At 65.6% G+C, this 57671-nt stretch carries 52 protein-coding genes (1 of these 52 running past the window's edge); 33 read left to right on the top strand and 19 right to left on the bottom strand.

Features of this window, described 5'->3' with window-relative positions; translation table 11 throughout:
- On the bottom strand, positions 1–297 hold the 5' portion of the coding sequence (locus tag Q8M13_RS04590) for a TetR/AcrR family transcriptional regulator (protein WP_305298499.1). 381 nt of this gene lie to the left of the window's left edge; the window shows 297 of its 678 coding nt (coding positions 1–297); the start codon lies at positions 295–297; the stop codon falls past the left edge of the window.
- Positions 298–417: 120 nt separating this feature from the next.
- Between Q8M13_RS04590 and Q8M13_RS04585 the strand changes: the two genes are divergently transcribed.
- The 10 genes from Q8M13_RS04585 to Q8M13_RS04540 all read left to right on the top strand — a co-directional run bounded on the left by Q8M13_RS04585 (position 418) and on the right by Q8M13_RS04540 (position 9366).
- Entirely contained in the window at positions 418–933 is a 516-nt protein-coding gene (locus tag Q8M13_RS04585; protein WP_305298497.1) for a lipocalin family protein, read from the top strand.
- Between the two features lie 18 nt (positions 934–951).
- Positions 952–1254, top strand: coding sequence for a hypothetical protein (locus tag Q8M13_RS04580; RefSeq protein WP_305298496.1), 303 nt, complete (start codon positions 952–954; stop codon positions 1252–1254).
- 448 nt (positions 1255–1702) lie between these two features.
- Complete coding sequence (uraH, locus tag Q8M13_RS04575) at positions 1703–2104, top strand: hydroxyisourate hydrolase (protein WP_305298495.1); 402 nt, start codon at positions 1703–1705, stop codon at positions 2102–2104.
- 819 nt (positions 2105–2923) lie between these two features.
- Positions 2924–3499, top strand: a complete 576-nt coding sequence (locus tag Q8M13_RS04570) for a hypothetical protein (protein ID WP_305298493.1) — start codon at positions 2924–2926, stop codon at positions 3497–3499.
- Positions 3500–3504: 5 nt separating this feature from the next.
- Positions 3505–4314: a hypothetical protein gene (locus Q8M13_RS04565; RefSeq protein WP_305298492.1), complete on the top strand. Its 810-nt coding sequence runs from the start codon at positions 3505–3507 to the stop codon at positions 4312–4314.
- Positions 4311–5021: a hypothetical protein gene (locus Q8M13_RS04560; RefSeq protein ID WP_305298491.1), complete on the top strand. Its 711-nt coding sequence runs from the start codon at positions 4311–4313 to the stop codon at positions 5019–5021. Before Q8M13_RS04565 ends, Q8M13_RS04560 begins: the two co-directional genes overlap by 4 nt.
- On the top strand, positions 5021–5632 hold the full coding sequence (locus Q8M13_RS04555; protein WP_305298489.1) for a hypothetical protein: 612 nt from the start codon (positions 5021–5023) through the stop codon (positions 5630–5632). The genes Q8M13_RS04560 and Q8M13_RS04555 overlap by 1 nt, the downstream gene beginning before the upstream one ends.
- A gap of 4 nt (positions 5633–5636) precedes the next feature.
- Positions 5637–7739, top strand: coding sequence for a DUF362 domain-containing protein (locus tag Q8M13_RS04550; protein ID WP_305298487.1), 2103 nt, complete (start codon positions 5637–5639; stop codon positions 7737–7739).
- Positions 7736–8821 (top strand): NAD-dependent epimerase/dehydratase family protein, encoded by a 1086-nt coding sequence (locus tag Q8M13_RS04545; RefSeq protein WP_305298486.1) that lies wholly within the window; start codon positions 7736–7738, stop codon positions 8819–8821. The genes Q8M13_RS04550 and Q8M13_RS04545 overlap by 4 nt, the downstream gene beginning before the upstream one ends.
- The gene (locus tag Q8M13_RS04540; protein ID WP_305298485.1) at positions 8818–9366 is read left to right on the top strand and encodes a hypothetical protein; all 549 of its coding nucleotides are present in this window, start codon (positions 8818–8820) and stop codon (positions 9364–9366) included. The genes Q8M13_RS04545 and Q8M13_RS04540 overlap by 4 nt, the downstream gene beginning before the upstream one ends.
- Here the strand turns inward: Q8M13_RS04540 and Q8M13_RS04535 are convergent.
- The 3 genes from Q8M13_RS04535 to Q8M13_RS04525 form a co-directional block, all read right to left on the bottom strand.
- Complete coding sequence (locus tag Q8M13_RS04535) at positions 9345–10565, bottom strand: hypothetical protein (RefSeq protein ID WP_305298484.1); 1221 nt, start codon at positions 10563–10565, stop codon at positions 9345–9347. The two genes, Q8M13_RS04540 and Q8M13_RS04535, sit on opposite strands and share 22 nt — an antisense overlap.
- Before the next feature lie 117 nt (positions 10566–10682).
- On the bottom strand, positions 10683–11150 hold the full coding sequence (locus Q8M13_RS04530; RefSeq protein ID WP_305298483.1) for a hypothetical protein: 468 nt from the start codon (positions 11148–11150) through the stop codon (positions 10683–10685).
- Between the two features lie 56 nt (positions 11151–11206).
- Positions 11207–12424 (bottom strand): acyl-CoA dehydrogenase family protein, encoded by a 1218-nt coding sequence (locus tag Q8M13_RS04525; protein ID WP_305658001.1) that lies wholly within the window; start codon positions 12422–12424, stop codon positions 11207–11209.
- Positions 12425–12543: 119 nt separating this feature from the next.
- Here Q8M13_RS04525 and Q8M13_RS04520 point away from each other — a divergent pair, with 119 nt between their 5' ends.
- Positions 12544–13431: a TetR/AcrR family transcriptional regulator gene (locus Q8M13_RS04520; protein ID WP_305298481.1), complete on the top strand. Its 888-nt coding sequence runs from the start codon at positions 12544–12546 to the stop codon at positions 13429–13431.
- On the opposite strand, the gene Q8M13_RS04515 is transcribed toward Q8M13_RS04520, so the two are convergent.
- Positions 13381–14001, bottom strand: a complete 621-nt coding sequence (locus Q8M13_RS04515; RefSeq protein WP_305298479.1) for a TetR/AcrR family transcriptional regulator — start codon at positions 13999–14001, stop codon at positions 13381–13383. The genes Q8M13_RS04520 and Q8M13_RS04515 overlap by 51 nt on opposite strands.
- Before the next feature lie 204 nt (positions 14002–14205).
- On the opposite strand from Q8M13_RS04515, the gene Q8M13_RS04510 reads away from it, so the two are divergent.
- The 6 genes from Q8M13_RS04510 (at position 14206) to Q8M13_RS04485 (ending at position 19436) form a co-directional block, all read left to right on the top strand.
- Entirely contained in the window at positions 14206–15330 is a 1125-nt protein-coding gene (locus Q8M13_RS04510) for an amidohydrolase family protein (RefSeq protein WP_305298478.1), read from the top strand.
- Positions 15327–16169, top strand: a complete 843-nt coding sequence (locus tag Q8M13_RS04505; protein WP_305298477.1) for a hypothetical protein — start codon at positions 15327–15329, stop codon at positions 16167–16169. Before Q8M13_RS04510 ends, Q8M13_RS04505 begins: the two co-directional genes overlap by 4 nt.
- A gap of 52 nt (positions 16170–16221) precedes the next feature.
- Positions 16222–17802, top strand: coding sequence for an AMP-binding protein (locus tag Q8M13_RS04500; RefSeq protein WP_305298476.1), 1581 nt, complete (start codon positions 16222–16224; stop codon positions 17800–17802).
- Between the two features lie 179 nt (positions 17803–17981).
- Positions 17982–18353, top strand: a complete 372-nt coding sequence (locus Q8M13_RS04495) for a hypothetical protein (protein WP_305298475.1) — start codon at positions 17982–17984, stop codon at positions 18351–18353.
- Between the two features lie 10 nt (positions 18354–18363).
- On the top strand, positions 18364–18537 hold the full coding sequence (locus Q8M13_RS04490) for a hypothetical protein (protein WP_305298474.1): 174 nt from the start codon (positions 18364–18366) through the stop codon (positions 18535–18537).
- A 59-nt stretch (positions 18538–18596) separates the two neighbouring features.
- Complete coding sequence (locus Q8M13_RS04485) at positions 18597–19436, top strand: hypothetical protein (protein WP_305298473.1); 840 nt, start codon at positions 18597–18599, stop codon at positions 19434–19436.
- A gap of 34 nt (positions 19437–19470) precedes the next feature.
- Here Q8M13_RS04485 and Q8M13_RS04480 read toward each other — a convergent pair whose 3' ends face one another.
- On the bottom strand, positions 19471–20328 hold the full coding sequence (locus Q8M13_RS04480; protein WP_305298472.1) for a bile acid:sodium symporter family protein: 858 nt from the start codon (positions 20326–20328) through the stop codon (positions 19471–19473).
- 259 nt (positions 20329–20587) lie between these two features.
- On the opposite strand from Q8M13_RS04480, the gene Q8M13_RS04475 reads away from it, so the two are divergent.
- Positions 20588–22009, top strand: coding sequence for an OprO/OprP family phosphate-selective porin (locus tag Q8M13_RS04475; RefSeq protein ID WP_305298471.1), 1422 nt, complete (start codon positions 20588–20590; stop codon positions 22007–22009).
- A 25-nt stretch (positions 22010–22034) separates the two neighbouring features.
- Here Q8M13_RS04475 and Q8M13_RS04470 read toward each other — a convergent pair whose 3' ends face one another.
- The 3 genes from Q8M13_RS04470 to Q8M13_RS04460 form a co-directional block, all read right to left on the bottom strand.
- Positions 22035–22946 (bottom strand): hypothetical protein, encoded by a 912-nt coding sequence (locus Q8M13_RS04470; protein ID WP_305298469.1) that lies wholly within the window; start codon positions 22944–22946, stop codon positions 22035–22037.
- Positions 22947–22958: 12 nt separating this feature from the next.
- Positions 22959–23747, bottom strand: coding sequence for a DUF2092 domain-containing protein (locus tag Q8M13_RS04465; RefSeq protein ID WP_305298468.1), 789 nt, complete (start codon positions 23745–23747; stop codon positions 22959–22961).
- Between the two features lie 169 nt (positions 23748–23916).
- Positions 23917–25494, bottom strand: coding sequence for a hypothetical protein (locus tag Q8M13_RS04460; protein WP_305298467.1), 1578 nt, complete (start codon positions 25492–25494; stop codon positions 23917–23919).
- 309 nt (positions 25495–25803) lie between these two features.
- Here Q8M13_RS04460 and Q8M13_RS04455 point away from each other — a divergent pair, with 309 nt between their 5' ends.
- The 5 genes from Q8M13_RS04455 (at position 25804) to Q8M13_RS04435 (ending at position 31008) form a co-directional block, all read left to right on the top strand.
- The gene (locus tag Q8M13_RS04455; protein ID WP_305298466.1) at positions 25804–27273 is read left to right on the top strand and encodes a DcaP family trimeric outer membrane transporter; all 1470 of its coding nucleotides are present in this window, start codon (positions 25804–25806) and stop codon (positions 27271–27273) included.
- Positions 27274–27296: 23 nt separating this feature from the next.
- Complete coding sequence (gene glsA / locus Q8M13_RS04450) at positions 27297–28331, top strand: glutaminase A (RefSeq protein WP_305298465.1); 1035 nt, start codon at positions 27297–27299, stop codon at positions 28329–28331.
- Between the two features lie 32 nt (positions 28332–28363).
- Positions 28364–29437 (top strand): amidohydrolase family protein, encoded by a 1074-nt coding sequence (locus Q8M13_RS04445; RefSeq protein WP_305298464.1) that lies wholly within the window; start codon positions 28364–28366, stop codon positions 29435–29437.
- A 106-nt stretch (positions 29438–29543) separates the two neighbouring features.
- Complete coding sequence (locus tag Q8M13_RS04440) at positions 29544–29957, top strand: hypothetical protein (protein WP_305298463.1); 414 nt, start codon at positions 29544–29546, stop codon at positions 29955–29957.
- 100 nt (positions 29958–30057) lie between these two features.
- Positions 30058–31008, top strand: a complete 951-nt coding sequence (locus Q8M13_RS04435; RefSeq protein ID WP_305298462.1) for a hypothetical protein — start codon at positions 30058–30060, stop codon at positions 31006–31008.
- Positions 31009–31622: 614 nt separating this feature from the next.
- Here the strand turns inward: Q8M13_RS04435 and Q8M13_RS04430 are convergent.
- The 10 genes from Q8M13_RS04430 to Q8M13_RS04385 form a co-directional block, all read right to left on the bottom strand.
- Positions 31623–32171, bottom strand: coding sequence for a nitrate reductase associated protein (locus Q8M13_RS04430; protein ID WP_305298461.1), 549 nt, complete (start codon positions 32169–32171; stop codon positions 31623–31625).
- Positions 32168–32947, bottom strand: a complete 780-nt coding sequence (gene cobA / locus Q8M13_RS04425; protein ID WP_305298460.1) for a uroporphyrinogen-III C-methyltransferase — start codon at positions 32945–32947, stop codon at positions 32168–32170. The genes Q8M13_RS04430 and cobA overlap by 4 nt, the downstream gene beginning before the upstream one ends.
- Complete coding sequence (locus Q8M13_RS04420; protein ID WP_305298459.1) at positions 32937–35603, bottom strand: nitrate reductase; 2667 nt, start codon at positions 35601–35603, stop codon at positions 32937–32939. Before Q8M13_RS04420 ends, cobA begins: the two co-directional genes overlap by 11 nt.
- A 3-nt stretch (positions 35604–35606) precedes the next feature.
- Positions 35607–35945, bottom strand: coding sequence for a nitrite reductase small subunit NirD (gene nirD / locus Q8M13_RS04415; protein ID WP_305298457.1), 339 nt, complete (start codon positions 35943–35945; stop codon positions 35607–35609).
- On the bottom strand, positions 35942–38398 hold the full coding sequence (gene nirB / locus Q8M13_RS04410; protein ID WP_305298456.1) for a nitrite reductase large subunit NirB: 2457 nt from the start codon (positions 38396–38398) through the stop codon (positions 35942–35944). Before nirB ends, nirD begins: the two co-directional genes overlap by 4 nt.
- A 14-nt stretch (positions 38399–38412) precedes the next feature.
- Positions 38413–39636, bottom strand: a complete 1224-nt coding sequence (locus tag Q8M13_RS04405) for a NarK/NasA family nitrate transporter (RefSeq protein ID WP_305298455.1) — start codon at positions 39634–39636, stop codon at positions 38413–38415.
- 223 nt (positions 39637–39859) lie between these two features.
- On the bottom strand, positions 39860–40831 hold the full coding sequence (locus tag Q8M13_RS04400; RefSeq protein WP_305298454.1) for a CmpA/NrtA family ABC transporter substrate-binding protein: 972 nt from the start codon (positions 40829–40831) through the stop codon (positions 39860–39862).
- On the bottom strand, positions 40828–41406 hold the full coding sequence (locus tag Q8M13_RS04395) for an ANTAR domain-containing response regulator (RefSeq protein WP_305298453.1): 579 nt from the start codon (positions 41404–41406) through the stop codon (positions 40828–40830). Before Q8M13_RS04395 ends, Q8M13_RS04400 begins: the two co-directional genes overlap by 4 nt.
- 87 nt (positions 41407–41493) lie before the next feature.
- Positions 41494–42063, bottom strand: coding sequence for a molybdenum cofactor guanylyltransferase (locus Q8M13_RS04390; RefSeq protein ID WP_305298451.1), 570 nt, complete (start codon positions 42061–42063; stop codon positions 41494–41496).
- Between the two features lie 64 nt (positions 42064–42127).
- Positions 42128–43039, bottom strand: coding sequence for a LysR family transcriptional regulator (locus Q8M13_RS04385; protein WP_305298450.1), 912 nt, complete (start codon positions 43037–43039; stop codon positions 42128–42130).
- Positions 43040–43136: 97 nt separating this feature from the next.
- On the opposite strand from Q8M13_RS04385, the gene ilvD reads away from it, so the two are divergent.
- The 10 genes from ilvD to Q8M13_RS04335 all read left to right on the top strand — a co-directional run.
- On the top strand, positions 43137–44984 hold the full coding sequence (gene ilvD, locus Q8M13_RS04380) for a dihydroxy-acid dehydratase (protein WP_305298448.1): 1848 nt from the start codon (positions 43137–43139) through the stop codon (positions 44982–44984).
- 92 nt (positions 44985–45076) lie between these two features.
- Positions 45077–45847, top strand: coding sequence for a 7-alpha-hydroxysteroid dehydrogenase (gene hdhA / locus Q8M13_RS04375; RefSeq protein WP_305298446.1), 771 nt, complete (start codon positions 45077–45079; stop codon positions 45845–45847).
- 280 nt (positions 45848–46127) lie between these two features.
- A complete protein-coding gene (locus Q8M13_RS04370; protein WP_305298445.1) occupies positions 46128–48410 on the top strand; it encodes a TonB-dependent receptor in 2283 nt (760 codons plus the stop codon).
- A gap of 153 nt (positions 48411–48563) precedes the next feature.
- Positions 48564–49886, top strand: a complete 1323-nt coding sequence (locus tag Q8M13_RS04365; RefSeq protein WP_305298443.1) for an amidohydrolase family protein — start codon at positions 48564–48566, stop codon at positions 49884–49886.
- A 55-nt stretch (positions 49887–49941) separates the two neighbouring features.
- Positions 49942–50721 carry a carbon-nitrogen hydrolase family protein gene (locus Q8M13_RS04360; RefSeq protein WP_305298442.1) on the top strand — a complete coding sequence of 260 codons (780 nt, stop codon included), beginning with the start codon at positions 49942–49944 and terminating at the stop codon, positions 50719–50721.
- 241 nt (positions 50722–50962) lie between these two features.
- Positions 50963–52069 carry a PEPxxWA-CTERM sorting domain-containing protein gene (locus Q8M13_RS04355; RefSeq protein ID WP_305298440.1) on the top strand — a complete coding sequence of 369 codons (1107 nt, stop codon included), beginning with the start codon at positions 50963–50965 and terminating at the stop codon, positions 52067–52069.
- A gap of 16 nt (positions 52070–52085) precedes the next feature.
- Positions 52086–53972 (top strand): toll/interleukin-1 receptor domain-containing protein, encoded by a 1887-nt coding sequence (locus Q8M13_RS04350; protein ID WP_305298439.1) that lies wholly within the window; start codon positions 52086–52088, stop codon positions 53970–53972.
- A gap of 82 nt (positions 53973–54054) precedes the next feature.
- Positions 54055–55851: a hypothetical protein gene (locus Q8M13_RS04345; protein ID WP_305298438.1), complete on the top strand. Its 1797-nt coding sequence runs from the start codon at positions 54055–54057 to the stop codon at positions 55849–55851.
- Between the two features lie 18 nt (positions 55852–55869).
- Positions 55870–57036 carry a class I SAM-dependent methyltransferase gene (locus Q8M13_RS04340; RefSeq protein ID WP_305298437.1) on the top strand — a complete coding sequence of 389 codons (1167 nt, stop codon included), beginning with the start codon at positions 55870–55872 and terminating at the stop codon, positions 57034–57036.
- Between the two features lie 107 nt (positions 57037–57143).
- A partial coding sequence (locus Q8M13_RS04335; RefSeq protein WP_305298435.1) for an Ig-like domain-containing protein occupies positions 57144–57671 on the top strand: 528 nt, incomplete at its 3' end.

Below are 57671 nucleotides of genomic sequence, written 5' to 3'. Positions count from 1 at the left end.
AACTAGGTCCGCGGCGTAGGCATGGATTGAAGCGGCGAGCGGCAGACCGCTCTGGCGCTGCGCATCGAGGCCGGGACGTCCACGCCTCAGGCATTCCTCAAGCACCGCGGCGATCAGCGCTTGCCGATCTCCGAAATAGTGACGCAGGGTAGGCCCAGAGACGCCCGCCGCCGAAGCAAGGTCGCGCAGACTGGCGCGCGCGCCCTCCCGACGCATGAGATGAAGCGTTATCTTCTCAAGCAATTGACGGCGCTTGCCGTCGTAATCGATATCCCTGGCGCCCTTGGTTCTGGCCACGTGGCGGCGGTGCTCCCTTGAGGAGCGCGAACGTACCGCTCCCTCGGCCAAGGAGCAAACGCGCCAGATCCATGCATCCACGCCGCAAGCTTCCGCGTATCGCAATGGGAGGTGAGCTTGATGACGTTCAGAACCATATGCGCCGCGCTTGCGGCTGCCGGCCTGGCGCCGGCCACCGCGTACGCGGAGCCGGCCGCTACACCCATTGATGCGCAATCGCACTATTCTGGCGTCTGGCTGGAAGTTGGTCGTACACCGATGGCGATCACCAAGGGCTGCGTCGCTGGCACGACGACCTACAGCCTGAAAGACTCCACCCAGGTCGCGGTAGTCGATGACTGCCGGGAGGGCGGCGTCACCGGCAAGCGCAAGGCGATTAGCGGTCGCGGGCTAATCGAAGACCCCGGCGTCAATCGACGGCTCAAGGTGACCTACGCGGCGTTCATAACTTGGCGCTACGAGGTGCTTGAGCGTGATCCGCAAGGCGGCTGGTTCATATCGGCCGATCCGGGCCTCAAGAAGATTTTCCTCTATACCCGAAAGCCGCCATCGGAAGCCCTCTTGGCCCACCTTGTCTCCCGCGCCCGGGCGCTTGGATACAACGGGGAGATCGAGACACCAGCGCCGCTGCCATGATCGAGCTTCGGCGAAATCTTGCATGGTCCCATCGAGGCGCAATTTGATCCCATGCTACGGTTCAGCTTGGCGGTGATGGGCGCCGTATCAATCGGCTGGGCTGTGACGCTGTTCTTCGTCGTTAGGGCGGCCATTGATCTGGGAGGTCAGGGGCGTCCGCTCTGGAACGCGATCACCGCCGGCATGGTCAGCTGGTTCGTGATCGACAGCGCGCTTTCAGTGGCCACTGGCTTCGGGCTTAACGTGGTGCCGAATATCGCGTTGGCGCTCATGTATATTGTTGGTTTGATCGCAAGCGGCGCATTGAAGCGACCAGTTTAGGCTACCTTTGCCACTGACCAACTTTCTGAGACGAACTACGCGCCTGGGACGCTGTTCAGTGGTGGTTGCGCAATGGTGATCGCGGAGAGTTCTGCGCCATCGGCATCGTCTTGCCGCGTTGTCGTTGGAAAGCTCCCTCCAAACCGCGCGTTTGGTGCTTCCATGGATGAAGCGACCAATCGATGAATGGAGAACATTGCGTTTCTTCGCGCCATCGCAAAGTCCTTGGACCAGGAAGCGTCACGCATTCAGTGCTCACCGCCAGGAATGCTCACCGTATGATCTTATGAGCACAATCTGGGAAACAAACCTCTATATGAGCAGCGCTAGCTCGGGGGTCCAACCGCCTCAATATCATGATCTTCCAGCGCCAGCGGAGACCCGCATCGCACGGCCATGCTTGCGACATGGTGTCGGGCCATTGACGTCTCTTAAGTGGAGAAACTCAATGCGTTACGTCACCCTCGTCGGCCTTGCCACCGCCCTGGCGCTCACCGCCACCACCGCCTTCGCCGAGGGGATTTCAACCCACGTTCTCGATCTCGCCCGCGGCGTCGGCGGCAAGGACGTCCCGGTCAAGCTGGAGATTAAGCAGGCGGACGGAAGCTGGCTTCAGGTGGCGAAGGCGAAGACGGACGAGAACGGCCGGGTGCGCTCCTTCGGCGCCGATACCCAGATCAAAGCCGCCACCTACAAGCTGACCTTCGACATGTCTCACTACGGCCAAGCGGGCGCGACGGCCTTCTTCCCGGAAATCGACGTCGTCTTCCGCGTGACAAATCCGACCGCTCACCATCACGTGCCGGTGGTGGTCAGCCCCTTCGGATACAGCACCTATCGCGGCAACTGAAAAAGCCGGCGGCGCTCGCCCAGGCGGGCGCCGCCGCGCCCTCTCCGCAACGGCCTCACTCCTGCTCGACGGTTCAGTCGGCCCGCAGGTGCTGGTTGATAGCGGCCACTGCGCACCCCTCGTCGCCGGCCGCTCCCGGCCCCCGCTACGCCCCCACGACCTGGGCTTTTCGAGCAGTAGCCAGTTCTCCCGCGCCTTCCGCGCTGGGTTCGACTGCACGCCGACACGCGGACCCGCTTACAGGCCGCAGCGTCGCAGTCCAAAGCTCTTCAGCGGCACTTGAAGAACCAAGCCGCCCGCGCGGTTTGAACGGAGCCAGCCACCTCTTGCAGGCCCTCCGACGCAGGTCATCGGTGCGCGTCCGCTTCAACGACGAAACCAATGACCTTCAATGGCCGCCGGCTGCTGGGGCGTGAGCAACGCTTTCTCGCTTGGGGTCAGTCTTAAGTTGTCGAGACCTCTTTTAGGGCCAGCGTTAAGTTGGAAGCTCTAAGTTGTCGATTGTCGGCTCTTCAGCCGGGCGAGCTCCGCCGGGGGCCTTGGTCCGGCCGACGGGCGCGGGCGACCGCAAGGGCTAGGACCTGGCCTATTGTCGGACGGGGCGCGGCTCGTATCCCAACAAATTTTCGGCGAATTCAATAAGAAGGCACAAAGACCACCACCTGGAGGATCGCATAGAGAATTGAGAGTAAGCTATGCTGGCATCCTTAACATGACGCTCAAATGGAGACTGCTGACTTACAAGCTTAACTATTAAGATCAATTGCACGCTCCATCGCCCCCATGTAGCGTTGTTCTCCGGGCTGGAGGAGAACAGCAGTGGCCGATGTCGAAGTCACCTACGACCCGATCACGGTCAACAGCGGCCCGGTCAACGTGGCGGTCACGGGCCTCAATGACATCAAGCTGGACGCTAAGCTCGCCGTCACCGAGCCAATCGAGTCGAAGCTAGCCCTCTCCGTCCCCGAGCCGATCAAGGCCGAACTCAAGTCGGATCTGCAGGCCGACCTCACCTCGGACGGCAAATTCGCCTTCACGATTCCAGAACCCATCCGAACCGATTCAAAGGCTGCGATCGACCTGCAACCGGTCGTTCTGGACCAATGCCTACGCTTGTCGCTCGGACCGCTGCCCGCGACGCGTATCTCCCTGCCGAACCGCCAGCGCGTCGGCCTGACCCTTTTCGGGGTCGAGGTGCTGAGCCTTACCCTGGATGGGGAAGCTCAAGTGCTGGTCGGAGCCCCGCTCAAGCAGGCTCATGTCGTCACTCTTGGCCAGCATCAGTACAGCGACGAACCTCACCACGATCACGCCCACCACCATGGCGACGACGACTATCGTCACGACAGCGGTCCGGTCAGCGGCGCCGGCCTCCACGTCCGGATAGTGGAATAGCTCGCATGGCCAAGCTCGATTTCATCGACTGGCCTGCCGACCGCACCCTGTCGCTATCGGGTTCGGCCGCCTCATTGAAAATTCCTGTCGCACTGCGCAACGCCACCGACGGCGCGATCCAGGTCTCAGACGTCTCCCTGGCCGAGGTCCGCCTCGGCGCAGCTGGCAAACCCCTGCGACTGGCCCCCATACCCGTGCAGATGACCGTCGCGGCCAACGGCACGGCCCAGGCCAAAATCCGCCTGCGACTCGACCCCGCCACGCCGCCGGGACGCTATCAGGGGGAGATCAAACTCGGGGGCGTCAGCCGGCCCGTAGAAATCGAGGTCGTGGAGCGTGCGGAGCTGGCGATCCAGCCGGCTCCTCTTGTGGTCGACGCCGCGCTGGGGCCTGAGCAGCGCTTCGCAGTGGCGTTCGAGAACCGGGGGAACACTCCCCTCACCATCGATCTCACCGGCGACTATCCGCTAGGCGAGGAAGCGCCGCTTGCCTCAGATCGCATTGAGCGGCCGGCGGACGGCGTCGAGCGCCTGGGCCAGATATTCAAGGACGTGATCGGGCTGGGCGCGGCCCCGGTGCTGACGCAAATCGGAACCGTGGGCCTGTTCATGCCGAGCGGGCCGGTGCGGCTGGAGCCCGGGGCGATACGCACCGAGCAGATCGCCGTGGCCCTTCCGAAAGAGCTGTCACCCGTGGCGCGCCACCACGTCTTCGCCCCAGTCTACACCACCGACCTGCATATCGTCATCGTCACGGCGGCCAAGCGCCCGCCAACCGCCAAAGTCACGCGTCGTAAACAAGGAACCGCGGAATGAACCAGGCGACCCTTCAACGACGGCCGGCGGCCGCCTCTCCGATCGATCTCAGCCAGTTCGACTTCAACGAGATCGCGCGGCAGGCCCTGCAGCCGTGGGCCGACGCTTTCGAGACTTGGCGCGCTGGCGTCACCGACCTGATCGACCGGCCCCAGGCGCGGGACCGCACATCCCGCCATGACCACCGGCATCGCCACGAGCACGGTCACCATCACGACCTTCACGGCTCGCACTGCGGGTCAGATCACTGCTCTTGCAAATGCTGCGTTACTGACGCCGACCTGATTGTGGAGACGCGCCTTGGCGAGCGACGGCTGGTGACCTTGATCATCGAGAACCACTGGCGACGTGAGCGCGACATAGAGCTGGAGCTCTCGAGCTGGACGAAGAACCTCCAGGGCGTGCAGGTGGAGGCTGAAATCCTTGGCCAGCTGGCCTTTACGCTCGCGGCCTGCGGCGAGGCCCAGGTCGTGCTGGGCGTCACGATCCGCCAAGCGAAGAGCGAAGTGGTTTCTGATGCGACGGCCAACACCGCTGAGCGCGCGCCGGAAGGCCGGGGGGATATCCCAGACGTCGACGGGTGCGCGGTGTCCTACGCCGACCTGCGGATCAAGGGTTGCGATCTGCGTTCAATCCGGATCGCCGTGGCGGTCCTGCCGCGCGAGTGCGACGCCTACATCGTCGATTGCCACTGCGGGTGCTGCTGATGGCGTCTGGCGGCGACCGGCCTTCGCTGGGGAATGTCACGTCCGACTTGGCGCGTCGCTGGGCCAACCAGCGGCTGGCGGCCGTGCAAAGCTATGGTCGCATCCTGGCCGACTATGGATCGGGTCGCTCGACCAGCGCCGCCGCCGTCGGGGCGTTTGCGCGCCTGGCTGCGGAGGAGGCTGTTCGCTATCCCTCCGACGCCATCGGCCTTGCGAGCGAGTACGCCGCCGCCCTGGCGGGGCGCGCCGGCGCCACGCTGGACGTGGCGGCCGCGCGGCAAGAGCCCCCGATCAGGGACATGGAGCTCTCCGGCCCATTGGGCGGCGAAGCCTCGGGCGAATTCTATCTGAAAAACCCTCACGACCGCCCGGCGGCCCTAAGCTTCCTGGCCGCCCACTTCTTCGGAACCGGCGGCGAAGCCGGACCGGCGGCGGTGTTCGAGCCGGCGGAGTTCACGCTGGCTCCCGGCCAGGAGCAGTTGGTCAAGGTCTCCGCCGCGCTCGATCCCGACCGGGTGAAGGCCGGCCGCAGCTACGCCGCCAACGTTGCGGTCTCCGGCTTCGAGGCGATGGTCCTTCGGGTTCGTCTCCAGGTTCTCGAACCGGCCTAGGCCTATGCCGCAAGCCCTGGCAGTCATTGCTCACGAACCTGGAGCCTCAGGCCCCGACCTGTTAGACCGCGCCCTGGCGCAGGGCGGCTTGCGTGAAGCTATCGGCCAGCGCATCTCCACGGCGCTAGAGCGCAACGGCGTGTGCTCGGCCGTGATCGTCCCGGCCCTTGACGCCTTCGCCGCCGGCTCGCCGACGGCGACTGATCCAGCGCTGGTGGAGCATCTGCTAGAGCTATTGTTTGAGCTCGGCGTCACCGAGGCGTCGGTAGGCTCGACGCGCGGAACCGCGTCGCTGTGGCTTGAGAACCGCGACGTCTTCATGGTCGCCGATCTGCTGGGCTATCGCTACGAGACGCCGAGCGGGCGACCATATGAGGTGATCGATCTTTCCGAGGACCTGAGCTCAAACGTTTTTGGAGAGGATGGTCCACTGGCGCGAACAGGCCTCTCGCGCGCCTGGTTGGAGGCGGACCTGCGGCTGGTGTTCTCGGCGAACCGCACCGATGACGACGACGGCTACGCTCTTTGCCTGTCGACCTTGCTGAGCGTCCTCCCCCAAGCCGACAAGGACTACCATTACCGCCATCGGCGCGAGCCTGGAGAGGTCATAAGCGCGCTCTTGAGCGCTGCGCCGGTACATTTCGCCTTTATCGATGCGATGGTCAGCAGCCATGGCGAGGGGGCTGCCCGCGCCCCTTCGCCCCTCGTCACCGACACCATCATCGCCGCGTCCGACCCGGCCCTCGCCGACTATCTTGGGGCCATGAAGATGGGGCTGGATCCCTTTGTATCCCGCCTCGCCGCGCCCAGTCTGCGGCACGCGCGACCAACGCCTCAGACCCGCATTCTCGGCGCCTTGGAGCCCTATCCCGGCTGGGTCAATGTCAGCCCGGCGCTCATCGCCTCCACCGCCGCGCGACGCGCGTCGCTGGCGGGCGATCGCTCGATCAGACCCGTCCTGCAACAGGTCGACCGTGACATCTTCCCGTTCAAGGATCCGGCCAACGATTGGCTGAACAAGGCGCTGTCAGGGCTCGCGGCGGCCGGGGGAGACAGCGCCCTGCTCACCTTGGCCAACATCTGGCTGGGGGAGCTGGGCAAGGCGGCCGAAACCTATGGCGTGATGATCGACAAGGACGCTCTGCGCCGCCGCGAAGCGTCGATCAATATCGACCCGACCAAGCTGCGGGCCGCCGACTATGACGGTTTGCCCGCCGAACTCCTGGGCCAGGCTGCTCTACTGCGAGGCGTGCCTGCCGACGCGGATGGCGTGCGCTGGCGTTTCGACGACGGCGCCGTCCTGTTCGACGGCGCCAGACGGATCGCCCAGCCGTTTGAGGACTTCGCCGCGTCGGTGGAGATCCACCGGACCATCCAATACATGAACGACTATATCGGCGGTCAGGCCCTGGCGACCCGCCGCGACAAGCAGGGCCGCGTGACGCGCCAGGTCGAGCGCAACCTCTATCTGCCTCAGCCGAACTACACCGCCATCGGCGGCGGCGTCGCCATCGACGTAACCAAGATAGAGACAATCGAGTACGCACCCCGTCGCCAGCGGATGTTCTGGAAAACGGTCAAGAGCGAGAACGATTCGGCCATCGCCGACGATGGCGTCGTCACGTTTGAAGCACTGGGCGAGGACACCCTGGTGACCATCTGGGGGCGGCAGCACTTCCGCCTGCCCCCGATCTGGGCGGCCATCGACCAGGGACTGGATCCGGCCATGAAGCGGACTCTGGTCTCTCAAGCCTATGGTCAGTTCTTCAACCGCACCTTCGCCAATCTGGAAGCTGTTTCCGAAGGGCGCGATGTCAGGATCGGCAAGCCCTGGTCTGATGCGCCCGAAGGCGAGCCCCTACCAGTCGAGCGGCTCAGCGGCTTTGTGCGCAAGCTACAGAGCGATGGACGGCTGGATGTTCCCGCCGCGCTCAAGGGAGCCGTGCGCGCCAGCGCCGAGATCAAGCCCCTGCGGATTGACGCCGATGGCTTCCGCTATTTCGACGCCGGGGCCTTCAGCGCCCCCGCACCAGCCAGATCGCCGTTGGAAAGCGCAATGCGCGACCTGCGCCATGCGGCGCGGGTCGATGCGGGAACCGCGGAATGAAGGCTCTCGTCACCGGCGCCAACGGACTGATCGGGGCCAACCTTTTGCGCGAGCTGCTGCGCGAGGGCCTGACCCCCACCGGCTTTGTGCGCCCCACGGCCGATCTATCATCTATCGGCGCTCTTCCGATGGAACTGAGGACGGGCGACGTGCTGGCCCCCGAAAGCCTCGCCCCGGCCATGGCCGGCCAGGACGTGGTCTTCCATACCGCCGTGGCCTTCAGCTATTGGGGCCACGAGCCCGCCGAGATGGCTCGCACGGCCATCGAAGGCAGTCTCAACATCCTGACCGCCGCCGCCCAGGCTAAGGTCAAGCGGGTGGTGATGACCTCCTCCTCGGTCACCCTCGGCGCATCCTACCGACCCGAGATCCGTGACGAGACGTTCAGCGCCCAGGACGATCCCGACGAGTCCGCCTACGTCCTGGCCAAGATCGCCCAGGAGCGAGAGGCGCTGGCCGCCGCGCGGCGGCTCGGCGTGGAGATCGTCTTCGCCTGCCCGACGATGAGCGTCGGCCCGTTCGGCGCCAGCCTCGGCCCCAGCAACGGCATCCTCACCAGCTATCTCGCCGATCCCCTGCGAATGACCTGGGCTGGCGGATGCAACATCGTGTCGGTGCGGGACGTGGCGGCCGGCCATATCCTGCTGGCGCGACATGGCGCAGCCGGCGAGCGCTATGTCCTGGGGTCGGAGAACCTGGACTGGCGCGACATCCACGCCATGGTCGCCGACCTGGCTGGCGTCGGCGCGCCCCAAACCACCGCCAGCGCGGTGGCGTGCTACGGCTTGGCCGCCGCAGAGGAGTTTCGCGCCAGGGTGACCGGAAAGGCTCCTTTAGCCACCCGCGCCCAGGCGCGAATGGTCGGGCGATACTACTGGTACGACCACGGACGCGCCGGCGCGCTCGGCTACCGGCCACGGCCAGCCCGTGAGGCGCTGGCGGAGGCTCTGGCCTGGCTCTCGCCCTCCCCCCACATCTCGCGCGAGACGCGCACGGGCATGCGGCTAGCCGCGGAAGTTCAGGCCGCTCGGCGCGCCACCGCGCTCGATGAGACCCGTCTCGGCCTAGGGTCGGCTGCATGAAGGACTTCCGCTGCCTCGTCGGTTTGAAGTATCCCCCGAAAAGGGTCGCGGCGGGCGTGCGCGACATGATGGACCAGGTCGCCCCCGCCCTGGACCAGGTCGAGAAAATCGCCGCGGTGACGCGGGTGGAACGACCGGACGGGGGCTGCGCCCTTGTCAACGAATGGCGGGTCAGCCCTACCTTGCCTCCGACGCTCAACGGACTGGTGACACCCGACATGCTCGGCTGGCTGGATCACGCTGAGTGGTCTTCGGACCTGGCGCTCTGCACCTGGCGGATCGAGCCCTACTTCATGGCGCAGGCCATCAATTGCCACGGGACGACCCGCTTCGAGCCGGCCATGGGTGGTCGCGGGACGCGAGCGGTTTTCGAGGGCAAGCTGGATATCGATCCCGCCGCCATGTCCACTATTCCCATGACTTGGCGCGGCCCAGCCTCGCTGGCCGTGGAGATGTTGATCGGAACTATCATCCCGCAGAATTTCCGAAAGACCGTCAACGCCGTGGCCGAGCTGCTGGAAACTCAGCCGACCAGCACCCCGTGATGGAACCCCAACCGGGGATCGGCCATCGCCGACAGGGTCGGCACGAACTCCTGGATGTCGGGCATGGGCGCGCGCAAGCGCAACGTGTTGGATGGATAATCGTAGATACTGATGTGGTTGAGGCCGCGATTGGCGGTGAACAACAGGCGCTGGTCCGATGAGAGCTGGCAGGCGTAGACCGAGTCCAGCAGCGAGAAGCGGCTGACTTTCAAGGCGTTCAGGATGTGCTGGGAATTGCCGAAGACATTGCCCCGCGCCAGCACGTCATAGGCCTGGCTCGCGACCTCCCGCGGCCGTTGAGCCAGGGCGGCGGGGTCGGGACGCTCGTCGATCATCCGGTAGCGCGCCATGTTTTCCAGCTCTAGGAACAGGATCGACTGGCTGCCGCCGTTGCAGAAAATCAGCTCGCTGTCAGACATGGCGATGTCGGAGTTGATGTGGGCCGGGGTGTCGCGCCCCGTCGCCCAGTGGCGGAGGATCTGACCGCTCGCCGCGTCGATCTCGAAGACATACTCCTTCAGATAGGCCATGGCCCACTCGTGATAGTCGACCCGGTCCATTGGGGCGACGCGAAACGATATCGCGTAGAACAACTCCTCGGTCCGGTGCGGCAGCACGTGCCAGCAGGTCGCCGGCAGCTTGACCACCGTGACCTTGCCGGTTTCCATGTCGCGTATCCCCACATGGCGCGCCTCGCCTCGACGGCCGCGGCTGGGATCATCCATCGCCCCGTAGCAGAGATAGCGCCCCGACGCGGTCAGCTTCATGGCGTGCGGGAGGCGGACCCCGTGCGGCTCCAGCCGTTCCGGGTTCTCCAGGTCATCAAGAGAAAAGCGCCAGAAATGGCGGCCGATCGCGGTGATGAACGTGCTGTCGTCCAGCCAGGCCAGATGCGTGCTTCCCTGCAGCGACGTGTCTGGCGTTTCGAACCGCAGGGTCGAGACCCGCGCGGTCTCTTCCAGCGTATCGGCGTCGAAGAAATGGAGGTGCTGGCCGGCGTTGCCCAGAAATCCGGTCGTTCCCGTGGGATTGACCGAGCAGGCATGTCCCGCGGCTATGCCGTCATAGTATTTGATCTTCCAAGCGAAGGTCTCGGTCTCGGGGCAATAGAGGAACAGGCACATGCCAGCCATGCCCTCGAGGCCATTGGCGCCGTTGCCATCGAGCGCGATGTAGAACGCGTACGGGTAGCCCCGCATCCATGACTCCAATCTCGGGAGCCCCCGCTGGCCAAGCTAGCCGTAATTTCCGCGTCTGACAGCAGGACTTTCGGGCTTCAGACGCGATGTCGGCTCAGTCGGCAAACGAGGCGATCTTCAATGCCGACGCACCGAGCCAGCGACGACCGCGGCACCTGCGGCGACGACCAGCGCGTCCTCGATCAGGCCGCTCCGGGTCTGTCCTAAACGCGCCATGGCGCGTTTACGGCCCGCCAGTGTCAGATAAGCCAAGGGAACCGCCGTCGCGACGGCGACCGCGGCTCCGGCCTTCTCACGCCCGCGCGGCGCCAAGGCCGCGCCCGCGACGCCAGCGCTCATCACGCGGGCGAGCAAGCCCAGGAAGACGGTGCGGTCGGGGGCCGATTTCATCTTGTCGCCGAACAGCTCCCCGGCGCCCATAGCCAAGGCGCCGAACTTGAAAACGGGATGGTCCAGCAAGACCAGTCGCCCTGGTGTACGCCGCCCAGCGAGGCGAGCAGTCGCAAGCGTCGCCATTGGCGTCATGGAGCGGGCGCTCGCCACCGCGCCGATGAGAACAGACGAAAGCAGCCCGAGATTTTTCATATCGGCTCAACACCTGAGATGAGCCGAGGTTCAGTCGCGGGCCTCATCCCTCCGCCTCACGCCTCGGCGGGCGCCGCGTGTTCCGGCAGCCCCAGGATCCGCTTGGCGATGATGTTGTTCTGAATTTCGTACGACCCAGCGAAGATCGTGTTCGCCTTGCCCGACAGCCACTCGCGCACGCACGCCAGTTCGTCGTCCTGAAACGCCTCCCCCTCCCAGCCAAGCCCTTGTTGGCCCATGGATTCGACGAGCAACTCCGCGCGCTCCTGCACCAGAAGCGACGAGACGTTTTTCAGAATTGAGGTGGCGGCGTTCGGCCCGCCCGTCCCGGACTCAAGGGCCGCGCGTTGCATGGTCAGGCCGAACGCCTGACGCTCCATCGCGTGCCTCACCAGCCTCATGCGCAGATCACCGTCGGCCAGGCGTCCGGTCTCGTCGCGCCCCAAGTACTCAACGACGACCTCCTCGATCGGCCGCTTCTCGGTTGCGCGCGGCGGGGCGTCTTCGCTGCGCTGACGCTCGTACTGCAGGAGCCGCTTGCCGATGGTCCAGCCACCATTCAGCGGTCCCACGAGATTGCTCTTTGGCGCCGCGACGTCGGTGAAGAACGTCTCGCAGAACGGCGAACGGCCGGAAATCAGCCGTATCGGTCGCACCTCGATCCCGGGCGAGCGCATATCAATCAGCAGGAAGGAAATCCCGTCGTGCTTGCGCGAGGGATCTGTGCGGACGAGGCAGAAACACCAGTCGGCGTATTGAGCGCCGCTCGTCCAGGTCTTTTGGCCGGAGACCAGAAAGTGGTCGCCGCGATCCTCGGCCCGGGTCTGAAGCGAGGCCAGGTCCGAACCAGCGCCCGGTTCGGAGTACCCCTGGCACCAACGCGCCTCGCCGCGGGCGATCGGCGGGATGTGGGCCAGCTTCTGGGCTTCGGTTCCATATTCCAACAGTGTCGGCCCAAGCATCCGCACGCCCATGCTGTAGCCGATCGGATTCCACGCTCCGACCCGCCGCATCTCTTCACGCAGCACGCGCGCCTGCGCGGTCGAAAGACCGCCCCCGCCATATTCAGCAGGCCAGGTGGGCGTCGCCCAACCTTTCGCGCAGAGCGCCGTTCGCCATTGCCTGAACGCCACACTGTCCGGCTCCGCCGCGCCGGCTTGTGGCGCTCTTCCGGCGAGAACGGAGGGAAACTCGCTGGCGAGCCAATCGCGAACTTCGCGACGGAAATCCTCCAAGGAGCCCTGAGCTACGAGCGTCGCCTGCATGTTCGCCATCCGTAAACCGCCTACCGAAAGCGTCTTATCGCAATTAGTGTGAATGTCACCGTGAAACCTAGGACTTCAGTCTCAGGCGTACTGGCGCGGGCCGCAGGGACAACTATGCTGCCCCTTCCATGACCACGACGCAGACAATCGAACTGACCCGTAGCGCCCTGTTCGAGCAGGTGTGGCGAGAACCGCTGTCGGCGGTGGCGCGGCAGTTCGGTCTCAGCGCCAGCGGCCTGGCCAAGATCTGCGACAGAACCGCGATCCCCTATCCGACGCGCGGACACTGGGGAAAGGTAAAGTCGGGACGCGCGCCGGACCCGCCGCAACTGCCGCCCGCGCCGCTTGGCGTGCTCGAGACCCTGACCATCGCCCCGGGCCAAGCGATCCCAAGACGGCCAAGCGCTCGCCTGCCGCTGGAGGAACGGCGTGAGCATCTGCTCGACGCCGCTGCGCAGATCATTGTTCGCGAAGGCCTGTCCGCAGTCACCATCAAGCGCATAGCCCGCGATGTGGGCCTGACGGCGCCACGCGCCTATGACTTCTTCCCCTCGGTCGATGACCTGCTGATTGAGCTGGCTCGCCGCGAACTACAGGCGGTGCGCGCGGCCCAGCAGCAACGCATCGACACAGCGGTTCGCCCGGCCGACCGCCTACGCCTCTCCACCGTGGCCTACCTGCGCGAGGTCGCCCAGCGCGGCGTGCTGCTGCAGGTGCTTCAGGCCGCGCCGGCCGTTCGCAAGGGCCTCCGACGCGAGCAGCGCGCCATACGGACCGCGAACACCGAAGTCGTCGCGGGACGCTTCAGTCATAGCCATGGAGTGCCGGAAGACGTGGCACGAGCGGCGACGACGGTGCTGACCAGCGCTGTCTTGCGCACCGGCCGGCTACTGGCGCGTGGAAGGCTTAGCCTCGATACGGCCGAGCATCTGGCGGCAGAGATCGTGGAGGCTGGCAACCGACGTCTAGCCGTGCGCTTCCAAGCCACCACGGCGGGCGACGTCGATAACGCCTAGCACCAGCTCGCGGCAGAGAACCGAGCCGCGCTCAAAATCCAGATCGCCCTGATAAGCCAACCGCCCGCACTCTTCGGGCATGGTGAAGCCGATGCTCACACAAGCGACGGCCTTACGGACAGGCAGGCTGAACTCATTTCGAACAGCGCGCACCAGCAGCCTGGCGGCGCGATCACGAACGGCCAGCGCGGCGTCGGAGACCTGCCCGGCCATGAACCGGTCGCGCAAGACGAGGTGGATGAGCGGACCAGTCTCAGCGACGTAACGATAGTAGATTTCCGCCGCGGCGGTCGCGAGTGCCACGACGCCATGCTCGCCCCGCAGGGCCCGATCAAGGCGGAGCTCAAGAACACTGAGCTTGGCCTCCAGGAGCCCATTGTAGAGGTCGTGCGAGCCTGGGAAGTATTTGTAGACCAACGCCTTGCTGACCTTGGCGCCGTCAGCCACGGCCTGAACGCTAAGCGGAAGGTAGCCCTGCTCCAGAAGCAACTCGCCGGCGACCGCCAGCAGGCTCTCGCGGCGCGCGTCGGGCGTCAGGCGTTGGCCGCGGCGTAGGCGCGGGCGGCTCATGCGAACCCTTTGTGCTGACTAGGTTGCCGCCGGTTGATCATCGGCCTTCCGACTCAAGCGCCTCTGCCTCATCCGCGTTTAGACCGGCTTGGGGGCCGAGGCGAGTTTGCGCCGGGCCGGCCTAACCTCGCGCTCACCGCATTTGTCCAAGACAGGCCATCGCCGATATTATAGTGTGAATGTCAATAATAGGGAGGAGCCGAGATGCCTTACGCCGCCGGGCGCGTCTTCCACGACGCCGACAGCCACGTGATGGAGCCGGCCGACTGGCTGGTTCCCTTCGCTGATGCCGCGATGAAGGATCGGTTGCTGCGCCGCGATCCTCCCTCCACCCGACCACCAGTCGAAGCGCCCACGGAAAAAATCATCGAAGGCCTGATTGGCGGGCCGAAGGGGCGTCTCGCCTATGGCGCACATGACTCTGGCGAACGTATCCGGGCCTTGGAGGAGCTGGGCTTTTCAAGCCAGCTCGTCTTTCCGACCTCCGCCCTGCGCCCCTTCCGCACGAGCAGCGACCAGGACGTGCTCTATGCCGGCGCCCGAGCGGCCAACAAGGCGATGGCGGCCTTCTGTCGCGACCCGCGCCTGCTTGGCGTGGCCTATGTCCCGCTGGACAATCCTGATCGCGCTCTCGAGGAGGCCCAGCAAGCCATCGCCCTTGGCTGCCGTGCGATTTGGGTCCCCTCCACGCCGGCCGGCGACAAGTCGCCGGGCCACCCGGACCTCGATCGGTTTTGGGCGCTTCTGGCGGCGACCCGGACGCCCTTTGTCCTCCACATTGGCGCGGGATCGCGCACCATGCCCGCCGAGTACGTCAATAACGGGAAGCCCAAGTCGCCGGACCTGCATGGGGGCGGGGAAAACCTCCGCTTCAAAGACTATGTGGCTCTCCCGCACTCTGCCGAGATGTTCCTCGGCGCGCTGGTCTACGACGGCGTGTTCGACCGACAACCGGACCTTCGCGGCGGGGTCATCGAGTACGGCGCCTATTGGGTGCCCGGCTTCCTGCGTCAGATGGACATGGGGGCTCGCTCGTTCGGTCGCACAGACCCCTATCTGAAGGCCCTGTCGGCCAAGCCATCGGAGATCATCCGCCGGCACGTCAAGTTCACGCCCTTCCCCGGCGAGGATGCGGGCTACCTGATCCGCGACAGCGGCGCAGACCTCTACATGTTCTCCAGCGACTATCCGCATCCGGAGGGCACGAACGACCCGATCGCCCGTTTCGAACGAACCTTCGAGGGTCTGGGCGAGGCTGACCGCGACAGCTTCTATCGCGCCAATTTCGAAGACATGATGGGCATGGTTCCGGAAGGAGCGACGCAGTGAGCGAAGCAGTCATACAACACCCCCTGACCGGCGAATTCCGCGCGCCTCACAACGGCTTTCAGCAGGCGCCCGGCTCGATCCACAATGACGAGGTGGCCTCCAAACTCGGCTTCAAGGGCGGCACGGTGCCCGGCTCGGTCCACATGGATCAGTTCGTGCCGTTGCTGATGCAGATCTATGGTCGCGCCTGGTTCGAAACCGGCGACATCTCTCTTCACTTCAGCCAGGCCACGGTCGATCGCGAAGAAGTCCAGGCGAGTGTTCAGCCAGACGCCTCCCGCGCCCGCCTGCTGATGTTCAACCGCGCCGGCCAGCAGGTATGTGTCGGCACCGCCTCGCCGAATGCGCGCGACGCCGGTTCGGAGATCGCCCGGCGCATGGCCGAGCAGGCGGACGCGGACCTAGGTCGTCTTCGAATCTATGCCGACATGCGCGTAGGCGACACGACGTCGGACATTCCGATGCGGGTGAGCCGCGCCGACTACGACGCTGGGCTTGGCCGCATTACCGAGCGCCTATCCCTCTATGACGCCGAGGGCGTGCTATCGCCGGCCTACGCCATCCGGTTGGCGCACATGAGCCGCCCCTTCGTGATGGCCAAGGCCAAGACGCCCTATGTGGGCCTCTTCGGCGCGCTGGAGGTTCGGCACTTGGCCGGCCCCCTGCTCGCCGACAAGGACTATGTGGGCCGCACCACAATGCGGAAGATCACCGAGAGCCCGAAGACCGAAAACGTCTGGTACGACGTCGACATCGCTGACGCCGCCACGGGCGAAGACGTGGCCAGCGTCACCTTCATGATCCGCGCGATGAAGGCCTCGTCTCCACTCTGGAGCTGAGACGACCGGCCGACGCAGGTTCAAGACAACGACATAAACGGGAGACGTGGGGATGAACGCGCCGGCGGGGATCGAGGGAGCCGACATCAAGGCCCGAGTGGATGCAGCCGTCGATTCCGGCATGTGCATGGCTGTCTGGGCCGAACTTCAGCCGGACAAGATGGCCGTCCTCGAAGTTTCCGGCCGAAGCCGGACCTTCGGCGAGCTGAACGCCAACGCCAACCGCCTGGTCAAGATGATGCGGGCCCATGGGCTGGAAGCGGGCGACGCTGTCGCGATCGTCTGCTCCAACCGGGTCGAATTCCCCGAGGTGCTGTTCGCCACCCTGCGTGGCGGCTTTCGCCTGACGCCCGTGAACTGGCACCTGAAGCCCGACGAGATCGCCTATGTGGTCGACAACTGCGAGGCCAAGGCGCTCTTCGCCGATGCGCGCATCGGCGGCGTCGAGGCCGTGGGCGCATCCTGCCCGCAGCTCAAGCTGAAGGTCGCCATCGGCGGTGAGTTGCCGAACTTCACCGCCTACGACGACATCGCCGCGTTTCCAGGCGAAGACATCGATGACCCCGTGCGGGGCTCCACCATGCTCTACTCCTCGGGCACCACCGGTAGGCCGAAGGGGGTCTACAAACCAGGCGCCCAGGCGATCGGCGGCTACGACCCGATGTATGACCGCGCCGTGGACAAACACATCTGCACGGGTCCGGCCTATCATGCCTCGCCGCTGGCCGGAGACATCCGCCGGGCCCTCAACAACGGCGTCCCGACCGTGTTGATCGACAAGTGGGACGCCGAACAGGTCCTGCAGATCATTCAGGATCAGAAGGTCACCCGCGGCCATTTCGTCCCGATCATGTTCCAGCGAATGCTGAACCTGCCGGCAGAGGTCCGGGCCAAGTACGACCTGAGTTCGCTGAAGCGCATCACCCACGGCGCGGCCCCCTGCCCGCCCGACGTAAAGCGGGCGATGATCGAGTGGCTGGGGCCAGTTCTGTTTGAGTACTACGCCGGCTCCGAAGGGGGCGTTGGCTTCACCATAACCTCGGAGGATTGGCTGAAGCACCCCGGGGCCGTCGGCCGCCGGCCGCATAAGGACGCCGCCAAGATTCTCGATGAAAACGGCCAGGAGTGCGCGCCGGGCGTCGCCGGCGCCATCTATCTCAGCCTCAAGGTCCAGGGCGGCTTCACCTACTACAAGGACGACGCCAAGACCGACGCCGGTCGCCGCGACGGCTACTTCACCATGGGTGATGTGGGCTATCTCGACGAGGACGACTGGCTATTCCTCACCGGCCGCAGCGCTGAGACGATCATCGCCGGCGGGGTCAACATCTACCCGCAGGAGATCGACAACGAACTCATCAAGCACCCCGCCGTGGAGGACAGCTGTACGGTCGGCGTTCCGCATGATGAGTGGGGCGAGGAGATCCGCGCCGTGATCCAGCTGAAGCCCGGCTTCGCACACTCCGATGAGCTCAGGCGTGAAATCTTGGACTACGCCGCCCGGGTGGTCGCCAAGTACAAGGTTCCGCGCGGTGTGGACTTCGTCGAGACACTACCGCGCAACGAGGCCGGCAAGATCCAGCGCAACAAGGTCAGGGCTCCCTATTGGGAAGGCCGCGCACGGGCGATCTAGCGGCTGCGCAAGCAGAGCGTTGCTCAGGACCTGAGGTGCTCACGAAGTAAGGGCGTTGGAATTCGGCCGATTCCGCGCGTTCATTGTGATGCTTTTCGGGGTTTCGCCCGATCCACCTTCAGGCAACGCCGTCGTACAGCGGCGGGGTAAGAGCCGCCGCCTGAAGGAAGGAACTGCGTATGCGTCGCCGTTTTCCCCTCTTCGTTGCAGCCGCGCTATTGGCCGCCTGGCCTGCCGCCGCTCAACCTATCCTCACCCACCTCGCAGACGGCAACGACTGGAAACGCTCCTCTGTCGAACAGCAACGCGCCTATCTCGTCGGCGTCTCCAATGTGATCTCCGTTGGCGCGGCTTGGGACGCCAAGAACGCGCCAGGCGCCGAGCAAACCTTCTCGCGGACGGCGCAACGCGCCCTCAAGCACTCCAACACGGAGGAAGCTATCCGCCTGGTTGATAGCTGGTACCGCGCTAACCCCACCCAATTGAGCAAACCTGTCCTCTCCGTGGTCTGGCGAGAGATCGCCAAACCCCAATTCCCTCCGGCCAAGTAGGACCACCGACATGAAGAAGCTCGGTTTCACCTTCGCCGCAATCGCGCTGAGCACCTTGCTCGTCGCCTGCGCCACCGCCACCGGCGTCGCCGTCGGCGCGGGAATCGGAAGCCTGTCAGGCAACGCTGGAAAGGGCGCAGCCATCGGCGGCGCGGTGGGGGCCGTCGTCGACATCGTCGACTAGGAGAGCCCCGCGCGGGCGGGACGCCAGGGTTCAGACAAGCAAGGTCGAAAGGGCAAACAATGGGGGAACGAGGCGGCCTGCTCGATCCATTGTTTCACAACATGCCCTTATGGCTGCTCGGGCTGACCTGGTTCGGAGTCTGCCTGCTCGCGCGAGAGGCGGGCGTGCAGCTTTATCGCTGGCGAAAAGCGCGCAACCCGGCGATCGGAGAAAACAGCATCGCCGCTCAGGCGCATATCGTCGCCGCGATCTTCGGCTTGCTGGCGTTCGTCATCGGCCTGACCTTCTCCATCGCCCTTGAGCGTTTCGACACTCGCCGCGGATTAGTGATCGAGGAGGCGAACGCTATCAGCACCGCCTACCTGCGATCGAGCCTCCTCGACGACCCGGATCGCTCGCTTATGCAGAAGACACTCCGCGACTATGCACAAACACGCATCGCCCCAGAAGGGATCTGGGATGAGCAAACGGAAGCTCAGATGAAGCTTTCTCTGGCCCTGCGAACGCAGCTCTGGGACCAGACTCGCACCGCGGTTTTCCCCGTCCGGGAAACGGAGATGGCCTCCTACTTCCTTGAGACGATCAATGATGTGCTCAATATTGGCACGCGCAGGCAGGTGGCCGCCCGCGCGCACATTCCGACCCGCATCATGGACGTCCTGTTCATCTACATCGCGGTCGCGGCCGCGGTATTGGGCTACATGCTGGGCGATCAGCCCGGCGGGAATCGAGAGGCGACGGCGGTGCTGCTCTTTCTGTTCAGCATGATGATCATCACGATCGTCGACCTGGACCGTCCGCAGGCCGGAGCTCTGCAGGTGCCGCAGGTAGCGATGGAGGAGCTCGTGGCCACGCTACAGCGAGACGCACCGCCAGTGCCGGTGGCGCCGTCGCCCTAGCGGCCGCAAACTCATCGTCATCAGGCCGGCGTCGCTAGACTGGCGCCCGCCGGACTCGCCGCCGCCAGAAGACGTATGGCGCGGTCAGGGCGGCGTTGGTCAGCAGGAAGATCAGTACGGCGGCTGCGAGCTGCTTTTCCTCGGGGTAGTTGATATGCGCGATCGCCAGGGCGATGCCTGGATGGCGCGAGGCGGTGGCGATCGCCAGCACAGTGCGGTCGTCAGGCTCCGGACCGCCCAGCAGATGCCCCACGATCAAACCGCAGACGACGAAGATCGACATGGCGAGCAATGTGCCGTCGCCTATCAGCTCGAACATGGCCCTCCATTGGGTGACCAAGATCATCGCCATCGCCGTCAGCAGCAGCAGCCCGCCGATTTTCGAGATGAGGGGACGCAGTCTCGACGCCATGCCCGGCGCCAGGCGCGCAACCAATGCCCCGGCCAGCAACGGAGCAAGTATGGACGTGGCGACGAGGCCGGCGACAAGGCCAGGGGGAGCGCCAACTCGCATACCGAACGTCAGCTGGATCAGTTCCAACTCAAGCGGAATGGTGATGATGGCGACGAGCCCAATGGCCGCCAGCAGACGAACGGCGTAAGCGGCGTCCCCACCCGCCTTGGTCTGTTTGCCCGGCAAAATCGGTGGCACCGGGGCCAAGGCCAGCGCGATCAGCATCACGCCCACCGGAGGTGGCAGATCGAACGCCAGCACCAGCAGCACCGCCAAGAGCGGCATCACGACGACCATCGCCAAGAGTGATCGGGCAAGTCGCCCCGGAGTGCGTAGGACGCCGCTGAAATCGCCCGGCTGGACGCTCATGCCGATGGAGAAGACGATCGCGAATATGCTGATCTTGATCGCCAGGGCGAAGATTTCCGCCAGAGACATGAAAGTGTCCTCTCCGCGTCAGGCCCGCCCTTCTGGCGCGCCTGCGCACATCGGCACGCGCCTTGTCATCGCGCCATCAGGTGGAGACCTCATGTCGCGGCTTTTTCAGTCCATTCAGTTGGTTATGCGTTGCGAGACGCTCGGAGAATCCGTCTCCATAGTCTAGGTCTCAGCTCTCCGGAATGTACCCCATTGCCGAGAATCTCAGCAGCGAACCCAATGACCCGCGCGCCCATGAGCGCGTGAAGGGCGCGCCCCATTGGACATTCTCGTCGCGACAAGCGCCGCATTGCTGGCGGCGACCCCGGCCCCGTCGGCGGACTCTGCGCCGCTGGAGATCGCCGCACCTCCCGTGGAGACCGACGCCTTTCGGGCTCTCGATATCCTGTCGGTGCTGGATCTCGACTTCAAGCTCGGCGCGTGGACCTTTCACGGCTATCTCCAGTACGACGGAGCGGCCTATGATCAGGCTCCCGAGGGTCCGCCCGAAGCGGACTTCCGGCGCGGCGGCGTTCACCGAGGCGACCCGCTGCGAGCGCAGAACCTGAGCGACGGGTCCTATCTGCGACGGGCGCGGCTAGGCTGGGAAGGTACGCAGGGCGAGCATATCGCCTATCGCGCCATGTTCGAGCTTGGGGGCGAGGACGACCCGATCGAGTCCCGCATTGCCGAGGTCTGGGCCAGCTATAACCGAGCGCCCTACACGATCCAGACCGGAGCCTACGCCGCGCCGACCAATATGGAGGGCGCGACCAGTTCCGACAGCACGCTGTTTCTCGAGCGAGCGACCGCCGCAGACTTGGCCCGCTCGGTTGGCGGCGGCGATGGCCGCATCGGCGTGACCGTCAAGCGCACGAATGCGACCTCCATGGCCGCGCTCAGTCTGACCGGCCCGCTGTTGAAGGACGCCGAAGACTACCTGCCGCGCGCCGCCATCGTCGGCCGCTACACCCGCGCGATGGCCTGGCGGAAGGACTACCTGCTGCACTTTGGGGTCAACGGAACCTATGTCCTGGTGCCCGGTCACAAGACCCCAGAAGGACAGCCCAAGTCTTTCCCGATCCGCTTCCTGAACACTCCCGAGATCGACGTCGATGATACGCCGCTGATCGACACCGGCGACATCGACGCTAGGCACACAACCGTCCTCGGCGCCGAGTTCGCGGCCCAGCACAAGAACCTGTATCTGCAGGCCGAAGGCTTCTGGTTTGGCGTACAGCGGCACGGGGCGGTGTCTGGGGACCCGAACTTCACCGGCTTCTATGTTCAGGGCAGCTGGATCCTCACGGGCGAGCGGCGCCGCTTCGACCGTTCGCGTCGGGCCTTTGCGTTCCCCAAGCCCGATGCGCCCCTGGGCAAGGGAGGACTAGGCGCCTGGGAGCTCGGCTTCCGGTATAGCGTCATGGACCTGAACTATCGCGCCGGCGTTCCAGGCGAGGTGGCCGACCCCGGCGGCGTTCGCGGCGGCCGGCAGGAAATCCTGGGCGCGGCCTTGCTGTGGTACCCCCGCCCACGGGTAAGGCTGATGCTGAACTATCTGCATGTGCGCGTCGATCGCTTGAACCCCGCCGGTCTGGCCGATCCGGATCCGTTCGGCCCGCCCCCTTCGACCCCGCCCATCGGTGTCCAGATAGGCCAGACCCTCGACATCATGGCCGTGCGGGTTCGCTACTCATTCTAGAGGCCCGCGCCGTGGTCGTTGAGGCCTACAGCGGCGGCGATCCTACGCTGGGGGCGGGACCGGCTGCCGCACCCGACGGCGGCGGAGCCGCGGGCGGCGGTGAGGCCGCGGGCGGCGGTGGGGCGGCCGGATCGGGCACCGTCACATAGACCACGGTGTCGCCCTCGTAGCGCGGCTCATAGTACATGCCGCCGCACGAGTAATAGGAGTTGTAGTAGGCCGAGCAACCGTACGGCAGGGCGTAGTACATCGATCCGTAGATGGCGGCCGATGTCACGGCCGCCGCCGCGCCGAAGGCGATGCCGGCGCCGATCGGATGGTCGTCCCAACCGCCCCAGCCCCAGTCGTTGTCGCCATCGATATTGATGTCGTTGCCGACATTGATGTCGCCGCTATTGATGTTGTTGCGGCCGCCCTCACCGCGCGCAGGCAGCTGCCCGGCGTCGGCGCGGCGTGTTCCGTCCCCGCGATTGCCCTGGTCTAACCCGCCCCCAGCCCCAAGCCGACCCCCGCCGCCCGCATCAGGCCTGGCGCCGGCGCCTTGGCCCGCTGCGGGGCGACTTGCCGCCCCTTGGCCAAGATTGGCGCCCTGCCCCGCAGCGGGCCGAGTGGCGGCGGTCCCCTGTCCAAGATCGCCACGTTGCGCCGCCGAGAAATCTCCCGCCGGGCGGCTCGCAGCGCTGGGGCTAGAACCCTGACGCGAGCCCTGGCCGCTGAAGCTCGTGCCGCGGTTGCTCGAGCGGGTTCCCATACTGCTACGGCTGGCGCCGCCCATGGATCCGCGGCTCATCGAGGATCCGCGGCTCATACTCGACATGCCGCCGCCGCGAACCCCGCCACCGCCGCGCCCACGGGCGTAACTGTCAAACGCCGCCGTGGTGACGAGAAAGACGATCGTGGTGGCGAGTATGCCGTGATAATGGCGCGCCCGGGTCATATCGCGTCCTCCTTAGCGAGCCGCCATGAACTTGATCGGCTTGGCGTCGCTTCCTGGGGAAAAGGCAAAGTCCTGTTGCGTCAGCGGCGGGTTCTCCACCCAGCTCAGCCGCGCGATATAGGTCGGCGCGCTCTCGTCGGTGCGGTCGATGATGACCAGCTTCTTGGGCAAAGGCTTATCGCCCTTCGCGATCCAGATCTGCCAGTCCATGCCCTCTTCACGGAACGCGTAGTGATCAGTCGCCACCCCGTCGATGGTGGCGGGTCCGACAACGAAGCCCGAAATCAGTTTGGCCTCGCGGTTTTCGCCATTGTTCCAGTGGAACAAATCCTCGAGCGGCAGCGATATGCCGAACTTGTCGTAGATCTTGTCGAGGGTCGCGATGTTGGTGGGGGGCGCATCGACGGTCGCATAGTACTTCAGCTCCGGCGCATAGACCGTGAAGTGCTTGCCGTCATAGACGAAGGTCCTGTTCTTGATGTCGCTCTTCATGTTGATGACGAAGCCGTTCGGTCGCCGCACCTTGTAGGTGGTGACGCCGTCGAGCTGCAGGCGTTGACCATCGACGGTCACGACCTCCAGTGAGGTGTTGGCGGTGAGCCCGAAGGTCTTCAGGGTGTCGAGATAGGCGCCCATGCGCCTGAGCGCCTTCAGGGCGTCCTCTTCCACCTCGGTCGCGTGGGGCGGCAACGCGGCCTGGGCCGCCGGCGAAGGTTTCTGCTGCGCGAAAGCTGCGTCGGCCTGGAAGACCAGAAGCCCGACGGAACTCACAACGGCGGCAAGCGCCTGCGTGTTCTTCACGTTCTGAACTCCGTGCGTTACGGCGGTTTCGTCAAATACTTAAAAGTATTGGGAGGAAAGATAGGCGTTTCCCGATGGTTGACTATTGGTGGAAACCCTTAGGTTTACGCCGATACCGGCCCAAGAACCTCGGCAACGAGCACACCGGGTTGCGCGACCGCCGCTACCGCTAGAAGACCAGTGAGAAATCGGTGAGGAAGGTGAAGCCATCACCCCCCACCGGCACCGGATAGGCGCTGTACCCGACGGGAGAGCGATTGACGTACAAGCCCATCGCGTTGATGCGGAACTCCTTGCGAACAAACGGGAACCAGTTGACGCCGACGGCGACGTCATAGGGGTCGCCGTACTCGCCGAAGATCTTGGACCCCGACACATAGAGCTGCAGTTGCTTGGGGATCAGCATGGCCGAAGCCTGCAGTTGGAAGCCGCTGTCGAAAAGGCTGCCGACAGGAACCTCTCCAATAACGCTGAAATCGTTTAGCCAGCGAGCGTAGTATTCGAACTCAAGCGAGTAGCCGCGATATTTGACCCCTGCGTTGAGGTCGAGCATCTGGTAGCGCGCTTCCGTGATCCGCCCTGGCGTGTTGAACGCATCGTTCCTGAACAGCAGGGTGCCGTCAGATAGCCGGAGCTGAGTATTCTCGATGCTCTCGGTGCCGGGCTGGGACTGCGGGGTCTCGGTGCTGCTGGTGTAGTGGATGCCAAACAGCGTCGCGACCTCCTGATGCTCCTCGAAATCACCAAAGCCGGCCAGCGGGCCGAACTCGCCTGTCGTCGGCATCCAGGCGAGCGCGCCTGAGACCGTATTGAGCTTGGCGTCGAGTTGGCCGGCGTTGACGCCCAGCGCGCTGAGGTTGTTGGCGAGCATCACGCGGTACTCAAGGCCCTGGGCGATCTTGCCCTCGGCCCAGATGCCTTGCGTGTACGACCCGCGGAAGAACTCGTCGGCGATGGGTCGGTTGTCGTTGCGCAGCCAGTACGGGAAGGTCCGATTGGTTGAACGCGTCGAGGGCACCGATTGCACCCCGGCGTAGACCTTAAGGGCGCTGTGGAACTGATAAGAGAGATTGCCCGCCCCGACCACCTGGGCGCTCTGGCCCTGGTTTGAGTTCGAGGTCCAGAAGTAGGCGTTGTAGCCAAACCGCGGGTCGAACAGCCAGCCCTTCATGGTGATCTGCACCTTGGAGAGCTGAATATCCTGTCGAGGTTGGACGGGGATGGTCCGTCCAAAGTGGTCGGTGTAGCTGTCCTCCAGATTGGTCTGGTTCAAGTAGCGGGCGTAGCTGACCAGGGCGAAGGACGCTTCGCCCAGATCGCTCCTGACCAGCACAAACCCCTTGCCGGGCTCATACCTCCCCCAGGTCAGATCGCTCTCGGCCTGCTGGGTTGAGGCTGGTTGAACATCTCCAGCGGGCGCGGCCGCGATCGAAGTCGGAGCCGGGGAAGGAGCCGCGACAGAAGCCGCTGGTGGCGCGGCGACGCCATGCAACTCGACCTCCAGGGCTCTGATGCGGGCGTCCATGTCGCCCATCTGCTGCGCCATGTCCTGGCGGGACGCCTTGATCTCGTTGAGTTGCTGCTCGACGCGCTGGCGCTGCGCGGCGTCGATTGCAGACCCGGTCTGGGCCTGCGCCATCCCTGACCAGAGCGCGCCGACCGCGGCGGCGCAAAGCCAAAGTCCTAGCCGGCCCGACGCACTCGCGCCGGGACGCTCTCCGGCCACATGCTCTGAATGACCACTCATCCCCGGAACCACTCCCGCCGCCCTTGGTGAAGGTTGCGAGATAGTGGCTTGCCAAAAATACCGGTGTCGATTGGGTTTGATCGAGATTGAGTAGTCTCTTAGATCAATGTCGGTAATTCACCTGAGACGAAGGCGCGAATTCGACCCGACAACCCGACGTGTCACAGGGAATGCCGGATGGACTTGGAATCACCGTCAGTGAAAATTCGGCTTCACCTCAGTAAATCCCCCTATAGGTAGCTTGACCAATCAGGCTCAGCCTCCGCGATGTTTGGTGTCCTCGAGGACACCTCATCAGGAGAGATGTGCATGCGTCTTCGTACCTGGCCGCCACACCCGATTTCGCGCCGCACGACAGCCGCCCTAGCCAGCGCAGTGTCTGTCGCGGCGCTCTTGTCCGGTGGACAGGCTCTGGCGCAAGCGGCCCCGCCTCTTTCCGCTGCAGAAGCCGCGCAACTACAATCAGAACTGAAAGCCATGCGCGCCGACGCCGAGCGAGCGCGCGCCGAGGCCGTTGAGCGCGAACGAAAAGTCGCCGACCTGCAGAACCGGCTCAACGCCGCGACTGGCGCCCCCCCTGTGGCCGCCCCGCCTTCTTCCCTGGCGGGAGCGTCATCCTCGGGCGGCGAAAGCAGCGGATCGTTCGAGATCTACGGGTTCGCCCAGGTCGACTACATCCAGGACTTCAAGCGGGTCGATCCGGCCTGGGACGCCACGCTGCGTCCCTCCAAGATCCCGACCGTTGACGGCATCTTCGGCGACGACGGCCAGGGTATCATCAGTGTCCGACAATCTCGGTTTGGCGTCCGCGCCACGCAGCCGGTCGGCGGCCGTGACCTCTTCGTTCGCTTCGAGTTCGACCTGTTTGGCGTCGGCGGCGACGCCGGCCAGACGACGTTCCGCCTGCGCCACGCCTATGGCGAGTGGGGTCCGATCCTCGCAGGCCAGACCAACAGCCTGTTCATGGATGGCGACACCTTCCCCAACACGATCGACTATTGGGGTCCGAACGGGATGGTGTTCCTGCGCAATCCGCAGATCCGCTACACCTACAAGACCGGCGCGAACCAGTTCGCAATCGCCATCGAGCAGCCCAGCAACGACATCGATCCGGGCAATATCCGGCTGCTCGACTCCGACATCGCCGGAAGCCTGCAAGGCGACGAAGAATTGCCCGATCTGACCGCGCAGTGGCGCTACACCGGCGACTGGGGACACGTCCAGGCCGCCGGCATTCTTCGCCGCGTCGGATTTGAGACCGCTGGAACGCCCAACAACGAACCGTCGGACAGCAAGGTCGGCTGGGGCATCAACCTGACCTCGAATATCAAGGTGTTTGAAAAGGACGTAATCCACCTGGGCGCCGTCTACGGCGAGGGCATCGCCAGCTACATGAACGATGGCGGCACCGATCTGGCGCCCCAAGCCGACGAAGTGGTCACACCGCCGGTCCCCGGCGTTCCGCCCTTCGGCCTACGCGGCGACGTGGTGCCGCTTCTAGGCCTGATGGCCTATTACGATCACTACTGGAACGACCAGTTCAGCTCCTCGATCGGCTACAGCCGCGTCCAGGTCGACAACACCAACTTCCAAGAACCGACCGCCTTCAAGACCGCCCAGTACGCCTCGGTCAACCTCCTCTACACGCCGTCCGACAAGATCCTGATGGGCGGCGAGTTCTTGTGGGGTAACCGCGAAGACAAGGACGGCGCTGAGGGCGAAGATTACCGCGTGCAGTTCTCGTTCAAATACAACTTCTCAAGCAACGACTTCCGCTAAGCGGCGATCGAAAGGTGACACCTATGCCTGAAATTCGGAGTTCCCGCCGAGACTTGGCCAAGGGTTTGGCCTTCCTCGGCCTGGCGGCTTCCGCGCCAGCGGCGATGGCGCAAGGCGCCGCGGCATCGGGCGCGGTCGACGCCGCCGTCCGCGCGGCGCACGCCAAATACAGAGGCCTCAACGAAGGCAAGAACGCCGACTACATTCCGGCGCTCGCCAAGGTCCCCTCAACCTACTTCGGCATCGCCCTCACCACGCCTCAGGGGCAAACCGCATCCGTCGGCGATATCGAGCCGAAATTCTCGATCCAGTCGATCTCCAAGGTCTTCACCATGGCTTTGGTGATGCAGCAGTCCGGCGACAAACTGATCGAGGACTCGGTCGGCGTCGACGCCACCGGCCAAGTGTTCAACTCCATCAACGCCGTCGAACAGTACCGTGGCAAGGAGATGAACCCCTTCGTCAATCCAGGCGCCATCGCGACGGTTGGCAACGTCACCGGCGCGAGCGCGGACGAGGTCTGGAGCAAGATCCTGGGCATCCACAGCGACTTCGCAGGACGCCAGCTCGACATCGACCAGGAGGTCTACAAGTCGGAGTCCGACACCAATCAGCGCAACCGCGCGATCAGCATGCTGATGTCGGCCTATGAACGCTTCAAAGGCGACCCGGCCCAGGCCGTCGACCTCTACACCCGAGCATGCTCGATCGCCGTGAGCGCCAAGGATCTTGGCGTCATGGCCGCGACCCTGGCCAACGGCGGCAAGAATCCGATCACCCGCAAGCAGGTGATCGAAAACCGTCACGTCGCGGGGATCCTGGCGGTGATGGCGACGGCGGGCATGTACGACGACAGCGGCAAGTGGCTGTTCCATACCGGCCTGCCGGCCAAGAGCGGGGTGGGCGGTGGTCTCATCGCGGTCTCGCCGGGCAAGTTCGGGATCGGCACCTTCTCACCGCCCCTGGACGCCGCCGGCAACAGCGTACGCGGTCAACGCGCGATTACCGACATCTCCAACGCGTTGGACGGAAATCCATATTCCGTCCGCCCGGTCTAGGCGGATCCATGATGCGGCGAGGGAAAACGATCGTGGCCCACCTAGCCCCAACCCTCGCCGCCGCTCTCAGCCTGATGGCCGGGTCGGCCGCACAGGCCCAATCATGCGCCTCGAAGGGCGACTTCAACGACTCCCACCTGCACATGACGAACTATGTGCAGGAGGGCGCCACGCCGGCCAAGTTGCTGGAGATCATGGGCGACCGGGTGCCGCGTGCGACACTGTTCGGCATCCCGCTGCAGCAGGAGTGGTCCCACACCCTGACCGGCGATTTCGCTCCGACCTACTATCTGGAGAGCGACGCCCCGCTCTACTACTACTCGTTCACCGACGCGGTGATCGCCGAGGCCTTCCTGGCGCTGCCGCCCGCCAAGCGGGCGCGTTTCGATCCGATGATCACCGGCTTCAATCCCGCCGACATGTATGCCGCCGATCATGTGCGGCGGGTGCTCACCACCTATCCGGGCGTATTTGAAGGCATCGGCGAGTTCACGATCCACAAGGAATTCGTATCCTCGAAGACTGCCGGCGGACCGGCCAGCCTGATGGATCCAGCGCTCGACCGGCTACTGGAATTCGCAGGCGAGGTCGGCCTGGTCGTGATCCTGCACAACGACATCGTCATGCCCTTCACCAAGAAGGACAAGGAGCGCGGCTATTTCGAACAGGCCAAGGCGGTCTTTGCGCGTCACCCCAATACGACGATCATCTGGGCGCATACCGGGCTGGGACGTATCGTCCAGCCGCCCAGTCAGCACCTTCAGTTCCTGGAGGAAATCCTCTCCGATCCGAAGCTCAAGCACGTGTACTTCGACATCTCATGGGACGAGGTCGCCAAGTACATCGTGCGCAACGACCAGACGGTCGCCGCGACCGCCGATCTTCTCAATCGGCACCCCACGCGCTTTCTGCTCGGGACGGACTGGGTAGGCCCCACCGATCCGGCGAAGTACTACTCGTTATACGACAGCTACAAGCCGCTCTGGGCGAAGCTGACCCCGGAGGCCAGCGCCAATGTCAGACTCTGCAACCATGAGCGCTTGTTCGATCAGGCCCGCACCAGGGTCCGGGCCTGGGAAAAGACCAATGTCGCCGCTGCTAAGTAGCCTGACGCCGCCTCTGATCCATGAGTCCCAAACCTAGGTAATCAACCTGATAGCTCGACTAGGTCTCGGCTGCGACCTTGGTCGCAGGCTCGAAAGGTGCTGCGCCATGAAGCTCCCGATCTTACTGTTCATTGGCGGCTGCGCCGCGCTACAGGCCTCCGCCGCGTGGGCCCAATCGCCCCGCTTCCTCAGCTGCGATATCCCATCGCCAATGGGAATTGAGGGATCGGCGCCCGCCGCTCCAAGCGGACCGCGAATCTTCCGCATCGCACCGGGAAGCTTCAGCGAGTGGGACAAGAGCGAACACCAATTCGGGCCGAGCCTCTGCGAGGCCTTCGCCTGCAGCGCAGACGCCCAGCGGCTGGAAGCAACTATCACTTCGGCCAGCATCATCTACAAGATCGGCGTCGATCACACGACCGGCGTAGGCTATTGGCGCGCGAAAGGCGCGTCCAACCTGCCGCGCAATGAAGGAACCTGCAGCGTGATCGCCGATCCCAGTCACGCACGGTCCAAGTGAGCCGTCGAGCCGGGCGGTTCTTGTCCGAGCTTAGACCTCGCTCGCATTAGAGCGACGGTAAGAAGACCCGCCTAGGTTGCTCCGAGACTTGGAGCGCCCGATGACAGACCGAATTGATTTGCTGCAAGCATTGGCCGCCAAATGCAGCCTTACCTCCGACGACACATTGGCGGCGCGGCGGCTGATCTATGCCGACGGAGTCATAGGTCAGCAGGAGGCCGAGCTCCTGTTTCGCATCAACGATGCGGCCAATTCGTCATCGGAGACGTGGCGAGAGTTCTTTGTCGAAGCGGTGACGGACTTCGTTGTCCACCAACAACACCCCGCAGGCTACATCGACCAGGCGAACGCCGCTTGGCTGTTGCAGCAGGTGGCTCGAGACGGGCGCTTGAAGGGCTCGACTGAACTGGAACTGCTCGTTCGTGTTCAGGAAGCGGCCGAGCAGGCGCCGCCCATCCTGACGGCGGTCGTGCTCCACTATGTGGAATCGGCGGTGACGGATCGAGCAGGCGCCGGCCCCACGATTACCGAGGAGGAAGTCACGCTGCTGCGCCGCGTCCTCTTCGCCTTCAGCGGCGAGGGCGGCGCGGCCAGCGTATCTCGACAAGAGGCCGAGCTCGTCTTCCGACTGAACGATCGCGCGCGTGGCCGCCCAAATGCGCAAGGCTGGCGGTTGTTGTTCACCCAAGCCATCGGCCATGCCGTGCTGGTGGCGAAGGGCTATCAGGCGCCCAGCCGCGATGAAGCGATCCGCCGCGAAGCTTGGCTTCGTGAAGGACCGGCCGGCCTCAGTGAAATCGTGCGGCGAACATTTGCGGGTTTCTCAGGCGCGGGCGCCGCGGAGGAGGATGCCTATAGGGCCGCAGAGGAAACCAAGAGAGCCGCCCAGGCAGAGGCCGCCGTGCTGACGTCGGACGAAGCATCGTGGCTGCTCGATCAAATTGGTCGCGACGGCGAATTCGACGATAATGAGCGCGCCATGTTGAATTTCATTTGCGAGCAGACCGGAGGACTTCCTGCCGGCCTGACGCAGTTCGCGCCGCGCCTCTGATGCCGCCGCGCCTTAAGTCGTCCGCCCGTTAGCCCGGCGTGCGCAACCCAATCATCATCACCGCCGCGGTTGCTTTTGGGGCGCTCGCGACACTGCAAAGCCCTGCGAAGCAGATCCATGCAGATCGAACGGACATCCCCACCGCGGGATTTAGCGCCAGGTCTCCGGGTCGCGGCCGCGCCCTATACAACGCCGGCTGGATGCCCGTTCCGACAATGGTCTGCAGGCGAATATTTGCCGGCGACGTGCATAGTCGGCCACCGCATTGATCCTATCGCTGGCGAACGGATCGGCCTCGAACGACCCCGGCTCGTGGGCAAGACCGAGGGAAGACGGCCGTGGCGGAGTTTCCGGCAACGTGAGTGGGTGCGTGTTGGTGGCGACGCCCTGTTGCTGACGCGTCCCAAAGACGCGGCGGGCAAGATTCTCCACATCGCCCGTGGTCGATTTCTGGGAACCGGTCCTGAACTGAAACCGGACGGCCGAGACTATCTAAAGCCTCCAATGGACCACATCCTGCGCGGCGCCATAGACCTACTATTCGTTCCGATCTCGGTGTTTGGCGTCATCGGTGCGATCCTCCTCTACCACCGCATACGTCCGCCAGGCAGACGTTACAGCCGCGATGCGGACGAAGGCAGAGCATCAGTCTGAGTTCCCCGAACATTGGTCCTTACAGGTGGCGCCCACACGCCTGAATCCGTGGAAATCCCAAACTCGATCATCGCCGGTGCGAAGTTCAGATTGTCGTGCTTGTCCCTTGTCAGCTTGATCAGCACGAACCGCTGTAGCTCCGTGAGCCGGGCCCACTCCGCTCGGCTCGGAGGCGCCAAGCCAACTAGATGCGCTTGCTGAACGACCGCCGGCGGGACGCGATCGGCGTCAGTCCATGCCCCGCAGGGCGCCTCGGTCAAGGCGCGGGCGGGCTCTGCGGCGCGCAAGGCGATCAGCGCGACCAGGGCAGCACGATAGGCCTCGATTTCCGCCGGGCCCTCGCAGGCCGCCATCAACAGGTCCTGACGGTCGCCTCGTGTGAACCTGCTCCACTGGCGCAGGGTCAGCTTGATCCCGCAGGCGTCCAACTTGAAGCGAACCGCCATCGGCACGCAGCGCAGGCTGGCGACGAAGTCGCTTTCGAACTCGAACAATTGGGCGTCGTTCATGACATGGCGCTCCTCTGAGGCTCCCGGCGGTGGCTCGGACTGGCGGCCGCTCGGGCGGTGACGTCGCCGATCAGCAGCAGGACAGGCCCGCTGGGCGCCGCCGCATCGAGCTGGCCTGGCAGTTCCTCCAACGTGCTCCAGATGGCGCGAGCATTGGCGTGGCCGGCGTTCTCTACAGCCGCCGCAGGCGTCGAGGGCGCGCGGCCGTCGCGGATCAGCCGGCGCGCGATGTCGTGAACCTGATCGCGCCCCATATAGACCGCGAGCGTGGTGTCGGCTTCGGCGGCCCGCTGTCCGATGTCGAATGCGCCGCCGCCGGCCGCCGTCGCGGTGCAGATCAGCAGACGCCGGCTTTCGCCGCGATGGGTCAACGGGAAGCCGAATTGGGCGGCCGCGGCGCTGGCCGCCGTGACGCCCGGCACGATCTCGGTCGCCACGCCGTACGCGTGGAGGAATGCCTGCTCTTCTCCGACCCGGCCGAAGATCGATGGATCGCCGCCCTTGAGCCGCACCACCTCCAGCCCCCGTTGGGCCAAGCGGAGCATCAGGCGGTTGATCGTCTCCTGCTTCATGCTCGTCCGGCCGGCGCGTTTTCCGGTCTGGATCTTGAGGCAGGCGGCCGGGGCCAGGGCCAGCACCTCCTCGGAGATCAGCGCGTCGTAGAGCAGCGCCTGGGCTGAACCGATGGCGCGTGCGGCGCGCAGGGTCAGAAGGTCGGCGGCGCCAGGCCCGGCGCCGACTAGTTTCACGGTTCCGAGGCGAGCTTCAGGCGGCATCGAGGGTCTCCGTTCGCGGGGTGGCAGACAGGATGCGGGCGATCTCGGGGCGGCAGGAGCCGCAGCTTGAGCCAGCGCCGGTGGCGTCGCTGACCGCATCGACATCATGGGCGCCGGCCGCGATCGCCCGGGCGATGGCCGCGCCCCGGACATTCCGGCAGGCGCAGACGACGGGCGAGGTGTCCGCCGCCCGGCCCGGGGCGCGACCGATCAGCAGGGCGGCGCGGTCCTGGGTCGTCAGGCTGGGCGCGATGAATAGTTCCGCCAACCACGCGCGGGGCGGCAGCGCGCCGGAGGTAGTGGTGAACAGCACCCGGTCCAGTCGTTCGCCATCCATGAACGCCTCGCGCAGGGAGCCGGCGGCCGGATCTTCATAGCGAAGGGCCCCGCCCGTCGCGCCGTGCAGCAGAAGCTTGGCTAGAGCCTGGCGCTCCTGCGCGTCGCCACGGCCTGCGAACTCGTGGAGGTGGCAACCGTCCTGCGGTATCCGCCGCCAGACGAGGTCCAGATGGGCCGGCGGGGCGAACGCGTCGCGTGAGATGTGAAAGCCACGCCAGGTCTCGCGATAGGGGCGCACGCGAGCCGGCGTGTGTTTGAACTCCGGCTGGCCCGAGCGCGGATCCACCTGCGGAGCAACCAGGGGATTGGCGCGACCGGACGGTGCGTAGCCCTCAGTCCAGTGCATCGGCATGAAAATAGAACCAGGGCGCTGGCGGTCGGTGACGCGGGCGAGGGCCACCGCCTCGCCTTGAGCGGTCCGAACCCGGGTCAGAGCGCCGTCGGCGACGCCAAGCGCCTGCGCGTCGGCCGGATGGATCTCCACGAACGGCTCGGGGGCGTGACGCCAGAGGCCTGGCGCCAGGCCGGTGCGGGTCATGGTGTGCCACTGGTCGCGGATCCGTCCGGTGTTGAGCGCCAGGGGAAAGGCCGGATTTGTGGCCTGGGCGGGACCTGCCGCCGGCGTGGGCAGCATTTGCGCCCGGCCGTCAGGGGTCTGGAACTGCCCGTCGATGAACAGCCGCTGTGTACCGACCTGCCCCGTCACCGGCCATTGAACCGGCTGCAGGTCATCGTAAGCGTCGGGGGTGAGCCCGACGAGGCCCGAGAGGTTCAACAGCCGGCCGTCGTTCTCGTAGGCGGTCATCCGCGCCCACTCGCGAAACACCTGGATGGGAGCGCGCCATGAGAAAGCGTCGGCGTAGCCCATGGCGCGGCCGACATCGGCGATGATCCTCCAGTCGGCGCGGGCTTCTCCCGGCGGCGCCATCAGCGCCCGTTGCCGCGAAATCCGGCGCTCGGAATTGGTGACCGTGCCGTCCTTTTCGCCCCAGGCCAGGGCCGGCAGCTTCACATGGGCGAAGGCCGTGGTGTCGGTCCGGGCCATGCAATCGGAGACCACCACGAACGGACAGGCGGCCAGCGCCGCGCGGACCGCGCTGGCGTTTGGCATGCTGACGGCGGGGTTGGTGGCCATGACCCACAGGGCCTTGATCTTGCCGTCGGCAACGGCCTCGAACATGTCGACAGCCTTGAGGCCCGGGCGCTCGGCGACCCGCGGCGCGCCCCAGAAACGGGCGACCCGCGCGCGCGCCGCCTCGTCGAAATCCATGTGGGCGGCCAGGGTGGTCGCCATGCCGCCAGTCTCGCGTCCGCCCATGGCGTTGGGCTGGCCAGTGATCGAGAACGGGCAGGCGCCGGGCTTACCGATCCGGCCGGTGGCCAGATGGGCGTTGAGGATCGCCAAACCTTTGGTGACGCCCTGGGCCGACTGGTTCGACCCCATCGAGAACAGGCTGACGGTCCGAGGCGTTTGCGCGAAAATCTGGAAGAAGCGTTCGAGATCGGCGAGCGCCAGGCCGCAATCGGCGGCGACGGCTGAGGGCGATTGATCGTCGGCCGCCAGCGCCGCCTCGACCTGCGCGAAGCCCGATACGTGGGCGGCGATGTAGTCACGGTCGATCGCCCCGCGGCCGATCAGATCTGCCAGCAGGCCGTTCCAAAGCCGCACGTCGGTCTGGGGCGCCAAAGGCAGATGCAGGTCAGCGACCTCTGCAGTGTCGGTGCGGCGCGGATCGATCACCACATGGCGTTGCCCCCGGGCGCGCGCCGCCTCCATCCGCCGGAACAGCACCGGATGTGTCCAGGCGGCGTTATGGCCGGCGAAGACCACGAGGTCGGCGAGGTCGAGGTCCTCGTAGCAGCCCGGCACCAGGTCGGCGCCAAAGGCCAGCTTGTGGGCCACTACCGCCGACGCCATGCAGAGCCGGGAGTTGGTGTCGATGTTTCCCGACCCGATGAACCCCTTCATCAGCTTGTTGGCGACGTAGTAGTCCTCCGTCAGCAACTGGCCGGAAACGTAGAACGCGACAGAGTCCGGCCCATGCTTGGCGATGGTCTCGGAGAACCGGCGAGCAACCAGCGCCGTGGCTTCGTCCCAGGTCGCGCGGCGGTCGCGGATCGTCGGGAACAACAGCCGGCCGTCCAGGCCGACGGTCTCGGACAAGACGCCGCCCTTGGAACAGAGCCGGCCCTGGTTGGCCGGATGGGCGTCATCTCCCGTCAGCGTCAGGGCTCGCCCCTCGGCGCGGCCGGACACCCCGCAACCGACCCCGCAGTACGGGCAGGTGCTCTTCCGGGTTTCAGCGCCGCCGGTCATGGATCAGATCCGGCCGAGGAACAGGCGGCCCTCGCGGACCTCCAACGGTACGACCGGCGTGCAGCCCTTGCCGCGATCGGCGCCCATCGGTTCGCCGGTGGCCAGATCGATGGACCAGGCGTGCAGCGGGCAGGTCACAGCGTGACCGTGGACGATGCCTTGGCTGAGCGGGCCGCCCTTGTGCGGGCAGGCGTCCTTCAAGGCGAACACCTTGCCGTCGCCGGTGCGGAAGATCGCCACGTCGCCGGTTGGCGTCGGCACGCGCCGCGCGCCGCGCGAGGGGATGTCGGTGATCGCACCGACGTCGATCCAGTCGATCGGGTCCTTCACGAGAACGTTCATGCGGTGGCGAACTCCATGCGACGGCTGAGCGGATTGAATTCTTCGGTGTGGCGTCCGGCGACACGTTCGGCCCATGGGTCGACGCGCGAGAACCGCTGCGAATAGGCGAAGCGGTCATGGAGCGCGCGACGTGCGGCCGGGTCCTCGACTTGGGCGCGGATGCTGTCGAGGCCGACCCGGGCCATCCACTTGTAGATCCGCTCCAGGTACCAACCCTGTTCGCGATAGGCCTGGGTGACGGCGCAGATGGTCCAGATCGCCTCTTCCTCGGTGGCGACCTTGGTCAGCAGTTCGGTGCCCTGGATGTGCAGGCCAGCCGCGCCGCCGACATGGATCTCATAGCCGCTGTCGACGCAGATCACGCCGATGTCCTTGCATGTCGCCTCGGCGCAGTTGCGCGGGCAGCCCGACACGCCGAGCTTGACCTTGGCCGGTGTCCACGAGCCCCACATGAACTTCTCGAGCCGTACGCCAAGGCCGGTCGAGTCCTGGGTCCCGAACCGGCACCAGTCGGTGCCGACGCAAGTCTTCACCGTGCGCAGGCCCTTGGCGTACGCATGTCCCGAAACCATGCCCGCCGCGTTGAGATCGGCCCAGACCGCTGGCAGGTCGTCCTTCTGAACGCCGAGCAGGTCGATCCGCTGTCCGCCGGTGACCTTCACGCTGGGGATCTTGAACTTGTCGACCACGTCGGCGATGGCGCGCAGTTCGTCGGAACTGGTCATCCCGCCCCACATGCGCGGCACGACGGAATAGGTGCCGTCCTTCTGGATGTTGGCGTGAACCCGCTCGTTGATGAACCGGGACTGCTTGTCGTCCTGGTAGTCGCCGGGCCAGGCGCAGATGAGGTAGTAGTTCAGGGCCGGCCGACAACTCGCGCAGCCGTCGGGGGTGGTCCATTCGAGCGCCTGCATGACAGCGGGCATCGACTTCAGCCCTTCGGCCACGATACGCCGCCGGGCTTCGGTATGGCCGTGATGGGTGCAGCCGCAGACCGGCTTGGGTCCCGTCTGGGCCTGGAAACCATCCCCGAGCGTGAGGATCAGCAGCTTTTCGACCAGAGGGGTGCAGGAGCCGCACGAGGCGGAAGCTTTGGTGACCGCCCTGACGGACTCCAGCGTTTTGAGGCCTTGCTCGACGATGGCGCCGGTGATCGCGCCCTTGCACACGCCGTTGCAGCCACAGACCTCGGCGCTATCGGCCAATGCCGCAACGGCCGCGCTAGGGTCCAGACCTCGAAGGCCCTCCGTCACCGATTGGCCGAAGATCAGCGTTTCGCGGATCTCCGCCACCGGCGTGTTCCGGCGCATCAGATCGAAGTACCAGGCGCCATCGGCGGCATCGCCGAACAGCACGGCGCCGGCGACCTTGCCATCCTCGATCACGACGCGCTTGTAGACGCCGCGCCCGGCGTCACGGAACACGATGTCCTCGCAGCCATCGCCCCCGGCGAACTTCCCGGCCGAAAAGACGTCGACGCCCGAGACCTTCAGGCGCGTGGAAAGCACCGACCCCGCATAGTCGCCGGCGGTGTCGGTGAGCCCGGCCGCCAGGGCTTTGCACATCTCCCAGATCGGGGCGACGAGGCCGTAGCATTGGCCGCGATGTTCGACGCATTCGCCCACCGCCGAGATCCTGGGATCGGAGGTGCGCATCTGGTCATCAACGATCAGGCCGCGCCCGATCTCCAGCCCCGCCGCTTTGGCGAGGTTCGTGTTGGGGCGAATACCCACCGCCATGACCAGCAGATCGCACGGCAGGGTGCGGCCGTCCTTGAGCTTCAGGCCGGTGACTTGGCCATTCACGCCGACGATTTCTTCGGACACCGCCCCCAGTTCCGTCGCCACGCCTTTCGTCGCCAGCGCGTCGGCGAGCAGGAAGCCGGCCGAGGCGTCGAGTTGGCGCTCCATCAACACATCGACCAGGTGCACCACCGTGGCGGCCATCCCGCGACGCACCAGGCCGTAGGCCGCCTCGATGCCGAGTAGCCCGCCACCGATCACCACCGCGCGAGCGCCCGTCTGGGCCGAGGCGGCGACCATCGCCTCGACGTCGTCCAGGTCCCGGAAGGTGACGACGCCCTTCAGGTCGCCGCCCGGCAGCGGCAGGCGGATAGGATCGGAGCCCGTCGCCAGGATCAGCCGGTCATAGCCGACCTCCAGCCCTCCCTCGGCCCGCACCACGCGCGCCTCGCGGTCGATCACCTGCACCGCGCGGCCCGCATGCAGGGTTATGGCGTTGTCGCGGTACCAGGCCTCGTCGTTGATCACGATGTCGGCGAAGGTCTTCTCGCCGGCCAGCACCGGCGAAAGCATGATGCGGTCGTAGTTCACCCGCGGCTCGGCGCCGAAGATGGTGATCTCGTAGCGATCGGGATCGCGCTTCAAGACATCTTGCACCGCGCGGCAACCGGCCATGCCGTTGCCGACGACGATCAGTCGTTCCTTGGCCATCAGGGTCTCTCCGATCAAACGCGCGAGGGGGAGCCGGCGGCCGGCGCCGTCGCGGTCCAGGTCCTGCGCCACCGCGCCTTGACCCCCGTCAGGCAAACCAACGCCACCAGGGCGAGAGCGGCGAAGGCCAGCAGGCCGGCCTGATAGGAACCGGTCGCTTGTTTGGCCCAGCCGAGGCTGGCGGCGAGGTAGAAGCCGCCGACCCCGCCGGTCATTCCGACCAGGCCGGTGACGACGCCGATCTCCTTGCCGAAACGCTGGGGCGCGAGTTGGAACACCGCGCCGTTGCCGGCGCCCAGCGCCATCATGCTGAAGAGCAGGACGGAGAAGGCGAACCACACATTCGGGGCATGGAAGCTGGCGAGGGCGAGGCCGAGGGCCGCCAGGACGTAGACCACGCTGAGGGTTCGCACACCGCCGAACCGGTCGGCCAGCGCTCCGCCCACTGGCCGCAGGAACGAGCCGCCGAAGACGCAGGCCGCCGTGAAGAAGCCCGCCGTCACCGGGGTCAGCCCGTATTCGGCGTTGAAGTAGATGGTGAGCGACGAGGACAGGCCCACGAAGCCGCCGAAGGTCACGCTGTAGAGCAGCATCAGCCACCAGGCGTCCGGGGTCTTGAGGACGTCCAGGTATTCCGACAGCGCCTTGGGCGGAGGCGGGTTCGGCGCGTCCTTGGCGAAGATCAGGAAGGTCACGAACGCGACGGCGAGCGGCAGGCACGCCAGGCCGATCACATTGTTCCAGCCGTAGGCCTGAGCCAGGCCCGGCGCGAACAGGGCCGCCAGGGCCGTGCCTGAGTTGCCGGCCCCGGCGATCCCCAGGGCCAGACCCTGGAACTCCGGCGGATACCAGCGCGAGGCGAGCGGCAGGGCGATGGCGAACGAGGCGCCGGCTACACCCAGGACCAGGCCAAGGGCGAGGACCTTGTGATAGCTGTCGATGCCGATCAGCCAGTCGGCGTCCAGGCCGGCCAGCACGGTCAGCTGGGCGATGATGGCGGTCTTCCGGGGACCGATGTGGTCGACCAGGACGCCCGCGACCAGCCGCAGCAGCGCGCCCGCCAGCACCGGCACGGCGACCATGAAGCCCTTCTGGGCGGGATCGAGATTGAAGTCCTTGGCGATCGCGACGCCCAGCGGCCCGAGGATCACCCAGACCATGAAGCTAAGGTCGAAATAGAGGAACGCGGACAGAAGGGTGGGCGTATGCCCGGCCTTCAGGAATGAGCGATTCAGCATCGGATGAGCCCCGTACGGATTGGACGGAAGCGGCGGCGTCGCCGAGGGTTTTGGGAGGGCTCTTCATCGAGCCGTTCCAAGAAGCCGCGAACGCCGTTGTCCTGGGCCTGAGACCAGCAGGTCACTCGCCGGGCCGGTCGTCATCATCCGCCGACGGAACGCCGACATGGTTTCATGTTGCAGCGCAAAAACTAGGCGCCCGATTTTGGGCGCTGACTGCTTTTCAAGCTAAGCCGGCGGCCCGATCGTGCATTTCGGGGGCATAGACCGCCAAAGCTGCTGCAAGGTCCGCGTCTGCAGGAACCTGTCCCCAGCGCTGCATCTGGGCGATCAGCCACCCAGCCTGGACAGGTTCGGGGCGCGCCACACTGTCCCGGTGAAACACCACGTGGCGCAGGCCCGCAGCGATGAGGTCGGCAGGGACGCCGATATGGGCCGGCTCGGCGAGCAGCGCCGCCAGGGTCTTTCGGTTCTCCGGCGCGTCCGCCCACTCAAGGCCCCGAAGCAACGCCCGCAAAAGCGCCTGAAGCACTTCTGGGTTTTCTCCCGCCCAGGCGCGGGTGGTGGCGAAGACCTTGTCCGGCGCTCTTGGCGCTATGGCCGCGGCTCGGGCGGCGACAACCCCAACCCCCGCATCGACCGCCACGGCGCTCCAGGGCTCGCCCACGCAGAAACCCTCGATCACGCCACCGGCCAACAGTTCGGCCATCCGCGGTGGCGGCGCCACCACGATGCGGACGTCCCGGTCAGGGTCCAGGCTCGCCTGCGCCATCCATAGCCGCAGGAGGTAGTTGTGGGTGGAGAACGGAAACACCACGCTGAAAGTCAGCGGGCTGGACTCCATCTCGCGCCGCTGAGCGACCAACTCAGCAAGGCCGATTGCGCTTGGACCGGCGCCGAGGCCCAGCCGCGTCGAAAGGGTGATGGCCGCACCGTCAGTGGCCAAGGCCAAGGGCGCGATCATCGGGGTCGCCTCGCTGCCGATCCCCAGGCTTTGGGCCAGCACCATGGGCGCCAGCATGTGGGCGCCGTCGAGCGCGCCCACCGCCACCTTGTCGCGGATCGTGGCCCACGACGCCTCACGCGACAGTTCTACATTCAGCCCCTCGTCGGCGAAGAAGCCGAGCGCCTTGGCGGCGATCAAGCCCGCGGCGTCGTCCAGCGGCATGAAGCCCAGCTTCACCAGCCCAGTCACGACGCATCTCCCTTCAGCACGCCGGCGAAAGCCAGCAGGTCGGCCGCGACCGCCCCGAGAGGACGGCCAGTGTCCATCGAGAGCTTGCGCAGCAGCTTGTAGGCATCTTCCTCCTCCAGGCCGCGCTCCTTCATCAGCAGCGCCTTGGCGCGCTCGATGGTCTTGCGCGACGCGAGATCGGCCTTGGCCTTGTCGAGATCCTTGCGTAGCTGGTTCATGAGCTGAAAGCGGCTCATGGCGACTTCCAGCACCCCGCGCACGCGACCTGGCGCCAGGCCATCGACGACATAGGCCGCCACCCCCGCGCGCACCGCGGCCTCAGCCAATCCCGGTTCAGAGCGATCCACAAACATCACCACCGGTCGCGGATTGGCTAGGCTGGCGTCCCGCAGGCTGTCGATCGTGTCCCGGTCAGGGCTCTCGGTCGCGACCACGACAACGTCGGGCGCGAATGCAGCGGCTTCGGCCTCGTCATAAGAGGGCCGATGGCGCACCTCCAGCGGATCGACCCCCGCCAGGCCTTCGGCCACGAGCGCAGCTCGGGCGGAGTCAGGATCGATGACCAAGACGCGCATACGGCCGGACTAGTGGGCGCCCACGCGCCAAGGCAGAATGCTTCAACGCGTTTGCGGCACAGCAACGCTTAAACGCACAATTCGCAGTCAGCCGGCGCCGCGATCTTGGGCGCCTTCCCTCTTGGCCAGATCGGCCAGCAGGATCTCGCGTTCCTGGGGTGTGTTCGCGCCCCTAAGTCTGGCCCGCGCGTCGCTCGATGGCGCGAGCCGCGCTACGCCGGCCCGTTCCGCCAGTCGGGCCATCGACCAATCGGCCCGGGCGTCAGATGGCAGGGCCGCGAGCGTCACGACAAGCGGAAGGTGGAGGCCCTCATAGGCGGCGCATGATGCACCGGAGGCGAGCAGCGGCGCGAGATCCAGCACCGTCAGGCTCGGTGCGTCGACGGCCAGCACCAGGGCGCGGTCGCATCCAGCATCGCGCAAGGCCAAGGCCCCCGCCAACACTCCCCCCACGGGCCCGCCTAGCGGCGTCTCCTCCACGACGACCGGCAGGCCATAGTCAGTGGTACCGACGGTGACGACGATCGACGCGCCGACCTCGAATGCAAGATCGGCCACCCGGTCCACGGCGCGGCGGCCGAGCCAGTCCATCGCCGCCTTGTCCACGCCCATGCGGCTGGAGGCTCCGCCGCTCAGGATTATCGCGCCTAGTTGCATGGCCGCTCCCGCGATCGATCGAACGCCTCAAGCTGCGATCCAGAACGCCGCGACGCCGCCAGCGTCAAGACGCCCCCGGAGCGTCCAACGCCACATTGAGAAAACGTTCGAGCGTCGGAGTGGTGTCCCCGTGCCGCCAGACGACGCCGCTTTCGAGCGATGGCGCGCCCTTCTGCAGGGTCACATAGGCGACGCCCTTGCGCGCCAGACTGCGCAGCGAATCCGGGACAAGCGCGATGCCCATACCGGCGGAGACTAGGCTGATGATCGTCTGCATCTGGATGGCCTCCTGGACAATCCGGGCCTTACCGCCGTGCGCGGCGAAGTAGCCGGTCACCAGGTCGTAGAACGCCGGGGCCGAGCGCCTTGGAAAGATGATCAAGGGAGCTCCGATCACCGCCTCAGGCGCCAACTGATCCTCCGTGAGCTGCAAGCGGCCCTCGTCGATCCAGCTCTCAGGCGCGGCCACCACCAGCGGTTCAGACACCAGGCGGCGATAGCTCAGCGGCTCTGGCAGTTCCCCGCTCGCCGGAGGGATGATGATACCGGCGTGCCCTTGGCCTTCCAGCAAGGCCGCGATCTGCACGTCGCTGGTCGCCTCAGTCAGGGCGATCTCGACGGCCGGGTAGAGGTTCGCATAGCGGCGGACCAGATCGGGCAGGATGCTGTAGTCGGCCGTGCTGACGAACGAGAGTTCCAGACGTCCGGCGTCGCCATCGCGCAGCCGCTTGGCGAGGTCCGGCAGGGCGGCCACGCTGGCCAAGGCGGCGCGCACATGGACCAGCCACTGCTCGCCAAAGGGCGTCAGGGCGACGCTGCGCTTTGTGCGAACGAACAGCGCCGCGCCCAGCTCACGCTCCAGCGTCAGGATCGACTGGCTAAGCGGCGGTTGAGTCATGCCGAGCCGCGTGGCCGCGCGCCCGAAATGCAGGGTTTCGGCCACCGCCTCGAAGTGCCGCAGTTGCCGGACTTCCATCACTCAGACTCCCAGCGACCCAATCGAGGCACACTAATATATTTCACAGCCGTTGAGCGACAGGGTATCGAGGCCCGTCATCACCTGGATATCCGTCATGCCGGTCTATCGCTCACGCACCTCCACCCATGGCCGCAACATGGCCGGCGCTCGCGGCCTGTGGCGCGCGACCGGAATGAAGGACGGCGACTTCGGCAAACCGATCATCGCTGTCGTGAACTCCTTCACCCAGTTCGTGCCGGGGCACGTGCACCTGAAGGACCTGGGTCAGTTGGTGGCGCGCGAGATCGAAAAGGTCGGCGGCGTGGCCAAGGAGTTCAACACCATCGCGGTCGATGACGGCATCGCCATGGGCCACGACGGCATGCTCTACAGCCTGCCCTCGCGCGAGTTGATCGCCGACAGCGTCGAGTACATGGCCAACGCGCACTGCGTGGACGCCATGGTCTGCATCTCTAATTGCGACAAGATCACGCCCGGCATGCTGATGGCTTCGCTGCGCCTCAACATCCCGACGGTGTTCGTCTCCGGCGGCCCGATGGAGGCCGGCAAGGTGGTGCTGAACGGCAAGGAGGTCGCCCTGGACCTGGTCGACGCCATGGTCGCCGCTGCCGACGAGTCGATCAGCGACGCCGACGTGGCGGCCATCGAGCGCGCGGCCTGCCCCACCTGCGGCTCCTGCTCGGGCATGTTCACCGCCAATTCGATGAACTGCCTGACCGAGGCGCTGGGCCTGTCGCTGCCAGGCAACGGATCAGTGCTCGCCACCCACGCCGACCGCGAGCGCCTGTTCCTGGAAGCCGGTCGCCTGATCGTCGACATCACCCGCCGCCACTACGAAAATGACGACGCCAGCGTGCTGCCGCGTTCGGTCGCCAGCTTCGAGGCGTTCGAGAACGCCATGAGCCTGGACATCGCCATGGGGGGCTCGACCAATACGGTGCTGCACCTGTTGGCCGCCGCGCATGAGGCCGGCGTCGACTTCACCATGGCCGATATCGACCGCCTGTCGCGTCAAGTGCCCTGCCTGTCCAAGGTGGCGCCGGCCAAGTCCGATGTTCACATGGAAGACGTCCACCGGGCCGGCGGCGTCATGGCGATCCTCGGCGAACTGGACCGCGGCGGCCTGCTGAAGACCGACCAGCCTACCGTCCACAGCCCGACCCTGTCCGACGCGCTGAATCGCTGGGACATCGCGCGCACCAACAGCGAAGAGGTGCAGACCTTCTTCAAGGCCGCGCCGGGCGGCGTACCGACCCAGGTGGCCTTCAGCCAGGCCCGCCGCTGGAAGGAACTCGACCTCGACCGGGAGGGCGGAGTCATCCGTTCGGTGGAACACGCCTTCTCCAAGGACGGCGGCTTGGCCGTGCTGAGCGGCAACCTCGCCCTTGAAGGCAGCATCGTGAAAACCGCAGGGGTCGATGAAGGCTCTCTGGTCTTTGCTGGCCCGGCGCGGGTGTTTGAAAGCCAGGACGCGGCGGTCAGCGCCATCCTCACCAACGTGGTGAAGGCTGGCGACGTGGTTGTGATCCGCTATGAGGGGCCTCGCGGCGGGCCGGGGATGCAGGAGATGCTCTACCCGACCAGCTATCTGAAATCGAAGGGCCTCGGGAAAGCCTGCGCTCTGATCACCGACGGGCGCTTCTCCGGCGGCACCTCCGGCCTGTCGATCGGCCACGTCTCGCCGGAAGCCGCCGAGGGCGGTCTGATCGCGCTGGTCGAAGACGGCGACCGGATCGAGATCGACATCCCCAGCCGGACCATGGAACTGAAGGTGCCCGACGCGGTGCTGGCTGAACGGCGCGCCGCCATGGTGGCCTTGGGCGACAAAGCCTGGAAGGCCCACGGCCGGACACGGAAGGTGTCCACGGCCCTGCGTGCCTACGCCGCCTTCACCACCAGCGCCGCGCGCGGCGCGGTCCGCGACGTCGACCAACAGCGGTAGTTGAGGGCGGGCGGCATCGCCCGCCTCTCCACCTGAAAGGAACTGCGTTTCGCGGCCTGGCGTTTGCATGACAAGCACAGGCGGAAAACGCGATGACATTCGACCCCGACAGGTTCCGCCTGGATGATCGCGTGGCGATCGTCACCGGCGCCGGCGCGGGCATCGGTCTGGCGATCGCCGAACTTTTCGCATCGGCCGGCGCCAAGGTGGTGGTGAGCGACCTGCACGAGGTCGCCGCTGAGGCGGCGGCCGAGCAAATCCGTCAGGCGGGCGGCCAGGCTATCGCGGCGCGCTGCAACGTTCTCGACGACGGCGACCTGGAACGTCTGGTGGCGAGCGCAGTTGAAGCCTTCGGCGCTGTCAGCATACTGGTGAACAACGCCGGCGGCGGCGGTCCCAAGCCGTTCGACATGCCGATGAGCGACTTCGTCAGGGCCTACGAGCTCAACGTTTTTTCCGTGTTCCGGCTGGCCCAGCTTTGTGCGCCCCACATGGAACAGGCGGGCGGCGGCTCGATCATCAACATCAGTTCGATGGCGGGCGAGAACAAGAACTTCCGCATGGCGTCCTACGGCTCGTCCAAGGCCGCCGAAAACCACCTCACGCGCAACATCGCCTTCGATCTCGGGCCGAAGGGAATTCGGGTCAATGCGATTGCGCCGGGCGCAACCAAGACCGCCGCGCTGAAGAGCGTGCTCAATCCCGAGATTGAGAAGGCGATGCTGAAACACACCCCGCTGGGACGCCTCGGCGAACCCGACGACATGGCGTATGCGGCGCTGTTTCTGGCCTCCCCGGCCTCGGCCTGGATTTCCGGCCAGGTCATCACGGTCAGCGGCGGCGGCGTCCAGGAACTCGACTAGGCCCGCCCGCCGCGAGCAGTCACGCGCCCCTCTACTACCCCGCCATCAACACTGAGACAGCATACGCGCAGACCTAATGAGATGGTTGAAGCGTTGAATTTCGACGCCCAACACCAATTAGGGACAGAGTCCACAAGGCGCACTGCGCCTGGAAGATGGCCCAAAGAACACAGCAAGAAGGATTTTCGAAAATCCTGAAACTCTGCTGTTGCAACGATTAGTTTCAGATGAAACTAATCGCCCGCGCGCCACATTTAAGAGCGTCGCCGCGGGGGATTACATGACCAAACTTAAAACTACAAGGCAGCGCACGCGCTTGCTTGGAGCCACGGCCCTGGGCTCAGCCCTGCTGGTCACAGGCGGCGGGACCGCCTGGGCTCAAGGGACCGCCGCGAGCGGTCCGCAGGTTGAAGAACTCGTCGTCACGGCGCTGAAGCGCTCGACCGTTCTTCAAGACACGCCGATCGCCATCTCCGCCGTCACCGGCGAGACCCTGGCCAAGATGGGCGTCGACAATATCAGCGACTACGCCAAGGCGGTGCCCGGCCTGACCCTGGTCGATGGCGGCCCCGGCGCGCGGCGCATTGTGATCCGCGGCATCCAGGGCGCCGGTGAAGCCCAGGTCGGCGTCTATTATGACGAAGTCCCGGTCGGCGGTTCGCCCGGCACCACCAGCGACAGCGGCGCCCGTTCGCCCGACCTGAAGATGTTCGACGTCCAGCAGGTCGAAGTGCTGCGCGGCCCGCAAGGCACGCTGTACGGCTCCGGCTCCATGGCCGGCACGGTACGCGTGATCTTCAAGAAGCCCATCTACGAATATGAAGGTGCGGTCGAGGGCAACATCTTCTCCACCAACGAAGGCGGCATGGGCTACGAGGCCAACGCCATGGTCAACGTGCCGTTGGTCGAGGACAAGCTGGCCGCGCGCGCGGTCCTGTTCTACCGCGAGGCCGAAGGCTACGTGGACAACACCTATCTCGGCCTGAAGAACGTCAACGACGAAACCACCTGGGCTGGCCGACTGCTGGTTCGCTTCGAGCCGACCGAGAACCTGACCATCGATGCGGCGGCCTTCGTCCAGCGCACCGATGGGGCGTCTTCGCTGGTCAGCGTCAAGGCCGGCGACTACGTCTCGACCTCCCGCGCAGAACTGCCGCTGTTCGACGACTACAACATCTACAGCCTGACCGGTCGCTGGGACCTCGGCTGGGGCACCCTAACCGGGGTGACCTCGAAGTACTCGCGTAGCCAGCTGCAGACCACCGACGTCAGCAACTTCATCAGCAACCTGCGCAACAACCCCGCCCTCTGCGCCTCGCGCAACGGCGGCCTGCCTTGCGGCCCGGGCGAGTTCGCGACCTACAACGCCTATGTGAACACCCACACGCCTAGCACCCTGCACCAGCCGCAGGACGTCGACACCTGGACCAACGAACTTCGCCTGTCCTCGAACGGCGACGGCGCGTTGAACTGGACTGTCGGGCTGTTCTCGGAAGACCGCGACGCGTTCATCCTCAGCCAGCAGCAAGGCGTCGATCCGGCCACCGGCATAGCCTATTCGCCGGCGCGCATCTCGACTGTCCGCACCATCGACGACAGCCTGAAGCAGACGGCCGCCTTCGGTGAAGGCTCCTACGAGGTCACCGACAAGCTGACGCTGACGGCCGGCGCCCGCTACTTCAAGTACGAGAAGAAGATCGTCGGCGAGACCACCATCGGTCTCGACCTGATCGGCGCGCGCGTGACCCCGCCGACCACCGTCTCCTCCAAGGAAGACGGTTGGGTGTTCAAGTTCAACGCCTCCTACGAGGTGAACGACGACATCATGGTCTACGCCCAAGCCGCCGAAGGCTTCCGTCCAGGCGGCGCCAACCAGGTCATCGGCCTGCCCGGCGCGCTGACCCCCTATTCGTCCGACAGCCTGGTCAACTACGAGATCGGGGCGAAGACGGCCTGGTGGAACAACCGCCTGACCCTCAACTTCGATGTCTACCAGATCGACTGGGACAACATGCAGGTCAGCGGCCGGACGCCGAACGGCGCCTTCTCGTTCATCAGCAACGCCGGCGCCGCCCGGGTGCGCGGGGCCGAGATCGAGGCCTTCCTCAACCCGATGGACGGCCTGCAGCTTCAGGCCAACGCAAGCTTCAGCGACGCCAAGCTGGTCGAGGATCAGATCAACCCCGACGTCAACGCGCCAGGCCGCGAAGGCGACCGTATCCCGTACATCCCGAAAGCCACCGCCGGCGTGGCGGTCCAGTACACCTGGCCGCTCAGCGACACCCTGGACGGCATGGCCCGGCTCGACGCCAACTATGTCGGCTCCAGCTATTCGGAATTCCGCCCGAACAACGCCTTCAGGCAGAAAATCCCCGACTACACGCTCGCCAACGTCCGCGTGGGCGTCGAGGCGGATGAGTGGGCGGCCTATCTCTACGTCAACAACATCACCGACGAACTGGCCTACGTGCTGAAGAACCAAAGCGCGATCAGCGCTGGAACGATCAACGGCATCACGGTGCGTCCGCGCACCGTCGGCATGAGCCTGAACAAGAAGTTCTAGTCAGCCTTCACCGTTCACGCGACGGGCTCGCCCGCCGCGTGAACGGCCCCTTTTAGTTTTCAACATTCCTCGACTGTTCCCCCTCCCCACGCCGGTGGGGAAGCGCCCCGGCTCGCCCCTGGCGCCGGCATTACCCAGTAGGAGTCTCGTCCCTTGAAGATCAGCTCGCCGTTCCGCGCCGCGGCCATGGCCTCGGTCGCCGCCCTAGCCCTTGTCGCCGCACCCGCCCAGGCCAAGGACGTCGTTGTCCATGCCGGCCGGCTCATCGACGGGGTCGGCAAGCAGCCGCGGACCCAAGTCTCCATCCGCATCACCGACGACAAGATCGTCGCCGTGGAGCCCGGCTTCGTCACCCCGGCCGGCGCCGAGGTGATCGACCTATCGCTCGCCACCGTCATGCCGGGCTTCATCGACAGCCACACCCACATCCAATCGCAGAAGCCCAAGGGCGACCCGATCGCCCGCAAGCTGACCCGCACCAGCCTGGACTCGGCGCTGTCGTCCACGGTCAACGCCCGCAATCTGCTGCTGGCGGGCTTCACCTCGATCCGCGATGTCGGCGGCGGCGGCGGCGTGGACGTTGCGCTGAAGCGCGCCATCGACGGCGGCCAGATCGTCGGTCCCCGCATGTGGGTGGCGATGGAGCCCCTTGGCCCGACCGGCGGTCACTCCGACCCCACCAACGGCCTGGACCCTGATCTGGACCACCCGGGCTGGGGCCACTCGGTGGTCGATGGTCCCGACGAAGTCCGCAAGGAAGTGCGCGCCCACCAAAAGCGCGGCGCCGACCTGATCAAGATCATGCCCAGCGGCGGCGTGCTCAGCATCGGCGATGATCCGAACCACGAACTGATGACCGCCGAAGAGGTCAAGGCGGCCGTCGAGACAGCCCATAGCCTCGGCCTCAAGGTCGCGGCCCACGCTCACGGCAAGACCGCCATCGACATGGCGGTGAAGCTGGGCGTGGACTCCATCGAGCACAGCTCGTTCGCCGACGCCGAGAGCTACAAGCTGTTCAAGCAGCACGGGACCTATCTCGTCCCCACCTTGCTGGTGGCGTCCAACTCCCTCGAATTGGCCCGCACGCACCCTGAACTGATGAACCCGTCGGCCGCGGCCAAGGCGATGGTGGTGGTGCCGCAGACTCTGCGCAACTTCGGGGAAGCCTATCGCGCCGGGGTCAAGATCGCCTTCGGCACCGACACCGCGCTGGGCGAGAACGGCAAGGAGTTTGCCCTGATGGTCAACGCCGGCATGCCGGCGATGGAGGCGATCCTCTCGGCCACCCAATCGGCGTCCGATCTGCTGGGCGCCGCCGACAAGGTGGGTTCGGTTCAGCCCGGCCGCTTCGCCGACCTCGTCGCCGTCAATGGCGATCCGCTGGCCGACATCACCGAACTGCAGCACGTCGATTTCGTGATGAAGGGCGGCGTGGTCTACAAGCAGGACGGCAAGGCCACCGTCGCCTCCAACTAAAGCCAGCCCGCCGGCGCAGACTACCGCGCCGGCGGCTCTCCACTTTCGAGCTGTCATGAAGTCCGTCCGGATCGCCGCCGCCCAGACGCTCGAATACCGCGAAGACATCGGCGCGGCGCTCGCCGCCGCAGCCGACTTCGCCGCTCAGGCCGAGGCGAAAGGGGCCTCGCTGCTGGTCTTCCCCGAAGGCTTTCTCCAAGGCTACCTGACGCAAGAGGCTCCGGCCCGGCGCAACGCCCTCGACCTCGCCTCCCCTGCATTCGCCGAGGTGCTGGAGCGGTTTCCGAAGACCGCGCCGATGCTCGTCATGGGCATGATCGAGGTGGAGAACGGCCGGCTCTACAACACCGCCATAGTGGTGAAGGGCCGCGCCCTGATCGGCCGGTATCGCAAAGCGCACCTCCTGGGCGGCGAGCGGATATTCGATGCGGGTCGGGAGAGTTCGGTCTTCGAGGCGGACGGCCTGCGGTTCGGCATCAATATTTGCTACGACATGAACTTTCCGGAGGCCGCGCGGCAGGTCGCCGCGCTAGGCGCCTCCCTGATTGTCGGCCCAGCCAACAACATGATGCAGCGTGAAACGGCTGAGATCTGGAAGGATCGGCACAATCCGGCCCGTGGCGAACGATGTCGCGAGACCGGCCTCTGGTTGGTATCCGCCGACGTCGTCGGGGCTCGCGATGGGAAGATCTCGTGGGGGCCGACCGCCATCTTGAATCCCTCCGGCGAGGTCGAGGCTCAGCTGCCCCTGGAACAGCCTGGCTTGCTGATCTTCGACATCCCCGATCGCCTATCGAGTCCTTCGAGTTCAGTGCACACTGAGACAAGCGCCTGATTTTTCCGACTCCGATGCAAAACATCGGCGGCGCCGATGCTCCGGGCGGCGGGCAAATACATCGATAACAGGTTCAATCCCGATCGCGCGATTCATCAGGCGAAACCCTTGGTTTCACCATCAATAAAAACCCTGAGATAACTTCGACCGGTAGAATCCATCGTCAGGCTGAATGCTTGACCATGGACAACAATTCAGTAACGGTAAGGAAATATTTACCTCGACACTGAGGAAAATGACCGTGCGAATAGCCGTATTTCTGATCGTCAGCGCCTCTTTCTTCGCCACAACAGCGGTCCAAGCACAGGTTACGGGCGTGGTCACGCACACCAGCGCGACAGTGGAATTCAGGCCCGGCGCCGACGGCTCGAAAACCGTCCATGAAGTGTTGGGGCCGCAGATCGACGGCTCGCTTGGCGGCCGCAGCTGGGGGTCAGGCGCCAGCTTCGCCGCCACCTCTCGTGTCGAGCCTAACTTCGTTGAATTCCAGAATGGCAACGCCGCCGGCGGGACCTTCAGTTACGTCACATCGCGGACCCTGGTGGACATCAGTTTCACCAACGACGGCCAGATGGCGGTTACGCCCAGCCTGCTCTCAACCATCACGCCGGCCGGGCTTGGGCTGTTCACCGACGCCCAATGCCTGAACAATCTCAACACCTGCTCGGCGCTGGCGCCCACCGCAGTAGACAGCCGCAACTTCCTGGACTTCAAGCCCGGCGCCGCGGAGGACATCGCGGGCGCCTCGTTCCTCTTCCGCATCAGTGGCGACGGGCAGACGCTCTATGAGCTCCAAGGCAGCCTGGGCCTCATCTACGATCCTGTTAGCAACGCCAACATCCTGGTCAGCGACCTGGATGATGCGGCGGGCGCCCTCTCCGGCTTTCGGATGGTGTCGGCGCCTGGAGACCTGAACGAGTTCAGCTTCGTGTGGGACGCCACCGACATAGATGTGAGTTTCCCGGCAGGCACCTTGCTGCTGCCGGGAGAGTCCTCGACGCTCACCTACGAGACGGTCGTACAGTCCTACTCACGCAGCGGATGCTTCGAGATTCAAAACGGGACGTGCGTACTGTCCTATTCCTCGTTCGGCGACCCGATAGGGCGCGGCGGCACCTCACGCCCTCACCTGCGCCAAGCCTTAGCGGCCAGTCCCGGCCCGAGCGACGATATCGAGTTCGACCCCTTCCGCTTTGAGTCTCCGACCTTCAAGAACGGGGTGGTCTCGTTCCGGCTGCTGCCGCTTTCAGCGGTTCCCGAGCCGTCGATCTGGGCCATGATGATCGTCGGTTTCGGATTGATCGGAGCGGCGGCGAGGCGGCGACGGGCCGACCCAGTGACGCTCTAGCGGGCGCGCCCGTCACTTGGCGCCGCGATACAGCGCATTCCTGAGCTACAGCCACCGCGACAAGGCGGTGGTGGTTTGGCTGCATCGCACCCTGGAGACCTATCGCGTCCCCTCCAAGCTCGTGGGCCTTGAAACCTCCCTTGGGATCACGCCGGCTAGGCTGCTGCCGCTCTTTCGGGATCGCGACGAACTGCCGGCCTCTGACGACCTAGGAAGCGCGATTACTGCGGCGCTGGCCGCCTCGCAGTTCCTGGTGGTGATCTGTTCTCCGGCCGCGGCGGCGTCCCGATGGGTCGATCAGGAGATCCTGTCCTTCAAGCGGATGCACGGCGAGGGCCGGATCTTCGCCTTGATCGCCAGCGGCGAGCCGTTCGCCTCGGCGTCTCCGGAGACGGCCGATCAGGAGTGCTTCCCGCCCAGCCTACGTTTCCGGATCGGCCCGGATGGAGAGCTATCCAACGAACCGGCCGAGCCGATCGCCGCCGACATCAGGCCCGAAGGCGACGGCAAGCGGCTGGCGAAGCTGAAGCTGGCCGCTGGTCTCCTGGGGGTCGAGCTCGACGCGCTGGTCCAGCGCGAAACCCACAGGCGCATCCGCCGTATGGCGATCATATCGTCGGCTGCGGTCGTCGGGATGATCTTCGCCGTAGGCCTGGCCTTCTACGCCAACGCCAGGCGGATCGAAGCCAACCAGCAGCGCCAGGTCGCCGAGCGCGAGGCCGCCACCGCGCGCGCCACAGCCGACTACCTGGTCGACACCTTCCGGCTGTCCGAACCCTCGACGCAGAACCCGCGGACGATCACCGCGCTCTCGATCCTGGATCGAAGCGCCGAACGCGCCCGCACCGAGTTGGCCGACCAGCCCGTGGTCCTGGCCCGCCTGATCTCCACCCTAGGGATGGCCTACAACAATCTGGGCCTGGCCAATGAGGCGCGTCAGGCGATTGAGGGGTCGGCGCCGGCGATCGCCAAGGCGGGGGCGGACGGCGCCGACGCTCAACTGACGCTGGCTGGGACCTATCTGATGCTGGGTCAACTGGACCGGGCGATGACCACGGTCGCCAAGGCGCAGGCCACGCTGGGACCAGACCCAGCCAACCGGCCGGACGTGCGAGTTAGAGCCGCCGTCACCGAGGGCATGATCCACGCCGCCGCCGGAGAAACAACAAAGGGCATCGCCGCCTTCGACCGCGCCCTGGCCGTCTACCGCACGTCGCCCGGGCTCAATCCGGCCCGGCTGGCGACGGTGCTGCAGGCGCGCGGCAACCTGCTGTCGGACGACGGCCAGTTCGCCGCGGCCGAGACGTCACTGGGCGAGGCGCTCAAGCTCAACCGAAGCACGTTGGGCGACCACCACATGGAGACCGGCCAGACCTGGTTCGCCCTGGCCCAGAACGCATTCCTCGCTGGCGACCTGCCGCTGGCCGAGACGCGGATCGCCAACGCCCTCAAGATCGAGCGCGAGGTGCTCGACCCCGACAATCCGATCATCGCCGACGCGCTTTCGATGCAGGGCCAGATCTATCAGGCTCAAAAGCGGCTGGTAGAGGCCGAGCGGTCGCTGGAACAGGCGGTGGCGATCTACAAGAAGGCCTTCGCCGGGCCGCACTATCTGATCGGGATCGCCGAGGTCTATCTGGCCCTGGTCGAGTCCGAGCGCGGTCGTACCGAAATGGCGCTGCGGATCCTCGACGACGCCAAGCACAATTACGACGTCAGCTACGGCAGGATCCATCCCAATCACGGCGACCTGCTGGTCAACCGGGCGACCATCCTGGCCCGAGCGGGACGCCGCAACGAGGCCCGGACCGATTGCGCCGAGGGCCTGAAGATCCTGGCCCAGACTATGGGGCCGCAAGCCAGCTACACCAAATCCATGACGGCGGTCTGTGCGCAGATCTGAAGGGGACATCATGCCGGGCCTTGCCATGAGACCACGGATGCGCGCTGCTGGTCGCCGGCAGTCAAAGGGGATGAGCAGGGACTTGGCCAGCCAGCACCCTCCACGCGTCCGGCCTATACTGACGGTGGGCGTCACCGGCCACCGGCGGCTGACTGTGGAATCCCTGGAACCGTTGAAGCGGTCCATCGAGATCATCCTGCGCGAACTGGCTCATGACGCGCGATCGGTGGCGGCCGACCACCTCGACGTTTTTGAAACCCCCGATCCGCAGCTCACCCTGCTGTCCGGCCTCGCGATGGGGGCCGACCAGATCGGCGCCGCCGTAGCGTTGGAACAGGGTTGGAGCCTGGACGCCGTCCTGCCGTTCGCGGTCGAGGAGTACGCACACGACTTCGCCGGCGAAACCGCCGACAATTTCCGCCGGCTGCTGGCCCAGACCCGCCATTCATGGTCGGTGCCATCCACGCGCGAACAGGGCGATCAAGCCTACGCCTTATCCGGACAGGTGACCGCCGCGCAGTCTGACCTGATCATCGCGGTCTGGGACGGGGACGAAGCGCGCGGGCCTGGGGGAACAGCCGAGGTCGTGGACTACGCAATCCGTCGGGGCGTGCCGGTAATCTGGTTGCCGGCCGACGGGGTTTCGGCCGCCTCCATCCTATGGGCCGGCTTTGATCATCTCTCGCCCTGCCTGCTCGACCGACATGGCGCGCCGCGACGCCCCTGCGACGGTCCGCAGCTCCGCGAACTCGTCACCAGGCTGCTGGCGCCGCCGCCCGCCCCAGAACAAAAGGCCAGCCTGGCGACCTATCTGGCCGAACGCCAGCATCTGTGGCGCGTGCGACCGGAGTACCCGTTCCTGCTGATCCTCACCGGTACGCGCGCCGTAACGCGATACCAGCCGCGCGTGAGGCCATATGCCGAGGCGGCCGAAGCCGATTGGCGCGCCTTCCGTGCGAGCAAGGCGGCCTCGGCGCCCGAGGCCCAGGCCGGGCTGGACCAGTTGCAGGACGCCTTCGGCTGGAGCGACGCCCTGGCCAACCACTATTCCCAGACCTATCGCGGAGGCCTGGTGTTCAACTATTCCGCCGCCGCCCTGTCGGTCTTGCTGGCCCTGACCGGTCTGTTGGCGCCGGGCGCGAAGGTCTGGCTGCTGCTGTCGGAGCTGGCGGTGTTGGCGGCGCTGATCGGCAACACCGCCCAAGGCACGCGCGCCAACTGGCACCGTCGCTGGCTGGACTACCGCTATCTGGCCGAACGGCTGCGCCCGTTGCGCAGTCTGCGGCTGCTGGGCGCGGCGACGCCAGGCTTCAACCTCAACCCCGCTGGCGCAGCCAAGTGGAGCGATTGGTACGCGCAAGCCCTGTGGCGACAGCTCGGCCCGCCAGCCGCCCTCGCCAGCACCGCCCAGGTCGCCGATTTGGCCGAACAGGTCGCGCTGCATGAGCTGGACTCGCAGATCGCCTACAACCGCGCCAACGCCGAGCGAATGCATCACCTGGATCACAGTCTGCACCGAGTGGGGACGGCGCTGTTCTACGGCGCGGTGCTGGTCGGGATCTTCAGCCTGATCGGCTACACGCTTCACATCGAGATCATTTCCTCCTGGAGCAAGATGCTGACCGTGCTGTCGGCCGGTCTGCCAACCATCGGCGCGGCCCTGTTCGGCATCCGCGGCCAGGGCGACTTCGCCGCCGCTGCTGGTCGCTCGGAGGCCACCGCCGAACGCCTGGAAGCCCTGGCCCACCGCCTGCGCTCAAGGCCGATCGACCTGCCCATGGCCGCGCGAGCGGCCGAGGATTTCGCCGCGACCATGCTGGACGACCTGGACGAATGGCATGTCAGCTACCGACATAGGAAACTGGCGATTCCCGCCTAGGACCAGGACACGTCTTCGATGCCTGAAGCCGCCGCCGAAAGCGATATCCAGATCGGCGCGGTGCGCTTGCGCGAGCACCTGTTGAACCATGCCGAGTTGCTGTTCCGGCGCGCGCTCACGACAGCCCCAGGTCACCCGACCGCGACGCGCCTGCTCGGGGTCACGCTCTTCAAGATGGGGCGGGCCGTTGAAGGCCTGACCCTGCTGCGCGCCGCCACCGAGCAGGACGAGGCCCCGCCCGCGGCCTGGAGCGATCTGGCCACCGCCCTCCAACGCCATGGCGACGCCGAAGGCGCCGCCCAAGCCTACGCCCGCGCAGCCTCACAGGCCGGAACTCACATCCCCGTCGATCTCGGCTTTTCGAGCGAGCGCGCCGTCCACGAGTTCAAGGTCGTCGACTATCCCTACCGCTCGGTGGTGCGTTACGGCGCGGGCCGACCGCCGCACCGCGAGCTGGACGAACTGATTGGATCAGGCCGCGACGCCTACCGGACGTTCCTGTCCGATATGGGGCAGATCCAGGAGGACTTCGCCAAGATCCCGCTCGGCGGCACATACGAGACCAGAACGCCCTTTTGGCTGAACGCCTGGTTCCCGCCGCTGGACGGCATGGCGCTGACCCAGATGCTGCGCGGGACCAACCCGGACCGCTTCGTCGAGATCGGCTCAGGGGTTTCGACCAAGTTCGCGCGCCGGGCGGTCGATCTCTACGGTCTGCGCACCAAGCTGATCTCGATCGACCCGCAGCCCCGCAACGAGATCGACGTCATCTGCGACCAGGTGCTGCGAAAGCCGCTTGAGCGCTGCAATGTCGAGATGTTCGAGGACCTGAACCCCGGCGACATCCTGTTCCTGGATTCATCGCACCGGTCGTTCCAGGGCTCGGACGTGACCGTGTTTTTCATGGAGATCCTGCCGCGCCTGAAGCCCGGCGTGATCGTCCACATCCATGACATCTACCTGCCCGACGACTATGTCAGCGGCCACGTTCCGCGCATGTGGAACGAGCAATACCTGCTGGGCGTCGCCCTGCTGTTCGGGCGGGACGCGTTCGAGATCCTCTTCCCCTGCTGGTTCGTCGGCCAGGATCCGGAGCTGTCACACCACGCAGACGCCATGCTGCGCCAGGGACCGCTGGAAGGCCTCAATCTCTATGGGGCTTCGTTCTGGATGCGGAAAACCTGAGGCCGAATTCGTCCGCAGTTCTGCAACGCACAATAGTACTTCGTCCACACTTCCCGGCATAGCACTGCGTCAGGCGCGGCTTGTCGCCTAGTTTTCTGGAGTGTGTGATGCCCGGCCCCACCGCCACGATCCAAATCAACGACACCGCGCTGAAAATCGGCGACACCGCGACAGTGACACTCACCTTCTCCGAGGAGGTCACGGGGGTTAGCCTAACCGGCTTCACCAACTCCGGCGGCGTCCTTGCCAACCTGACCACAGCCGACAATTTTGTCTACACGGCGACCTTCACGCCCACTTTGAATTTTCAGAGCTCCCTAAACTACATCGACTTTGACATGGCGACGGCCCGGAGTATTGGGACGCTTGAACTCGGCTCCGGGATAATCGACTCCGGCAACTACGTGATCGACACCTTGCGCCCGACCGCGACAGGCATCGCAATAAGCGACGCAATGTTGAAGGTCGGCGACACAGCTGAGGTGACAATCACCTTCTCCGAAGCGGTGAGCGGCTTCACCAGCGCCGACCTGGACATCGCCAACGGAACGCTCTTGAACGTGGCCAGCAGCGATGGCGGCGTAACCTGGACCGGGACACTCACTCCGAGCGCCGGAATCTCCGACACCACCAAC

This window comes from Phenylobacterium sp. (assembly GCF_030681155.1).
In the GTDB taxonomy this organism is placed as follows: domain Bacteria; phylum Pseudomonadota; class Alphaproteobacteria; order Caulobacterales; family Caulobacteraceae; genus Phenylobacterium.
This window is presented reverse-complemented; position numbering and strand designations above follow the sequence as displayed.

Bases quoted from the DNA above. Each gene is read 5' to 3' on its own strand.
- Q8M13_RS04585 (WP_305298497.1), top strand. From the start codon at position 418: ATGACGTTCAGAACCATATGCGCCGCGCTTGCGGCTGCCGGCCTGGCG.
- uraH (WP_305298495.1), top strand. From the start codon at position 1,703: ATGCGTTACGTCACCCTCGTCGGCCTTGCCACCGCCCTGGCGCTCACC.
- Q8M13_RS04565 (WP_305298492.1), top strand. From the start codon at position 3,505: ATGGCCAAGCTCGATTTCATCGACTGGCCTGCCGACCGCACCCTGTCG.
- Q8M13_RS04560 (WP_305298491.1), top strand. From the start codon at position 4,311: ATGAACCAGGCGACCCTTCAACGACGGCCGGCGGCCGCCTCTCCGATC.
- Q8M13_RS04555 (WP_305298489.1), top strand. From the start codon at position 5,021: ATGGCGTCTGGCGGCGACCGGCCTTCGCTGGGGAATGTCACGTCCGAC.
- Q8M13_RS04550 (WP_305298487.1), top strand. From the start codon at position 5,637: ATGCCGCAAGCCCTGGCAGTCATTGCTCACGAACCTGGAGCCTCAGGC.
- Q8M13_RS04545 (WP_305298486.1), top strand. From the start codon at position 7,736: ATGAAGGCTCTCGTCACCGGCGCCAACGGACTGATCGGGGCCAACCTT.
- Q8M13_RS04540 (WP_305298485.1), top strand. From the start codon at position 8,818: ATGAAGGACTTCCGCTGCCTCGTCGGTTTGAAGTATCCCCCGAAAAGG.
- Q8M13_RS04535 (WP_305298484.1), bottom strand. From the start codon at position 10,565: ATGCGGGGCTACCCGTACGCGTTCTACATCGCGCTCGATGGCAACGGC.
- Q8M13_RS04530 (WP_305298483.1), bottom strand. From the start codon at position 11,150: ATGAAAAATCTCGGGCTGCTTTCGTCTGTTCTCATCGGCGCGGTGGCG.
- Q8M13_RS04525 (WP_305658001.1), bottom strand. From the start codon at position 12,424: ATGGCGAACATGCAGGCGACGCTCGTAGCTCAGGGCTCCTTGGAGGAT.
- Q8M13_RS04520 (WP_305298481.1), top strand. From the start codon at position 12,544: ATGACCACGACGCAGACAATCGAACTGACCCGTAGCGCCCTGTTCGAG.
- Q8M13_RS04515 (WP_305298479.1), bottom strand. From the start codon at position 14,001: ATGAGCCGCCCGCGCCTACGCCGCGGCCAACGCCTGACGCCCGACGCG.
- Q8M13_RS04510 (WP_305298478.1), top strand. From the start codon at position 14,206: ATGCCTTACGCCGCCGGGCGCGTCTTCCACGACGCCGACAGCCACGTG.
- Q8M13_RS04500 (WP_305298476.1), top strand. From the start codon at position 16,222: ATGAACGCGCCGGCGGGGATCGAGGGAGCCGACATCAAGGCCCGAGTG.
- Q8M13_RS04495 (WP_305298475.1), top strand. From the start codon at position 17,982: ATGCGTCGCCGTTTTCCCCTCTTCGTTGCAGCCGCGCTATTGGCCGCC.
- Q8M13_RS04490 (WP_305298474.1), top strand. From the start codon at position 18,364: ATGAAGAAGCTCGGTTTCACCTTCGCCGCAATCGCGCTGAGCACCTTG.
- Q8M13_RS04485 (WP_305298473.1), top strand. From the start codon at position 18,597: ATGGGGGAACGAGGCGGCCTGCTCGATCCATTGTTTCACAACATGCCC.
- Q8M13_RS04480 (WP_305298472.1), bottom strand. From the start codon at position 20,328: ATGTCTCTGGCGGAAATCTTCGCCCTGGCGATCAAGATCAGCATATTC.
- Q8M13_RS04470 (WP_305298469.1), bottom strand. From the start codon at position 22,946: ATGACCCGGGCGCGCCATTATCACGGCATACTCGCCACCACGATCGTC.
- Q8M13_RS04460 (WP_305298467.1), bottom strand. From the start codon at position 25,494: ATGAGTGGTCATTCAGAGCATGTGGCCGGAGAGCGTCCCGGCGCGAGT.
- Q8M13_RS04455 (WP_305298466.1), top strand. From the start codon at position 25,804: ATGCGTCTTCGTACCTGGCCGCCACACCCGATTTCGCGCCGCACGACA.
- glsA (WP_305298465.1), top strand. From the start codon at position 27,297: ATGCCTGAAATTCGGAGTTCCCGCCGAGACTTGGCCAAGGGTTTGGCC.
- Q8M13_RS04440 (WP_305298463.1), top strand. From the start codon at position 29,544: ATGAAGCTCCCGATCTTACTGTTCATTGGCGGCTGCGCCGCGCTACAG.
- Q8M13_RS04435 (WP_305298462.1), top strand. From the start codon at position 30,058: ATGACAGACCGAATTGATTTGCTGCAAGCATTGGCCGCCAAATGCAGC.
- Q8M13_RS04430 (WP_305298461.1), bottom strand. From the start codon at position 32,171: ATGAACGACGCCCAATTGTTCGAGTTCGAAAGCGACTTCGTCGCCAGC.
- cobA (WP_305298460.1), bottom strand. From the start codon at position 32,947: ATGCCGCCTGAAGCTCGCCTCGGAACCGTGAAACTAGTCGGCGCCGGG.
- Q8M13_RS04420 (WP_305298459.1), bottom strand. From the start codon at position 35,603: ATGACCGGCGGCGCTGAAACCCGGAAGAGCACCTGCCCGTACTGCGGG.
- nirD (WP_305298457.1), bottom strand. From the start codon at position 35,945: ATGAACGTTCTCGTGAAGGACCCGATCGACTGGATCGACGTCGGTGCG.
- nirB (WP_305298456.1), bottom strand. From the start codon at position 38,398: ATGGCCAAGGAACGACTGATCGTCGTCGGCAACGGCATGGCCGGTTGC.
- Q8M13_RS04405 (WP_305298455.1), bottom strand. From the start codon at position 39,636: ATGCTGAATCGCTCATTCCTGAAGGCCGGGCATACGCCCACCCTTCTG.
- Q8M13_RS04395 (WP_305298453.1), bottom strand. From the start codon at position 41,406: ATGCGCGTCTTGGTCATCGATCCTGACTCCGCCCGAGCTGCGCTCGTG.
- Q8M13_RS04390 (WP_305298451.1), bottom strand. From the start codon at position 42,063: ATGCAACTAGGCGCGATAATCCTGAGCGGCGGAGCCTCCAGCCGCATG.
- Q8M13_RS04385 (WP_305298450.1), bottom strand. From the start codon at position 43,039: ATGGAAGTCCGGCAACTGCGGCACTTCGAGGCGGTGGCCGAAACCCTG.
- ilvD (WP_305298448.1), top strand. From the start codon at position 43,137: ATGCCGGTCTATCGCTCACGCACCTCCACCCATGGCCGCAACATGGCC.
- hdhA (WP_305298446.1), top strand. From the start codon at position 45,077: ATGACATTCGACCCCGACAGGTTCCGCCTGGATGATCGCGTGGCGATC.
- Q8M13_RS04370 (WP_305298445.1), top strand. From the start codon at position 46,128: ATGACCAAACTTAAAACTACAAGGCAGCGCACGCGCTTGCTTGGAGCC.
- Q8M13_RS04360 (WP_305298442.1), top strand. From the start codon at position 49,942: ATGAAGTCCGTCCGGATCGCCGCCGCCCAGACGCTCGAATACCGCGAA.
- Q8M13_RS04340 (WP_305298437.1), top strand. From the start codon at position 55,870: ATGCCTGAAGCCGCCGCCGAAAGCGATATCCAGATCGGCGCGGTGCGC.